The following is a 57,671-nucleotide window of genomic DNA, read 5'->3' as shown; positions in this document are numbered from 1 at the left end:
TCGATTTACTTACAATTGTTAATCGATATCATTATCCTGGAACTGGTGTGCCAAACGACAATCCTTACACGGAGTCAGATCCAAATATCGATATCAAAGATCTACGTAAACAGGCAATTAATATACTGGAGAGTCAGTATGATATTGTTGACACCTCTGGCGAGAAAAGTATATTTATTTTCAACAAAGCATTGAATAGAAAAGTTGATGTAGTTTTTTGTTTTTGGTACAATTCAAAAGACTATGAGGATACTAAAAATGAGTACTATCGTGGAGTTTACTTATATAATTTCAAAACAGGCTTAAAAAAATTAGATTTCCCTTTCGCGCATATCAGTCAAGTAAATTCTAAAGGCGACGCGACAAACGATGGATCTAGAAAAGCAATAAGGCTTTTAAAAACTTTGAGATCGGATAATGACGATATTAAACTGAATAGCTTTGTACTAACAACTGTCGTTCATGCAATTGACAATTCAAAACTATTTTACCAGGCGGGAAAAGAAATCTCGATCGCAAAAGTACTTAGTATACATTTGGAAAAGTTAATTAGAGATGGAGACTATAGGAGGTCGGTTAAGAGCCCGAATGGTACAGAACAACCGTTAACAGATGAGTTCATTAGCGGATTAAAACTTTTAAAGTACGATCTAGATCAACTTATACAAGATGTGGAAAAGGAAATCTATTATTCATATTTTGAAAAAGGACAACTAATTTATTCTTAATTTTTATGAGACGAAAAAAAATCTTCATAGGTTCTTCTTCCGAAGAATTGGCTTTAGCCGAAGCTGCGAAAATAGTTTTAGAAAGCGATTTCGACGTTGTTATTTGGAATGAAAGCGTTTGGGACAATGCTATTTTTAAAATTAATAACAACTATTTAAATGATCTTATAAGAGCGTCATTACAATTTGATTTCGGAATACTTCTAGGCACAAAGGATGATGAGGTAAATGTTAGAGGAACGCAATATCTTCAACCAAGAGATAACGTATTATTTGAGCTTGGTTTATTTATCGGGAGACTTGGCTTAAATAATTGTGCATTTGTAATAGATAAGGATATTAAAGTTCTGTCAGACATAAAAGGAATTTCTTTATGTCGTTTCGAAACAAAAAATGTTTCGTCATTTAATGAAGCTATAAAACAGACAAAAGAATTTTTTAAAAATCAGCAAGATTCTGAGATAAATTTCTTCCCTTCCTCTACTCTTTCCTCAGTCTACTTCGAAAATTTTATCAAACCAACTTGCAATCATATCATTAGTAATCAAGGGATCTTGCACAATGACGGCAAGAAATACGAAGAATGTAAGATTAAAGTTATTATTCCAGAGCGACTTAGTAGTGACGTCAACATGCAATTTCAAAAACTTAAAAATAAGTTCCAAACGAAAAAATTAACCTTTGATTATGCTGGACGTCCTAGAAATATTGAAGTTCAGGCAGAAATAAAGGACGAGAAGTTATATGTTATTGATTTTCCAACAGCACTTTCAGGTATAAACTATGCCATAGCAAATTTATTACCTAATGACTTTAATAAGCTCAGTCCAGACTATGACGCTATAATAGATAGAGAATTTGAACGATTCATTTACACTTTAAAGAAATTGGCATTAAGAGATGGTTTTGACACATTTTTGGAAATCATAAAGGAGAAAGAGATTTGATCTCTAGCTAATCGCCGTTCCAAGAAATTGCCGAGTTTTTGATAGCAGGAAGTTGCGTTTTCACGAAGAAAAATAAAATATACATTTTCTTAATTATTCTAATATCTCGTGCACGAAAAAATAGAGTATAGAGGCTGCGTAATTACAGATTATTTAAGTTATTACTCTGAAACTATAGACAAGCTTTTAAATGAAATATTTGGTGCAGGTATTTTTTAGCGGGAGAGAAAGAAGCTAAAAGAATATTTTAGGTAAAAATAAAAACTACTGATTCCGCTCTTCCAAATGTCTTATAAAAGTGGCGTTTATATCTAGAGCTCTGAAGTAGAATAGTAGTTTCCATGTACTATTAAATTTACCAACAATTTTATGCTGAGGAGGGTAGAACGTAACTAGATGTTGTTTTGATGTGTTGTATTTTTTTTTTGGTATTTTGCAAATAAAAATGGATAGATTTGATGTATGTTTGTTAAGTATAACTTACGATTTCCAACCATTATAGAATTAAGTCACTTTTTACCATTCTGTAAATATTTATGGTTTATAAATAAATTGCAATGCATTTCTCATACATATCTAGTCCAATACGCTGGCTTTGTGTTATTTGTTATGCAAATTATAAAGTAAGCTCTAATACCTAAAGAAACTATGCTCAAAAAAGAAGAATTAAAAAATATTGTTTTTATATCAATAGCCTTAGCTGCAATTATTGCAGTTTCTTATTTATTTATATTAGCTCTAAAATTAGAATTAAGTAATGTCGTTAGAGCAGTTAGTTTTGGTATTACTGTGACCACTTTTTTTTGGACATTTTACTTTACAAAAGGTTGGAAATGGAAAATCTCTAATTGGATATTTTATCGTCCAAATATTAATGGAACTTGGTCAGGATTTATAATTTCTGATTATATAGATGATAAAGGAAATAAAGTTCCGCCAATTGAATTTTACATTGTTGTGAGACAGAGTTTTATTAGGATTCATTTCACAACGTTTACTAAAGATTTTGTTGGTGTTTCATATGCAGAAACTTTTGCTTTGAACGAAGATAAGGGACTGAAAAATTTAGCTTATCTTTATAAAAAAGACTCAACTCAAAATAATGATGAACATTTGAGAGAAGGAGCTACAGAATTAAGATTGATAATTGGCAGCGATGAAAAAAAGTTAGAAGGCAAATACTGGAGCAATACCAAAACGCAAGGAACTGTTTCTGTAAAACAAATTAGTAAAGATTATGTTGATTCTTTTAGTGACGCTCAAAAAATGAAAAATGCGTAATATTTATATAAGAATAGATTGTGATAATGTTGGCGACAAAATTGAATTTGCGCTATATAATAACGATCCAAAGGCTGCTCAAGAAATAAGCGATTTAATAAAAATTAATATAAAATGGCTTATAGAAAAAATAAACCAAATTTCTATGGGCAAAATTCTACTTGTCGGTTCGGATGATATTTTATTTGAAACAAATGAAGAGTTTTTTAAGTTGGAAAAATTAGAAAATCTCAAACAGGAATTTTACATAAATACTAATATCACATTAAGTATTGGAATTGGATTTTCAATTATTGATGCTTTAACTAATTTGAAGATCGCTAAGATTTCTGGTAAAAATAAAATCATTTTAAATCGGCACTATAGCTAACACGCTTTACAAGAAATTTAAGTATTTTACTAACTAGAAAAATTAGTTTATATTTGGAAGATTTGGCAATTTCCCGCTCCGCAAAGTGTTCATTAATAAACGTAAATGTCACTGATTGCGTTTTTCTTTTTTCTAAATAAACGTAAAAATTTCAAAACTCATTGACTTTCATAAACAAATCAATGTTAAAACATTAAACTCCTTAACAAGAATCTCTTTGCTATAAAAAGACGTCCTGTTTTTAAAAAATTTCCAGACAGCTTAATATTCTGCTTTAATTCGATCGCACTCTACCCAAGTCAAGTAATGATCCAAGTTTTTCGTACGAATAAGGAATTCGCCCGCCACTTTAAGATTACTTAAATAATCGGGATGTTGATATTTTTTCTTATTTAAGAAATGCTGCCAGACTAACGCTGTGAACAGTAATATAATTAAGCTGATACTAATAGTGGAAATCATATTTGCAGCTTGTATCTTTACCTTAAACAGGTGTGTTGTACATCAAATTTTTCTTTAGTTCCTTCGGTTTTTCCATGCCGATTTTCTACCGTCAAGATGAAAAGTTCCTACAAAAAAATATAATACAGGAAAAATCTGCAGTCGCGGATACAATGGTTCCGCGTACTATTTTTTTGAGCAACTTACAAATACTTGGTAATCCCTAAATATTAATTTTATAACTTCAAAAAAAGTGTACCTTAAATTTTATTTGTTACTGGTAGGATTTTTAATAGTCGGCATTTTTAATCTGTCAGCAAGGCACTATTGTATTGTACGGAATAAATTTTTGGATGCGGACAAATTAATCCCACTGGAAAGTTAAGAGGTTCCCACTGCCAAAGTCATCAAAATAAACTATTGCGGCGCGCAGCTGCAACTTTTATTTGTCCTGCTGCTGTTATAGTACTTTTGTCAGTTTCGGAATTTAAAAACACCAGACCAAGATCATCCAATTTTATTAATTGATCTAAAATTATGGACTGCTTCTGACGTTCGTCGAAAGTTTCCTCAATATCTATATTACTATAATTTCCTAGATTGTCGAAAACAAGCTTGGTAAGTTCTTCTAAAGAAAAACTTCCAGCATGGTTTTCAGACAGAATGTTTAAGATTAAATTGAAAAAGTCAGTAGATTTCTCAGGCATATAGTATACTAATATTTATATAGCTAAATGTATGAAAAAATATTCTTGTTTGATATTTTATCAGATATATACATCTTCACTACTTTTCACGCTTGTTGTAAATCATCCTAATTTTTGTAATTACAGTGAATAAGCTAATAATTATGAACAACTTCACTTGCCTATAGGTGTCTGCTCCGCCAAAAATATAAAGCCGGCTCTAAGCCGGCTTCAAAGAATTAATTAACTGTTCTTTTCTTAATGCGTTCCTTAATCTGATAAAGATTTCTGTTCATAAGACTGAGTATCTGCTTATGGTGCTTGGAAGCATTGTTTTTCAAGCCTCGGCACTGTATGATTTCCATATTTTTAAGCGACAGCTCAATAGTTTCAACAGACTGGCTGTCCACTTTTGCCGATAGTATAAGCGAGTTTTTCTTCTTGTAATACTCATTTGTAAATACGCAGTGATGCAGGTTATCACCTTCTGCCATGAAATCCTGCACATTTTCGATTACCGAGACAGTAAGGTTTTTTTCAGAGAAACAAAGTCCGAAAAAATCCTTTTTTTCCTCGGCATAAACACTTTGAGCCTCGAGTATTTCTGTGCGCATCTCCATTAGATATTTTCTGCGCTGAATGGCTCTTTTTTTTCTTACAAGTCTGTCATGCGACTCACTCAAGTTGTTAGGACAAACATATAAAGGACAGCTGAGGTCTTTTTTAAACCATCTTAAAAGGTCTATGTAATCTTCCCAAATTCTATAATCTGAAATGACATAGCTGTATTTTAAGCAGGTTTTTACTGCCTGCCAATTCTGTTTTAGGTGCTGTTCAGAGGAAGTCACATAGTAGGTCAGCATTGAAATCTGTGAAGCTTTCAAAAGGGTTTCCGCTAAAGAATCTTTGAGAATCGCAGAAAAAAGCAGCTGCGGTGCCATATTGTGGAGCGACGTTTTAAAACCGTTTCGTTTAAGGGAGCTTATCACTTTTAATTTTGGATAGACCCTGTATGGAGCAATGCGGTATTTTGGAGAGTTCTGAAAATCTTTTGGGCGTATTTCAAGGGGAGAGTAGAATTTCCACTGGTCGTAAAACTGAGAAAAAACATTGACAGAAAGCGACATGGTACGCACTTCGCCTTTTGGATTAATCCAATGCTGCATCACTTCTTTATGAAAGTAGGTCGGCGCAAAACCTTTCTTCATCTGCTTGTGGGAGCAGATAATACGTACAACCTGAAAATCTCCTGCCGTGTCCAAAACCGCAGAGTATTCTATTTCCTTGAAATGCGTTTTGTTATAGGGCTGCATTTTAAGTTTTCCCGTGCATCCTGCGCATTTAATGTAGTTCTGGCATTTAGATTTGGTGCTGTCGGGTTTCCAAGCGTGAGAGCATTCAAGGCAATGAAATTTTCCCCTTGACAGCACGCCCCATTTTAAGAAAATGGATTTTTCCGCCCATGCAGTAATATCAGCAGAAACAGGCGCAAGTGACGCGCTGAGTTCCGTGATTCTTTTCTCGATGATGGTTTTTGGTGTCATAGGTCGAAAAGCGTTAAGGTTGTCTGTGCCTGTTTCGAGGTCTTTTGCAATGGAATGTCTGCTGCGGGATCAGCAGCGGCAGGATTTTTCTGCACAGGGTTTTCTGCAATGGGAGCGGGAGCGGAGAACAAATCAGCCACTTTAGGCTGATTTGTGGTTACTCTGCATTTGATGTCAGGGAGATTTCCGATAGTATCATCGGTGTAGTATTTTACAGCCATATCAAAAATCTCGCTGTCGTCAAAGGAGCATTCGCCTGTTTTTTGTACTTCGGAGATGATGTATTTAAAGCAGTTTTCCAAATTTTTTGAAGCTTTTTCAAGCATAGGCGCAAAGACGGAATCCGACTGTGATTTCTCTTTCAGGAAATCCTCTATCCTAGTTTTAAATTTTTCTGAACCTTTCATAACGTATGTTTTAAATGGTTATCGACTAATTTTCAAATGCACTTCTGTAGATGTCGAAGCAGTATTCTTCAAAGCAGAGCCAGCACATAAAAGTGTAATGGGGCAGACGGTGGCGGTTCTTGATACATTCCCCCAGTGAATTTTCGAGTTCATCCCTTATTTCTTCCAAGTCATCTATGTATCTTTTGTAAAATGTTTTGCAGTCAGCGTGGTAAATAAATTCGCCGATCATGCCGCTGATGCAGCCTCCGTTCTGCAAGTCCTCTATAAAGGATTTGAGCTGCTGTTTTTTATTTCCGTCGTAGGCATCCAAATCCGAAAGGATTATTTTATTAAATGCCTTACTAACTCCATAGTGGGCGTATATTGATTTTTCAAGTGCTTTCATAATTCATTTATTTAGGCTTGTACATTTATTTCAAAAGGTTTAAAAAGGCAGGTCGTCAGGGTCTTTATCATCCTGTTTTGAAACCGTGCTGTTTTCCTTAAGCGCTGAGTCATTATCGCTGACAAAGGCAATAATTTTGATGTTAGAGGTGTGAAAAGTGAGGCTTCCGTGCGCCTGCGAATCATTACCGATATAGACATTCAGACCGATTCGTCCAAAAAGTTCAACGGCAGTCCCTTTTTTAAGGTACTGTGCCACTCCTGTCGATAGCCAGTAGGAGCAGTCGATGTAGGTAACTATTTTTTTAACCTCGGTGCTGTTTTTAGGCTTGTAGCTGTCGTTTACGGCAATTGAGAAATTAACCACCTGTCTTTCTGCGCTGACTTTTGCCACTACGGCATCTTTTGTAAGTCTTCCAATGATTTCCATGATTTTAAAATTTAAGTGAGTAAAATTTTTAAGTCTCATTTCCCTCTCCCAAAAATTATTTTCAAAAGAAAAAACGGGAAAAAAGAAAGCAAGAATCAAGTGGACCGCTTGAGGATGCGGAGTGCTATAAGTCCCGAAGGGCGGCGGCGGCACACAGCCGTTATGCGCATGCAGCGTCCGGGGGACACTATCTTGGCTGCCCTTTTAACCCGTTTCGAATGAAAATCTTTAGCATATTTCTATAAGACGCAGACGGCGTTTGAGACAATTCACTCTGCCTGGAGAAAATCTTTGAGGTGTTTCAAATTGTAAGGAAGTGCTGATTTGGATGCATTGAATTAAAAAAATCGCTATTTTTATATAAAACATTAAATACCAGCTGTATGAATATTGATTATCAGGACCGTGATATCTTTGAAACAGATTATATATTCCGAATCCAGACCTTTGAACAGTACCTTGAGAGTGCAATGTCTTCACAGGAGCATTTTGCAAATTTTAAAGCGGGACTTATACCCAGTATCTTTTACGGGCATAATATGGCGGAAGTCCTGGAACTGTTTAGAAGTGAATTTGATGCAGTGAAGTCAGGACTTGAAAGATATGATATGGATAATAACAATGATTTTCCGATGCTCAAGTCCTATGTGAATACCGAAAGGGATCTGCGCAAAATATTGGATGAGGAGCAGCTTCGCGATTATACAGCACTGCTGGAACGATCATTTGACAGCCAGAAGACCGATGCGAAAGCCGCTGCGGTCAGCCGTTTTTTCCTGTCAAGCCCAATACTCGAGAGTTATATCTTTCAGGTGGAGAAGATATTTGGAAAAGGCATCCTTGATAAATAAAAATCGTTTGGAAATGCATATCCAGCTGGTACTTATGAGTTTGGGAATCTCTAATTTTCGATTATGGAACTGCATTTTGAAGATTTTGCGTTAACGGTAAGGGCCGGCAGATTGGATGTCCCTTATGGTCTGACGGATCAAAATTTGTTTATGGCAGTCCGTCCGCATTTACTTGAACTGCTCAGCAGTAAAAAGACTGAAATTTTCTGTTTTGGTACAGCGCCCGACCATACAGCAGACGGCCAGGATGAGCTTCTGGAAAATGGTGTGCTGTACCGCATCATCGCTTATGAAAAGAATCTGGGAATCGATCTGGACAGTGGCGGGGAGGAAATCTTGAATGCCTTCCGTTATCTGGTCGAAAATTACGATCCCAGGTGGACGACAATTTTCGTGGAAGAGGGAGAATCCAGAAAAGAAGTCACAATTGAGCTTTTGTACCAAGAAGTGTTTTGAGCAGCAGATTTTAGGATGCTGTGATTCTTTCTTGAATGTACTATAAAAATTTATAATTAACAAAAAATCAGCGGCAGTGAATTTAGATGACGGCATTGAGAGATTTTTAGCAGCACAGGAAAATGTCTACGATGAGGCATTGATTGAAATAAAAAATGGATTGAAGGAGAGCCACTGGATGTGGTTTATATTTCCGCAGTTGAGAGGCCTGGGCTCTACGGATTATAATGTGTACTTTGGATTAAAAAATCTTGATGAGGCTGAAGAATATCTTAATCATCCCGTACTTGGGAAAAGGCTGCTTGAAATTTCAGAGGCAGTCCTCGGTCAGAATGGAAAAACCGCACTGGAAATTTTTGGGCGTCCCGACGAGAGAAAACTGAAATCCTGCATGACGCTTTTCAGCCGCATTCCAAACTCAGATGTGGTTTTTAAGAAAGTATTGGAAAAATACCATCAGGGTCTGGAGGATGAGAAAACCATAGCACTGCTTGCATCTTGAGCAGGAAGGCAACTAAACTATGCTGCGAATCACTCGCAAGGGCCGGCCGCCTTGATGAATTTGTGATTTTTTTCAGTTAAATGCTGTTTTAACCAGTTAACCGATCCGCAGTAATCGGTTACAGTTTTCCCGGATATTTTTTACAGAGTGAAAAGCCGTGCCTTGAATCAGGACGGCTGCTGCAACTGCCTGTTTCCATATACCGTTGAGAGAAGGAATCGAAAATGGGGAAGGGCCCGCAATTATTTCGAATTTTTAAATTATTCCATTTCATTTTGGCTTCAGCCGCTCTTATAATTGTTGAATATTATACTTTTTTCGCATGTATTTTATTAATTCTATATAATTTGTAGAGTTTTAATTGCTGGTTAATTGAAAGTTTGGCAAAAATGTTCTTCCCAATAAATTTGTCTGAAAAAAATGACTTTATTTGCTTCGGTAAAATCTGACAAGAACAGCTATGAAAAAACCAAGTGCACGTGGAAAATGGAGTAGAATTGTTTTCAGAAGATTTTTTTAAAAATAATTATTAACCATAAAACATCAAAATCATGAAAAAATTGAGTTTCAAAGACATGAAAGAAAATGCTCTCAAAAGAGACCAGATGAGAATGATTTCCGGAGGCTGCGACGATTGCGGCGCTTATACAAAAGAGTGCGGCGAAGAATGCGGAGGCGATGCAGGAGGCTGTGACGGATACTGCGACTACTGCAGAAACGGAAAGTGCGACTGCTAAGATTATCCAATGCTAATCAGCTCAGTAAAGGAACTGCGTGCAGTTCCTTTACTGACATTAAAAAAATAGAAGCGGAATTATCGTTCCTGCTTCTTTAAATAGATAAGCCAATGCATTATTTAAAAAAAAACTTCCTGTTAAGCTGTACTGAAATTAACTGTTTAGGAAACACAAAAAAAATGTTCAGACTGTTTATTTTTCTTTTTTTAATTTCCATTTCCCTATCTGCCCAGAAATCAGGAAGCAGGGCCGCATTCGAACTGAGAGGTGCAGGCAGAGGTCTGAGCATTGACAAGGTCTATCTGGTTTACGAAGTCGGCAGCAAAAGAATTTATGACTCCGTTAAAATAGACAATGGCAGGTTTATATTGAAAGGGAATATCGATTATCCCACAAGAGCCACTTTATGCAATAATCGGGAATTCAGCATGAGCAGAAGCAATTCTGCAGAAGTGTACCTTGAACCGGCCGTAATGGAAATAAAGCTGGATTATTATGATTTTTCAACAGCAGAGGTGACGGGCAGTAAAACGCAGGATGAATATTCACAGCTTGAAAAAGTAAAACAGACCTTATACAGCAGAAGAGATTCCATCTCATTGCTTATGAGAACCTATTTTGGCAGAATCACTCTTGCCTCGGACCCGCAGGTTAAATTGCAGCTGGAAAATGAATTGGGAATTTTAGAAAAGCTGTCGGATGATAATAAAACCGCAGAAATGGAGATGGATTTTGATTTTATCAGACAGAACCCGTCTTCGTTTATTGCGCCCTCTCTGCTTTATTACAGACTGGCCAAGAAGGAAGGGATTCTGCATTATGAAACAATTATTTCCCTTGCTGATGGATTGTCACAAGAAGTAAAACAATCGCCGTCGGGAGCGAGGCTTTTTAAAAGGATTTCCGACTTTAAAAACAGTAAAGTGGGAAGCACTGCTCCAGATTTCACCCTAAAGGACTGCAATGGGCAGATTCTGTCTTTAACTGATTTTAGGGAAAAGAAGTATGTGCTGATAGATTTCTGGGCCAGCTGGTGCGAGCCCTGCAGGCAGGATCTGCCTTTTCTAAAAGATGTCTATGGTAAATATAAAGACAAAGGGTTTGAAATTATAAGCATATCCAGAGATAATAATCTGAATTCATGGAGAAAAGCGATAGCCGATGAAAAAATAGGTTTTTGGAAGCATATATCCGCTGCCGAAAATCAGACAAAAATGGAAGATGATTACCTCGTTACGGCAATTCCCGTCAAGATTCTGATTAACAGAAGGGGCGAAATAATCGGACGATGGAAGGGCAGCGGAGATGAAAACAAAATGCAGTTAAAAAAAATACTTGAAGAAACTTTTGACAGAGAATAGAATCTCTTAAACATTTAGATAAAGCCCTTAATATATGACAGAAAACTTTGCATACCTTTTTAAATACTTAGAAAAAGAAGAACTGCCGATTGATAAATCTGAATTTTCATTTCAGGTGCAGTCACATCCTGATTACCCTACCTTACTGTCCATATCGGATACCCTTAATTTTTTCTCCATAGAAAATTTTGCAGCGCCTGTTGGTTTTGAGCAGATCGAAATGCTGCCTGACAGCTTCATTGCTGTTTTAAAAGATGACAATGGTAAAAATGCGCCCTATTTTATTGAAAAGAAGCAGGCTTCATTTCTAAGCTACAAAGGAAAAAAGCCGGTCGAATATGACAGGACGCAGCTCCAGCAGAGATGGGGAGGGATTGTCCTGCTGGCTGAAAAGCCGGCTGAAATCGAAAGTGCATCCAAAAATAACTATTCATTGCTTCTGCCTGCTTTATCCTTAATTCTGCTAGGCATCCTTTACTATGATGCCGGCGGAAGCCTTTCGGGGAAAATTTTCATCATTTTCCCGATAATCGGCCTATTGTTTTCAATTGCGGCGCTGAAAGATCTGTTTGGAGCAAAGAGCGCACTCATTGCAAGATTCTGCAATATTTCAGCCGATGCAAGCTGTGAGACCATACTTAACTCGAATAAATGGAAATTATTCCAGTTTTTAAATTTCAGCAGCCTGAGCATTGTTTTTTTTGCGGCTCAGTTTATAAGCCTTTTTGTATTTATGCTTGCCGGAAGCCCAAATGACTATTTTATAATCCAAAAAGCGCTGCTGCTCTGTTCCCTGCCTGCCATCGCCCTTTCGCTCTATTATCAGAAGATGGTGGAAAAGAAATGGTGCCCGATATGTCTGGCAATAATTGCCGCTTTACTGGCGGAGCTGCTGTACATCGAAACAGTATTTGAAAGCCCTTCTGCCGTTTCTGCCAGATCAGTTTTACTATCTGCACTACTATTTTCGGTTACTGCATTTATCTGGCCGTTGCTCAAACAAATGCTGGCAGAGCGTAATGACCTGCAGGAAAAGAATTTTAAAGCGGCAAGATTTATACGCAACTATAAACTTTTTAAGATTGTCCTGCAATCCAAGCCGAGACTGGACGTGCTTCAAGGTTCGATCCAGCTTGGAAATCCAGACAGCAGCATCGAAATAACCATTATCACAAACCCGTTTTGCGGCTATTGTAAGGATGCTGATGCTTTATTGGGCAGAATTTTGAAGCTTCATGGGGAAAAATTAAAAATTAATGTGCTGATGGGCATTGATATTGAGAAAGAAGCAGATGAAAAAAAACTGCTGCTAAGGAGCCTGATGGCAATTTATCTGGAAAACGGGGAGAAAGCCTACAGCGAAGCATTGGCCAATTGGTTTGAAGAGAAAAATATTAACGGATGGCTGCAGCAATATAAAATGGATTTTGATATTTCGAAAATCGATGCATTATTTGCCAGACAGTCTGCCTGGTGCCGAAATAACCATTTCCAGTTAACACCTACACTTTTTATCAATGGGTATCATTATCCTAAGGTGTATGACAGGCAGAATTTGGAATATTTCATAAATGAACTGATTGAAGACGACTTTTAAAAATGGAGATATTTAATTTTTGACAAGGATGCAAAACGGGGAGCGTGGATGATGGTGTAATACTGCGGTATTGAGGCTGCCAAAACACAGCCGGGCTTTTGAAAACCGGTGCTTTGAGATTAAGGGACTGATTAGTCTTCTTCATGCTCAATATCAATGACATCGTTTTTTCTTTCGGGAAGCGCATTATCATCAGCCCCCTGTTCAAAATATTTAAAGTCTCCCTCAACCTCAATCAATCTTAGAGAATCTGGCCAAATTACATCTACAGTAACTGTGTCTTTAATATATTTTTCGATTTCAGGCAGCACAATATCAAAAACTTCTTCCTTTTTGTGTTCATACAGTTTTTGGATTTCTTCTGATGCCAGACCTTTTGTGCTGCTCTTAATTGAGTCCAGAATATATTGTTTCAGATGCTCCTGCGCCGACACTATATGGTCGGAATACGGATCATCTTCTTCAAAGATGCCCATAACCTCCGGGTCATGCTCATATCTGAAATGAGTTATGGAGTAGAGTTCATCCAGAAAAAAATTAACGTAATGTTCAGTGGAAAACATTTTATTGTCCATAGCAATTTATTTAGTTGGAAATGCAATGAGATTCCCTTCATACGGATAGGCAAAATCTTCTATTTTAACCGACTGGTCCAGCCATGCCGATTCATCCTGCCTTTTGAGCATAATGGGCATGCGCATCTTATGATTGTGGATGTAGCGCATTGTCTGGTTCGCTTGTGTTGTAACCATTGTATATGTATTTTTGATCTCCTCTGTAACGGGATCTGTCCATGAGGAATATAAACCTGCAAAGGTGAAGATTTCATCATCCTGTGAATTGATCTGATATTTGTCCTTACTGCTGCCTTTTGCATCATTCCAGTGCCATTCGTAGTAGGCAGTTGCAATTATGAGACAGCGGTTGTGGGTAATATTTTTGAAAGACGCTTTTTCATTAATGGTTTCAATCCTTGCATTGAGCGTGTTTTTTCTGAATTCGATATCTTTTGCCCATGACGGCAGAAGACCCCAAGTGTAATCGGTGGTAATTAAATGGGGCGATGAATTAAGAATAATAGGAATGGTAGGGTGCGCAAAACCGTTGATAAAATCCGACTGGAGATACGTTTCCTCGTTGTCCACTTCTGCATTAAAGCGGCGCTTCACATTCTCAATTGCTGCTGACTGCTGGGTATAATAACACATATGATATATTTTAGCTCTATACAATATTCGGTTTTAAAAAGACAGCTTGGATCTGGCCTGCCCTTAATCCATTTACTCAAAATTAAGAAAATTTAAGATATCGTGCTATACAGCTGCCTTATGCAGATGTTATATAGTTATCATGTTATCATTTTATGTCTGGGCAGATTGATTTCATGCTCCTGCGGATAAGGCTGGCGTTGTGTTGTGCTTACATCTTCGCGGATCAATTCCTGAGTCCTGAACTGGTCTTTAGCATCCATATAGCGAGGATCGGGAATAAAAGGCATTTTTGCCATTTTGTGTATAGTTATGGTGGGGAAGTGATAGTCAATTTCCACAGTACCGAGGAGCAGGTAGCAGCCGCCTCCCTTAAATGGATACTCCACAAGTGAATCCGGAAAATGTGCCGTATCAAAATATGCGCCTTCATTATCGATCCATGTGCCGAAATACATATTGCCTTTTTTGGTCGGAACCTGTTTGGTCGAAATCAGATACGCCAGCATGCGCACCTGCTTTTTATGGCAGGACGGAAGATCACGTACCTTTATATCGCCCCTGTGTTTTGTTTCAAGCAGGTCAAAGACCGTGCATGATACCGGAAAACTCAGCAGTTCGATTTCATCAAAGGCATCTTCAAATACTGATCTTTCGAGGGTCGGGAGCTTGTATTCCTTTACGGGCTGCTGAAGCAGCAGCGGCGTCCTGTTCTCGGGATTGAAATTATTTAAAAGCAGGCTGGCGATGACCAGCAGCTGGTTTTTGGTTTTTCCAGTAAAACGGAAAGCACCGATGAAGATCAGGATTTTTACGCTTTCTATTCCCATGGGTATACGGTTAATAAAGTCTTCCAAAGAGATAAAATCCCCATTTCTCCCTCGTTCTGATTCTATAAACTGCGCCATTTTGGAGTCCAGGCTCATCAGGTGCATAAAGCCGAGGTAGATGTCATTTCCATAAACGGCAGTCTCAAAATTACTTTTGTTTACGCATGGATTATGGATCACGGCCCCTGCCATCCTTGCTTCGTGCACATAGATTTCAAGTCTGTAAAAACCTCCCTGGTTGTTGATTACCGCTACCATGAATTCTATCGGGTAATGCACTTTCAGATAGAGACTCTGATAGCTTTCCACTGCATATGACGCCGAGTGCGCCTTACAGAAGGAGTAGCCGGCAAAAGACTCGATCTGGCGGTATATTTCCTCACTGAGCTGTTTTGGATGTCCCTTTTTTTCGCAGCAGGCAAAGAAATTCTCTTTCACTTTCTGCAATGCTGCTTTGGAACGCCCTTTTCCCGACATGGCTCGCCGAAGTATATCACCATCCGCTGCCGGAAGCCCGCCGTAATGAAGGGCAATTTTGATCACATCTTCCTGATAGACCATAATCCCATAGGTTTCACCAAGCTGTTCTTGGAATACAGGATGGAAGTATTCAAATTTTGACGGATGGTTATGACGGAATATATATTCCTTCATCATGCCAGACTGTGCAACTCCAGGACGTATGATCGAGGAAGCTGCAACGAGCGTTTTATAATTATCGCATTTTAACCTTCGGAGCAGTCCGCGCATAGCCGGGCTCTCGATATAGAAACAGCCGATGGTTTTTCCCTGCGCAAGATAGGAATTGGCTGTAACCTCATTTTTCGATATTGACGTGTCACGTATATTAATTCGGATACCCCTGTTTTTCTCTATCAGCTTGACACTCTCATCAATATGTCCGATGCCGCGCTGGCTGAGAATATCAAATTTTTCAAATCCGATATCCTCTGCCACGTGCATGTCAAACAGCGCAATGGGAAATCCTTTCGGAGGCATTTCCAGCGGCGTGTAATTGGTTATCGGCTCTTCTGAAATCAGGATGCCGCAGGAATGCATGCTTCTCTGGTTGGGATATTTTTCAAGCATCATTCCATACTCCTGCACGAATTTTACAATAGAGTTGGGCTCGTGGAATTTCATCGGATTTTTAGCAAGGACATCCAGTTCTTCCTTTGGAAGACCGAATACTTTTCCGACTTCCCTGAAAATCGAACGGTACTTGAATTCTACATTAGTGCCGCAGAAAGCAACATGTTCGTAGGTATAACGGTTAAATATATATTCAAGGATAACATCACGTTCTTTCCAGCTCCAGTCGATGTCGAAATCGGGAGGGCTTTTGCGGTTTTCATTTAGAAAACGCTCAAAATAGAGGTCCAGTTCTAATGGACAGATGTCGGTAATGCCCAGACAATATGCAACAATACTGTTGGCGCCGCTTCCCCTGCCGATATGCAGAAAACCCTGGCTTGTGCTGAAACGGATAATATCCCAAGTGATAAGGAAATAGCCGCTGAATTCCAGCTGGCCGATGACCTTGAGTTCCTTTTCCATGCGTTCCCTTGCGCGGATGTTTTTTGCACCGTAGCGCCAGACCAGACCTTGTTTTGCCAGTGATGTCAGCAGATCTATATCGCTTTTTCTGCTGTTGGTGTAGTACTTTTTATTTTTCGGTGTCTGGAAATCATAAGTAAAATTACAGGCATCTATAATTTTCTGCGTGTTCTGGGTGATCTGCGGATAGTGTTCGTAAAACATAAGAAGCTCTGAAAGTGGAATCATCTTATCAGACTTGCCGCACGTATCTTCAGGCTCCAGTCTGGAAAGGATCACATTTCGGTCAATAGCACGCAGTATACGGTGCAGGTTATATTCCTTTTTGGTGCGAAAAGTGACAGGCTGCAGCACTACCATATCTGCCGTTCGTTTTCTCCACTGCGATAGGACAAGCTTCTGCAGCTGATCGGGACGAATGCCGATGTATTCATTCTGGCGCAGCTCTTCGGGGGCATTTTCCAGGGGGTAAATGATGAAAACATCTGAAAAAAAAGGAGCTGTCTGGGGCAGCGGTTTTTTTTCAAAATTGTACTTCGTTAAAAAACGGTTCATCTGCGCAAGCCCCACTGCGTTTTGGGCCAGACCGATATAGCGAAGTTTATGTTCCGAGCGGAATTCAATCCCCACAATTGGTTTTATGCCCGCATGGCCGCACTGTCTGATGAAATCATAAATACCCGTTACCGTATTGATATCAGTGAGTGCCATTGCCGTGACACCGCAGGCCCCAGCCTGAGGCACGAGCTCCTCCAGCGGTATGGTGCCATAACGCAGGGAGTGAAAAGAGTGGCAGTTGAGGTACATGGTTTCTCAGGGTTTACGTTTTAAGATTTCATTTTTTGTGTTAGGCTTGAAAGATGCGCCTGCACATCGCATAACGGCATCAAAGCCGTATCGGCTTTTCATGCGGTCCATGGCCTGGTAAAGTGCCAGCATTTCTTCGGTATCATTAAACAGGTCGATCTGATAGGTGCCCCTGACCAGTCCGCTGAAGCGAACCCCGATAAGGCGCAGACGCATCCTTCGCTGGTACAGCTTATCAAAAAGCTCCTGCACGGTTTGGGTTAGGATATGATCTGCCGAGGTATACTGTACCCTGCACTGTTTGGTTTCCGTATCGAAATTGGCGTACCTTATTTTGACCGTTACCGTTGATGTGAGCCACTCTTCTGAGCGGAGCTGATAGGAGAGTTTTTCCACCATACCCAACAGCACCCTGTTTAATTTCGGGATGTCAATGGTATCCTGGGTAAAGGTATGTTCGGTTGAAATAGACTTTCTTTCGGTGTATGGTTCCACCGGATTGTTGTCAATTCCGTTGGCTTTTTTCCAAAGTTCTATGCCGTTTTTTCCGATCATCTGCCCAAGTACGTCAGCGGGCATTTCCGAAAGGGTCTGGATGGTGCGGATCCCGATGCGGGAGAGTGTCTGAAAGGTCTGCTCGCCGACCATCGGGATTTTGCGGATGGAAAGCGGGTTTAAAAACTGCTGGACCAGATGCTCGGGGATTTCAAGATTCTGTTTCTGTTTGCCTTCTCCTGTTCCGATTTTCGATACAGTTTTATTGACAGAAAGGGCAAAGGTGAGGGGCAGACCAGTTTCTTTTGTGATGCGCTGGGCGAGTTCATCGGTCCATTTGTAGCTGCCGTAAAATTTGTCCATTCCAGTGATGTCCAGATAAAATTCATCTATACTGGCTTTTTCCACCACGGGGGCTTTCTCCTGAATGATTTCGGTGATGTCATGCGACAGCCGTGAATACATTTCCATGTCGCCTTTCATGATTTTTGCCTGCGGGCATAATTTCATTGCCATATGAATGGGCATGGCGGAGCGAACACCAAATTTTCTGGCCTCGTAGGAACACGAAGCCACAACACCTCTTTCTCCTCCGCCGATGATCAGCGGGATACCGTTAAGTTCAGAATTTGTCAGTCTTTCGCAGGATACGAAAAACGTGTTCATGTCGATGTGTACAATTGCCCTGTTCATAATTTCTATCCGTTTATACAGATCAAAACTAGCTACAGATTGTAACATTTTTAGAAATAATTATGTTACAAATAATAACAAAATTCTAAAATCCTTATTTTTCAGGGGATTTGAAATGTTGATTATTTGAGCATAAAATCCTTTATTCAGAATTTACTCATCGGCGCTTGAGGCAGCTGTTTTAGAACTTTTACTGCGAAGAGATCTAAAGAAAAAATAAAAATATTCAGTGATAATTAATATTGGCATCATAATTTTCAGTTAAACATTGAATTAAATGATTTTTTTGCAAGAAAAGACCCTATATTTGTAAGCTATTAACCGCTACACGGATATAATTCGATTATTTATCGATTTACAACAGCTTATATGTCGTAATATAAACTTTTGCTGATTCTTAGATACTTGTCTTCTGAAACTGCATAAATTTTGAGGATATGTTACAACAGCAGAATACCCAAAGAATTATTTATCTGGCAGATGATGACGAAGATGACAGGCTGCTTTTTCTCGATGCAGTACAGGAGCTCAGTCTTCCTGTGACTGTAAAAGCATCTGAAGATGGAAACCAGCTGCTCGATACCCTTTACAATGCAGAATCGGGCCTGCCTGAAATTATTTTCCTGGACATTAATATGCCCGTTAAAAACGGCTTTCAGTGCCTGGAAGAAATCCGCAGTAAACAGCAGCGGTTCAATGATATAAAAGTGATTATGCTCTCCACCAGCAGAAGCCCCGATAATATAAACCTCTCCTATCAGCTGGGCGCAGATTTTTATGCTGTCAAACCCAGTACTTACAGTGAGCTGAAAGAATTACTTCAAGGTATAATGACTATGGATTGGAGCAGTGCAGTTCGAAATAAAACCCAATTTCTGCTCTTTTAAAGTATAAAATTAGTTGTAAAAAAACAGCCCTGCATATATGCAGGGCTGTTTTTTTATGCAGTTTAATTTTTTTTAAAAATGGAAATTTCAGGCTGCCGTTTCAGGTTCAGAAGAAGCTTGATTAGGGATTTCTTCAAAAGGCGTTTCTTCTATTTTTTCCACTGCAGCCTGCTGGGCAGTTTTTTTCATGAGGATATAAAAATCCCTCAGATGCCACCATGCTGGGCATCGGTCCACAGGGCCATTAAAGTTTCTGATAGTGGTATAGCAGCTTTTTAGAAAAACTTGTGTATTGGTAATCTTTGCCCATGGGGTCAATTCCACTTCCAAAGGAGGAGGATTGGTCTCAAAATAGCGTTTTATTTCTTCGTGATTCATATGGCAAAATTAATTAAAAACCAGTCGAAGGTCAAGTGAATAATAAGATTAAAATATGATTTATTTCTTTTTTTTGATTACTAAATGAGACAATGCGGGGTCATGCAAAAGACGTTCCAGTTCAGAATTTACAATCTCTGATATATCTTCTTTTATCTGCAGATAATTACGTTCAATCATAGTATTATTTATGATACGTACGGGACTGATCAGCTGATATGATTTTTCTTCTTTTTTAAGCTCATCATGATTATTTATTATTTGGGAATGAAATTTTTTGAGTTTAATTTTACAGTCAGGGTTATCAGCAATTATACCTACAAATTCCCCTGAACTTAAACAGGAAATCTTAGAGGCAGGAACAGCAGCTTCCAATTGTTTTGACCTGCTGATGGACGTATCTGAGCTGTTAATGGAAAGACTCTCCCTGTCCTGCATTATTTTTCCAAACCGCTCGGAAAGCTGTTTGGCGGTGTCGCCATTGACCTGACCGCTGATGATGTTGCCAGTGATATTGAGTATGACATCAGCCTGCTCGCGCCCGTAATCTTTACGCAGCTGGCTGAAGTCCTGAATCCCCAGACAGGTGCTTACTTTGTTGCTTCTGGCTGTTGCTATAAGACTGTCCATATTGTTGAGATAGATAGTGGGAAATTCATCAAATACCAAGCTGCTTTTAAGTCTGTCTTTCTGGTTTACCTGCTTGATGAGCCTGCTTACAAAAAGGGAAAGCACCGCACCATATGTCTGGATTTTCAACGGATTGTTCCCCATACAAACTATCTTAGGATCCGCAGGATTATTAATGTCGAGTGTAAAGTCATTTCCAGAAAGCACATAATAAAGCTGAGCGCTTGACAGTCTTGCCGTGGATATCTTAGCGGAAGCGATCTGCCCCTCAAGCTGTTCCATGACATTATTTAGGTAGGCGCTGACAAACGGATCAATCAGAATCTCTATTTCTTTTTCAGTTCTAAGCAGCGTAAAAAGACTATTGTATTCAACCTGCATCAGTTCAATAACATGAGGCAGAGTGCAGAATTCACCGTTGTTGTATTTTCTCAGATACCAGATTACCGCCGAAAGGAAATTAATAGGTGATTCCACAAAAAAGTCTCCCTGTTTTTTTATCCATTCCCGGTTTAGTCCCAGAAGGATTGTGCGTGCTGACTCAGCTGCATCGGTTATGTCTGTCATTGATTTTGGATCAAGGGGATTGCACCTGTGGGTGCGGCTCAGGTCATCAAAATTAATGACATAAAATTTAGGCTCGACCTTATAAAGATGTTTATACTTAAGCCATGTATTATAAGCAATAATGCTGAGGTCGTCAAATTTAAAATCATACACAAACATGGAGAAACCTTTTCGGATGTGCTGTGTAATGACATGACGGATTACAAAATAAGATTTTCCAGATCCTGGAGTCCCAGCAACTAAGATTCCGCGAAATGGGTTTATGATATTAATCCAGCTTTTCCGCACTTTGTTTTTTAAATTGTAATGCGCCGGAAGGTTAATCGAATATTCATTTTCAAGAAGCCGTTCTTCCTGCGGAAATGTTTCATTTTCCGTGTTGAAAATATCCTTGTCACTCAAAGTTCTGCGTATGATTCTTGACAGCAGTGTTCCCCCTGAGAGCAGTAGCAGATATCCTGCAGCAGTACACACCATATAAAGAATAAGTTTTTCTTTTGCGTTAATCAGTGTAATGAGAATAAAATAACTTAAAAAATACGCTGAAAATCCTACAGCAATGTAATAAAATGCAGTTTTGATGTTCAGCTTTTCGTTTTTTCTGCCTTTCGCCCCAAGAAGGGAAATGCATAAAAATCCCAAAGCAAAAAGCTTGGATATATGCAAATTATCAAATAGCCCTGTATGGAAAATATTCCCCATTAATTTATCTCCAAAACTGCTTGTGAGGCCCCACAGCTTAAAAACATGATAACCATAATAATAGAAATGAAGGCATAATAATATCATGCTGATCAGCCTTGTCATATCAAGAATTTTTCTAAGTGCCTGTTCATTTTCTCCCGTCTGCATCGTCTTAGTTTTTTAATTAATAATCGGTCTGTCCTTTTCGTCTATTTTTCTTTTTTCTTTTTAGCTGGGATGGAATGTAATCAGAGGTGAATTCAGGCTGAAGCACCGAATCGATAATCTTCTCAAGTTCGCTTCCAGTAATAAAAGATGAATATTGAGGAATGTTATCAAATTGGTTTTCAGTACTTTCTCCAACGGATTTTCTTGATGCAGTAAACCTTTTCAGACCGCAGCGTTCTTCTATTCCAGACGCTGCATATGACTTTCCTAAAACGCTTCCGTTAAAGACACATTTTGTCTTGTGATCTACATATGTTAAACCATAAAGAAGACCATCTTCATTTCTTCTTTCAGCAGTCTTAATACCATCCTGAATTAAGATTTTGTCCAGATCAGACAGTGATTTTATTTTATTCTGGATAAAGGCAAGATCTACTGCATTTTTAGTTCTTTTTAAATGGGGACTTCGTAATAATTTATTTGAGGTGAATTTAATTTCAAGGTTTTTAAGAGTGGGCTTGAGGTAAAAACTGCTGGCTTTAATTGGAATACCGATAGGCTGTTTTTTATTATTAAGAACCTGATAGGCCAGGCCTTTATGACGGAACATTCTTGAGTCTTTCCCGCCCTGAACGGCAGTGACATTGTAAAGATTCAAAACTGCATTTAATTCACCAACGGTGGTATATTTATAATTAGGAATCACTGTGTTTAACACATTTGCAATTGCTTTTTTAGTTTCTACTGCTCCGTATTCAACTACACCAGTTTTTACAGGTTTTATATTGATCGTTTTTTCTTTTTCACTGCTCTGTGCAGGAGTTAAGTCGAAAATCTTTTCGATTTCTTTGCGTGCTGTTTCGGACTGATTCCTGCCTATGTTCTGCATGTCAATTCTTTTTCCATCAGACTTTACTTTTACTGAAACAATGTGAATATGAGGATGACCTGCATCGTGGTGCTGATACACCAGATAAGGCTGTGAGCCGAACCCAATTTTTTCCATGTAGGTTTTGGCAATTTCCATAAGCTTTTCTTTTGGGAGATTATTTTCGGAAGAATCAAAATTGAGTGAAATATGCACGCTTCCCCGCTTGACATTAGAGTTAAGTTCTAGCTGCTTTAAAAGCATTTTAAGCCGCATCTCTTTAGGAATTTCATAAGCCTCCAAGGGATAATTTCCATCTCCAATCAGCTCAGCTTTTCCATCTTCGACTTTATTTTCATTGTAGTTAAAAATGCTTCTTACCGATGATCCTGTGTTTATGACTGCAACCATTTTTCAGCAAGATTTCGAATGAGATTTTTAATTTCTTCAATAGAATTAAAAAGCATTTTTTTTTCCTTCTCAGAACTTAGAATCCACAGTTTTAATTCAGAAATCTGCGACAGTGAATGAAGTTTTTTTACAGACTGATTGAAGTTATTTCCGATGGAATTCAGTTCATTTCTGAGTTTAATCAATTCAGTCATTAAATCATCAAGAGATGTATTTCTGTATTTTAAAACGATAGGTTTTCCAAGTAGATTCTGACGTGCAAAATCACTTAATTTCGGACAGACTGACTCTTCAAAATATTTCTGAAATGTCTTATATTCCTGCTCACTCAGCCTGAGATGAAGCCATCTTGTTCTGTTTTTTTTTTCTTCTTTCATCATTTATCCTTTTCATTCGACATTACAAAATTTTCAGTTTTCTCTGCCAGCGAGTTCCGAGCATAAAGGCAGCAAGATATCGGTTGTGATACAACCGGACATCTTGCAGATTGCAGCAAGGCGTGGCAATCCAACAGAGTCTGTATAAAAACTCAGACTTCTTTCAAATATTCAGACGAATTTATGCAGGATAATTCAATACATCCCATCATAGGTAAATTTTGCTTATGATGCTTTGAAGCGTCATTGCTACCTTTAGGCTTTGATTTATTAATTTAAAAACGCTGAAATTATGAGTACGAAGAATTATGCAGCAAAGGTGTTTGATACTGTATTGAGCATCCCAAGCATGAGTGAGCCGGTGAAGATTGATCTGAAAATTTCACGCAAAAATGTACTGCTGTTATGCCATTTTATTGACAGGGGAGTACTGCTCGAAAAAGATGAAGGAAGCCTTATGGGAAGCATTGCAGAGGAGGAGCTAATTGAACTTAAAAATGTCTCGCAGGAGTGTCTCCAAAAGGCCGGACTTGTAGAACTTAACCAGAAGCTTGTGAGTTTTATTGAAGATGGCAATTCTTAAGTAAGGAGAAAATTTAGAAATTGAAAATGCTTTATGGAATATAATTCCGTAAAGCATTTTTTTTGCGGGGTTTCAAAATTTAAATTGGCGTGTTTTTGATGTTTTTTGGCGTGTTTTTGATGTGTTTTCTTTCAATTTACCACTTTACATTTGCTTATGCTTTGAGAGTAAGTTTAATTGAATGACACTTAATAAATATTTTAAAGAATGAACATAAAACCTCAAATAAAGAATATTATAATCGAATCAATCTGTTTTCTGTACATTTTACTTTTTGTATACGCAGCAATTAGTAAGTTAATTGATTTTGAAAACTTTCAGGTCCAAATTGGACAGTCCCCTCTTTTGAGTCCTTTTGCAGTATTAATTTCATGGCTTGTTCCAAGTATTGAACTCATTATCTGCCTATTTCTTTTAACTACTAGATGGAAAGCAATTGGCTTGCATATGTCATTTTTCTTAATGATAATGTTTACCGCTTACATAGCCATCATACTCAATTTTAGTTCATTTGTTCCCTGCTCCTGCGGCGGAGTGCTTGAAAAATTGGATTGGGACTCGCATCTGGCATTTAATCTGCTGTTTGTGCTGCTTGCACTGCTTGGGCTGATTCTGCTAAAAAAAAGAAGCCAGGACAGATATAAAATCAGCTGGACGGCTTACTTTTTCAAAATTTTAGTTCTGGCTTTGTCGAGCGCTTCATTAGTGGTCATACTGTTTTTATACTCGGAGAAGATCATGCATCATGAGAACCCTTTTATAAGGAGCTATCCACAGCATCCCGTAACCTTGGAAAAAAGCATGGACCTGAAATTCAACTCCTATTATTTTGCCGGATTCAGCAATGGAAGGCTTTATCTTGGAAATTATACAAATGCGCTACATGTTATAAAAATCGACCAGAATTTTAAGGTAGAAGACAATACCAAAATAGATTTTAAAGGAAAAAACATCCCCTTCAGAATAGTGAGAATTGCGGTGAGGGATTCTTCATTTTATTTGATGGACGGCACGGTTCCATGTATTTATAAAGGCCATATATCAGATTGGAAAATTACGCAGAAACTCGAGAATTGCCCTTCTTTTACAATTGCCGAGCCGCTTGACAAAACAAGGTTCGCAATAAGATCGCTCCAAGGTCGAGAAGCAAGGCACGTACTGGGGATTTTTGACCCTGCAGGCAAGCCCAATGTTACCTATAAGACCGATCTTCTCCAGCAGCAGATTGATGGCGTATTTGATACTGACGGCATGCTGATAAGCAATTATAAAAACAATAATATTGTCTACGTGTACTATTACCGCAATGAATTCATAACAGCAGACCAAAACTTAAACCTTGCTGCAAAAGGAAAGACAATCGATACCATATCCAAAGCCCAGATAAAGGTAGCCTATTTGAAAAACAGGACTGAACGCAAAATGGCGGCACCGCCTATAATGGTCAACCAGAAAGCCTCCTTCTGCGGAAATGTTCTATTTATACAATCCAAAATTCCAGGGAAATTTGAGCCTGAAAATATCTGGGAACAGGGGGCGGTAGTTGATGTGTACAACCTTAAGAAGAAAAGCTATCTGATGAGTTTTACCATTTACGGCACCCAGATGAAAAAGCTCAGTTCGCTATATGTTACGGAGACTCATCTATATGCGATAATGGAGGATGAACTTGTAGTTTACTCACTGAATAAAAACCTGCAAAATGAAATAAAAGAACCATAATCCAGTAGGTTTTGGTTCATGAAAGTTTACCGGCCGGTAACAGGAAACAGATCGAAAACCTGTAGAAAAAAGTAGATCAAAGTTTAATTTAATATTTTATATTATGAAAACTGAATTTTTAAAAAAAATGTTCCCAATGGCAGCGATTGCTGTGGGAATAGCCGGTGCATTTACGACAGCAAGCCTGCATGCGCAAAACCGTGCTGCCGCTCCTGAATCAGGTTATGTGCTGGATTCTCAAGGACGCTGTAATATCGAAGTAGAATGCGATGACAATCCTAATCCGGTTTGCCGCCTGAACGGAGACAGCGGACCTCAAGCATTTGCCAAAGATGCTGACGGTAATTGTAATCAGATTACCTACAAACCGCAAAATTAAAATTGCGTCTCGGTAAAGGCAATGCAGTTCCTAAAAGGAACTGCATTGTTTTGTTACATCATCCCATTAGAGATCCAATCGGCATGATGTTCATCCTTAAGAAAATATGAAAACCATTCAAGTACGCGGCCGTTTACATCAAGCTGCTTTGATTCACTGGCGATGACATGTCCTTCATCTGGATACAGAAGCATAATGCTCTTTTTCTTCAAGGCTCGCAGGGCCATATGCAGTTCCACGCTCTGGCGAGGATCTACCTGTTCATCTTCCTTGCCTGTCCAGAGCAGAAGCGGCGTTTTGATCTTTGACGCATTATATAAAGGAGAGCTTGCATTATACAGATCAGGCGCTTCAAAAGGACTTCTTTCCATGCGCCACTGCCGGCTTTGAAAACGCCACATGTCAGGTTTGCCGCTGTTGCGATTCACTGTCAAATAAAAACTGTTCAAATCCGTGATGCCACCACTGGCTATAGCCGCAGCAAACAACCTGGTCTGCGATATTATGAAAGAGGTTTCATACCCTCCAAAGGAATGTCCCATAAGTCGCGGTTAAGCGCATCTACGATGATCTAAAAGAAAACGGTTACTATTCGGGAATTATATCAGGAAATATAAGCCAGACAGTTTTGATAGACAGCGTTACGATTGATATCAATGAATATCCCTACCGTTTTAAATGCTTTGCCCGACAGAATATAATAAGGACCACAAGCATACTGAACAGAAATCTGATTACTGAGGGAACGCTGCGTAACGTTTCAAGAAGCGATAATAATCCGCACGGTTTTCTCATTGAGCGTTTCAATACAATAGAGAATAAGGATCTTGGCACTGTAAACCGAAAACCATGAGAAGCTTATTTAGAAAACACAAAAGCATCCAAATGGATTCACGGATTTATCATATGATCAGATTCTGGTGTGTGGTTAAAATGAATAGGATTACTAAAAACCTTTCCAAATCACAGCTTTGGTTATCTCTTGTAGTTTTCATGTTGTGCGGAACAGTTCTTTGTTTTTACAAAGTAATAGGCGGTGTTTTGCTTTACAGTTCTGAATCGATTAAAATTGAAGGAATATCAGTCGTTAAATCTATTTACTCTGATCAAAATAAAGGATGTGATTTTTTAGATGTATCAGTTAAAGAGAACAAGAAACAATCTTATCTCAACAGATATATTGACAGCGCTATAAATGTTTCTGTTACAGTCGATTTAGATAAAAAATATAATTCCAAAGACGAAGACCATTAAATGGCCCATAAGTCTGTTGAAATCCATACAGTTAACTATAATAAATGAAATTATGGAAAATAAAAAACTTTCAGTCAAAGAAAGAAAGAACCGTAAAATGATGCTTGTTCTTCCTTTAATTATACTTCCATTTGTAACAATGCTTTTCTGGGTTCTTGGAGGCGGTAAAGGAAAAGAAACAGCTTTTTCAGGAGGAAAGAAGCAGGGTTTTAATATGCTTCTTCCAAACCCAAAGTTAAAGGAAGATTCTTCATTAGATAAAATGAGCTACTATGATCAGGCATCAGTTGACTCTATAAAATTGGAGGAGCAGAAGAAAAAAGATCCTAATTATTCGATAACTAAAACAGTTGAAAGTAATCTTGAATTTGACGGCTCTTTTGATTTGGATGCAGCTTCAATAAGAAATCAAAAAGGCGGACTTAACACAGGCTTTTTAAAGCCTGAAAATGAAAAGATGATGTATCAGAAACTTGAGGCGCTACAAAAGGCAATTGCAGAGCCTCCAAAAGTTAATGGTTATGATCAGGACATGAGAGAGTTCCAATACCAGAAACCACCTTACGGCGAATCAGTGGAAATGAAAAACTTAGAACAGCTGATGGCTGCAATGAGCGCTCCGTCTGAACCTGATCCAGAACTTGCACAGCTGGGAGGAATGCTCGAAAATATCTTGGATATTCAGCATCCAGAGCGCGTTCAAGAAAAGCTGAGGGAAAATTCAAAGTTTCAGAAAGGCAAAGTGTTTTCGGTGAGTAGGAAATCAGAGGAACAGACCTCAAGTTATCTTCAAAACACGCCACAATCAGCACTAAGGCCGGATAATAATTCTTTTTATTCTCTTGAAGATGAAACTATCAGCGATGAAATTCAGAATGCGGTTGAGGCGGCAGTTCATGAAACGCAGACCATTGTAAACGGTTCAATTGTGAAGATAAGACTTGTGCAAGATGTTTTTATCAACGGAGTACTCATTCCAAGAAACAGTTTTGTTTTTGGAACTGCATCTCTGAAAGGAGAAAGATTAGAAATAAAGGTAAGTACTATAAAATACCAGAACTCCATTTTCCCGGTCGAGCTTTCGGTTTTTGATATCGATGGTATAAAAGGAATTTATATTCCCGGCACAATTAACAGGGATGTTGCAAAAGCCTCCGCCGACAGATCAATGCAGAGCATTGGACTTGCAGGTGTAAGTGATTCATGGGGAGCCCAGGCGGCAGGTATGGGAGTTGAGGCAGCTAAAACGCTATTGAGCAAAAAAGTTAAGCTGATTAAAGTAGTAGTAAAAGCAGGTTACAAAGTGCTCCTTTATGATGAAAAAGAGAAAAATGAAAAATAACTTTAAACAAATTCAACATGAAAAAAATAAAACTATTAATAATATACGTCTGGATTTTTCTGATATCAGTTTCAGGATATACCCAGTATAATTCAAAATCTGAATATAATAATATACAGCTCAGCTATTCAAAAACGACCAGTATCTTATTTCCTTATGCTGTCAAAAGTCTGGATATCGGCAGCCGTGATGTTCTAGTGCAGAAAGCTAAAGGAGTTGAAAATATACTTCTTCTGAAAGCTGGAAAACAGAATTTTCTCCAGACCAACCTTACAGTAGTCACGTCCGATGGTAAGCTTTACAGTTTCATATTGAACTTTGACGATTTATGCCCGACTTTAAACATCGACGCCGGACTGCGAAATACGGATGATAAACAGCTGCTGTTTTCGATGGAGAATGAAAACCAGAAGGAAATAAAGGATTACGCAATGCTCGCATTATCTAAAAAAAATAAGGTAAGCGGGCTTAGTTCAACAAGATCAGAAATTGAAATTAAAGTTGACGGTATTTTTATTCATCAGGACATAATGTATTTCAGAGTATTTTTAGGCAATGATTCTAAAATTAATTATGATGTAGATCAGCTTCGTTTTTTTATCCGTGACCAAAGAAAATCAAAACGTACTGCATCACAGGAAATAGAGATTATGCCGCTTTTCAATACTGGTGATTTCGGCCGGATTTCTGATAATTCTGAAATTACAGTTGTATTTGCGCTTCCAAAATTTACAATACCCGAGAAGAAGAAGTTTACCATGCAGTTCTTTGAGAAAAACGGAGGCAGGCATCTGGAGCTGGATATAAAAAACAGGAACCTGATAAATCTTGAAATTCTAGGTAACCTTTAAGTAATACTAATTTTAAATGTAAAGATCATGAACGAGAAAAATTTGCAATATCTAAAAGACCAGTTAAAGTATACTGGATTTGGAGAAACTTTTGATGCTGAATTAAGAGAAAATATTTTAAAAGGGGATAAGGATTTTAAAGTGATTCATACCGGGATAATGAACAATGGTGTTCCAAACAAGGATACTGTGACTGTTGAATTGAATTTTAAAATGTCCGATCAGAGTGATATGTGTTTTTTTAATTCCTATAAGGTTAATCTCCAGAAAGAGGAAAATAAGCCGAGATTAGAGCAGACTTTTTATATTAACAATGATAACACCAGCATTACACTCAAAGAAGCCTACAATTTGATGGAAGGAAGATCAGTTAATAAGGATTTAAAAACTAAGGAAGGTGAAACCTATAATGCCTGGATTTCTTTGAATTTCAAGGAAACCGACAGTAGCGGCAACTTTAAGCTGAATCAGTTTCACCAGAATTACGGCTATGATCTGGAAGCTTCGTTGGAGAAGCATTCGATAAAAGAACTGCTTACTCCACAGTATAAAGAAGATTTAATAAATTCTCTCAAAAAAGGAAATCTGCAGTCCGTAACTTTTGTAGTTGGTGGAGAAGAACGAAAACAGTTTGTGGAAGCAAATCCGCAGTTTAAAACGGTAAAGGTTTATGACTCTTCATTGCACAGAATCAATGACAGGGAAAGTAAAAATGAGAAGCAATCGCAATCAAAAGAAAAGAGTGCAGCACAGAATAATGATGATGAGCCAGCACAGAAAGAATTGAATTCTGCATCTCGTTCCAGGAAGGCAGGCAGATCAGTTTAGTTTCAGTAAACCACTTAAACATTAAATATGTCGTCCGATAGCAATAGAATACAGAATGAAGTAAAAGAGTGGATGTCCAAGGAAGAGAAACTTAAATCCATATTTGGTAAAAGTCCAGGCATCGAGCGCTCGTTTGGCATAGAAAAGCTGAAATTCTTCAGAATGCTGCTCTTTAAGTACGGTAAAACAAAATCCTTGGACGAACTTATAACTGTACAGTTCCTGAAGCATGAATATAAAAGTTTAAGACATAAATTATATCCTAACGTGTTCAAACGTCTTTTTAATGATGCAGTAAATTCTATTGTATTTGAAAGAATTCATAAACCCGCATACTTAAAGGATTTGGATTCTAATAAAAAAGCATTGGAAGTGCAGCTTAAAAATACTGGTTTCGATCAAGTATTGGATAAAGTTCTGCAGCAGATGAAAGAAGAGCAGCTTAATTTTTATATTCCGGTGTCTTATCACATATCTGAAAAGGAAAAGCTTGAACATTCACTTCATTTTGCAAAGGATGTACAAGGAGCTTATCGGTTTGAAGGTTTTACATCAACTCTGCATACAGACTCTATTCCGTCTGGAAGAAGTTCTCATCATTTTAAAAATGAGGCTTCCGAATATTTTAATGTAGATGAAGCGTATAATATGCTCGCTGGAAGAGCAGTACTTAAAAACGGAACATGGAAGCAGTTTAATTTTTATGACAAGGATTTAAGTGAAAATTACCGAACACATGAGTTCCCTCAGGATTATGGTTATAAAGTTGAAAATGTTTTAGCAGGTCTGCCTCTTAAGAATTCTGATGGAGACGCAACTTATGAACTAGCCCGATCTTTACAGCAGGGTAAAAGAGCAGAAACTGTGCTTTCAATTGAAGGCAGGGAAATAAAAACATTTATTGAGGCAAATCCGCGTTTTAAAACTTTAAATTTTTACAATGACAGAATGCAGAAAATAAGTCTTCGCGAATTGGAAAGAGGATGTAAAATTCAGCAGGTTATTAAGCCGCAAATGCAGATTGAGCCGGCATCAAAAAAAATGTCTCCAAAATTCTGAGGATATGAATGTTATTGAAAGTTATGGATAATCTTAGACTCTTAGCAGGATTTTTTCAATCAATCGAAAACGATTTTAGAATTGGGACAACCCATATTGCAATTTTTGCGGCATTACTTCAGTTTCGTGCTACTAAAGACTACATAAATCCAATATTAGCATACAGCATCGAAATTCAAAAAATTGCAAAAGTGGTATCTCCTAAAACTTATCATAGCTGTATGCGTGATCTGGATAATTACGGATATCTGGTGTATGTTCCAACGAAGAATAAAAATAAAAGAAGCAGTATCTACTTTCATTTGGGCTAAGCTTTAAATTTCTAAATCATGAAAAAAACAAAAATTTTAGATTGCATAGATAAACTTTTAAAGCATGAATCGAGATTATTTTTATTAGAAAGAATTTTGAAGGAAAATACAAATAATGATACATTTAGTAAAATATCCGCTTCAATTTCTAATTCGGGTAAATGCAAAAGTTCATTTACTAAAATAGAATTTGCAAATCTTTTCTATATCCTTATGGATGAAGGTTTTTTATTTTTTGAAATATTGGATAAAAAGAATAACAGGATTGGATTTCAAAAGTTTTTAGAAAACAATTTTACTTATTCAGGAAAGAATGACAAGCAATGTGAAATCAAAAATATCAGCAAAGAATTTGCTGAAAGCAAAGGGTATACTTATAGGGAAAAGCAGATTGAGTTTTTGAATTTACTGATTTTTAGATTACAAGAAAGAAAATCAAGAATTGAAAATTGGTAGTCTGAACAAAATTTTTTGTTTAATAATTTAAAATTTTAATTAATGAAAAAGGATGTCAAAAAAAAGAAGCTCTCATTTCTTATGAAAGTTAAAAAGATGATTGATCCTGTCGTTTTAAAACTTGAGACCATTGATTCTAAAATAAATTCAAGAGGGAATGACGGCAGGCCTACTTATTACAGGAATGAAGATTTAAAAAAAATATTTGGGCTCTCACCAAATACGATAATAAAATACAGACAGACAGGAATCCTTCCTTATTCAAAACTTGGTGAAATATTCTTGTATGACTCAAGTCAAATTGAAAAAATTCTTGAGGAAAATAAAAGTTGAACATAAAAAGTGTAAGTAAATATTCATGTGAAAAAATGTATATTTGAGGGTAACTAATTAAAAATTAATATCATGGGACTTAAAACCGGACCAAAAAGAATAGCCAAATCAACAGGAGAGCCTGACAAGAGACAGCGTGATAACAAAGATACACCAGGAAACACGCCTTCCTTAAAACCGCCAGTAAAGAAACCTGGAAAATAAATTAAAAAAAACAGAGGATTTCAAATTTTGAAATCCTCTGTTTTTTTTACGAAACTTTTTCTTCATATTTAGATTTAACCATATTCATGTCATCCATTATGTTTACATCAAGAACTTTCGCATAGTGCTGTGTTTGTTTAATGTTAGTGTGCCCCATCATAGCTGAAACATTTTCAAGTCTGACTCCGTTGCCAAGTGTTACTGTAGTCGCGAAAGTATGTCTTGAAACATACCATGTGAGGTACTTGTTAATTCCGCAGACATCAGCAATTTCCTTTAAATAAGCATTCATTTTCTGATTTGAAATGCTAGGCAGTAAACCTAGCTGTTTCCCTTTGTATTTCTCAATGATTTTTTCGACTGGCGGCAGAACTGGAACATTTTCCTTTATGGATGTCTTTGTTCTGTTGGATATAATCCATTGGTTGTCATTATTGTCTTTTGATATGTTTTTTTGGGAAAGTTTTAAAGCGTCAGTTGGAGCATAACCCGTATAACAACTGAATAAAAAGATATCTTTTACCCTGTCGAGTCTTTCAATAAAGAACACTTTTTTCTCTATGATATCAAGCTCAGACTGTGTGAGAAAAACAGCATCTTTAACACTGAGCTTTCCGTCATATACATTAAATGGATTTCTCTGGATTAATTCCATCCTTATAGCATAATTAAAAGCAGTTTTATACATTTTTATATACTTTACTACCGAGTTGTTTTTTATCCCAATGTGGCCTTTAAAATTGCTTTCGTATTTGAGAAATTCTTCAAGATTGTAGATAAAGGAACTTGATATTTCATCGGCGGGAATGTCGATTAAATTATATTGTTTTACCATGAAGTTAGCGATAAGTTCAGAGCTTCGTCTGTATTTTTGCAGTGATGCGGCTGCTCTTTCACCTGCCTCTACTTTCTTTGCGAAAAATTTATTATGTCGCTGCATAATTTGAAGAAGTGTGGTTCTGTTTGCCTGTACTTTGGATTTTCCTGAAAGTTCTGCTTTAAGTACTTCTAGAGGAACATCTGGATCGACATTAAAAAGCTTATTGAATTTTTTCTCAACATTTAGGCGGTAAATATCCAGATAATTTTTCAGGACCTTTTCCTTTTCAATTCTTAATACAATTCTTAGTTTGTTTGTGTAATCCCATCTTTCTTTCGAGATTGTCTTTCCTGTGCTTAAGGAAATTCTTTTTTGTTTGTAGGTAATACGTGCAAATATTGAAAACTCTCCATTCTTATCTGCCTTTTCCGATTTCAGGTAAAAAATTACTTTTAACATGTTTTCTAGTTTTTAAATTAATAATCAAATTGATTTAAAAATTTCGAAAGACACCTTTGTTTTCAGGGAATCCAGAGAGAATTCTCTTTGAATTAGTACACTTTTTTATGGTCAAAACCCACCAAAATAAAAGTGTACTTAAAAGTGTACCACGCTTTGCAATAACATGTGATATTTGACGATTGCCAAAAAATGAAAAACCCTTTAAATACTTGTATTTAAAGGGTTTTAACTTTTAAAGTTTCTTTTTGAAACTTCTACTGGCGGAGAAAGAGGATCCGCCACCTGTATCGTAAGCACCAGCAAACACTGGGTGTCATGTTATGTCAAAAAAACAAGGGCACGAATAGGGCACTCTTAAAATTCTTGGGTTTAATAACCTCTGTAAATGTAGGAAAAAAAATCGAGAAATAGCCGGGAAACTTGTGAAAAAATCTCAAAAGCACTAACGATAATAAAATGTTTAGATGCTGAAGAAAATTATACTCAGACTGTTGATATATATTGATCAAGAGTTTAAAATTTTTTCTTTGTTTTTTAATTTATGGATTATATTCTCATAATGCTCTAATATTTCTGTTACGCCCCAATTTCCTTTTTTGTTGGTGATATCATACATACATTTTTGTTTTGGAGGCAAATCAGCTCTATAATACTTGCCGGTTTCAGTCGCTTTACCGACGGCACTTTCGCTATTCATTCTTGAATTTAGACTTTTACCAACCAGACATAAATTGCCTAAATTATCTAAAAACAATTCATTTGATTTATTTACTGAAGATTGGGCCAAGTGATGCTCTACTGAATTTCGATATTTAAATTCAAAATTATACCCTGATTGATTTTCAACCCACATCAAATAGTCAATAAAGTTCAATAAAAAGTGAGGCGTATTTGTGCCTTGAGCGTAATTTTTATCATCAATAATCAAAGCTAATTTTTCATTTTGGTCGTAAATGGTGAGTATTAGATTATCTAATTTTGATAAAAAATCGGAATTGCTGATATTAAAACTGTTATATCCCGAAAACCAGCTAAGCAGTTCTTGGAGCCAATTTTTATATTTTTTAGTCCTAAAAGTAACCTGCAACATTGAAAGGGCTTTTATTATCCTTTTTTGATCATCAAATGTCTTTTTAAAAATTAAACGGTTTTGCTTTTTACTTTTTGAATAGTACAACTCAGGTTTTTGCAAAGACCACTTATAATCCTCATCAGACTTTTCACCCTGAACTGTTTTAATGACAAATCGATCAAATACAGTTCTGTAAAAAAGCAGGTCCCTGAGGAAATCTTTTGCATTTATATGTTTCTCCAAAACATTATACATGTACAGGAGGTCGTCACCATTAAGAGGGATGTCTCTATGAATTGCGCTGTAATTTAGTTTAAAGACATGCATTAGAAAGTTTGGAAAATCTATGATTGAATTAAAATTTTCTAACTCATTATCATTTTCGTTTTCTATTGAATTATCTTCAGTTTCATGATAAATAATTGGATCAGATAAAATCTGATCAATGCTCAGAGCTAGCCTGGTGTCCTCTTTTCCGCCACTAATCTTCGAGAAATCATAACTAAAAGAATTATAGTCAGATCCAAATAAGGCAGATCGTTCAGCTGGCGAAAAATACTTCTGCACATGCTGATTCATTTGAGAGCAGGCGTCCCAAATTTTTGAATATATTTTAAAATATGGAGAATCTTTTTCCTTTTCAAGAATTCTTGCCTTCAAGATTTCATGCTCTTGCAATTGTTCTCCGCGGTTATTCATTATCTCAAAATAATGGGCAACATCTGTATCAGATGGTATTTCGACCCTGATTATAATAACGTTATTAAAAAAATACTCCTTGAATTCCTCCCGGTTATTTTTGTCTAAACTCATTAAAGGTGTCTGCTGTAAGGCTTTAGGGGTTACATTGACATTTTTGATATGGCTTACCGCATCTATAAAATGAGAGACTTTATCGTGACTCGATGAATATATTCTTTCGGGATCCTGGTAATAGCTTTTTAAAAAATCTTCTGCTTCAGGTCTCGAATCATATTTAAGTTTCGGAGATGCAAGACCGCCATCCAAGAATTTTGCAATTAAAGAGATTGTGGTTAATCGCTGCTGGCCATCAATAATTTCATAATCACCATCTACCCTTTTTAAAACAATTAGGCTCCCTATAAAATAATTTCCCTTGGGGGCTTTTTTAAAATTTTCATAGATATCCTGCAATAGCTGGTATATTTCATTTTCACCCCAGGCAAAGTTTCTTTGATAAAGGGGAACGACGTATTTGTCATTTAAAATCCGAGAAATGTTTTTGTTTAGGTTTTTATGCTCCATTTGCTATTTCTTGTATCTTGATAGATTTATATTTTTGTCTTTAGTGCTGATAGTGATATTAAACGAAAACATGGCTTTTAGGACATAACTTATTTCCTTTCGGCAATCAATTGGTCTTAGCATCATTATCTGCAAGTCTTTTAAATCGGAATAGTTTTTGCTTTTATCTATAGTGAAAAACAGCTGCTGCATAAGGGCATATTTCATTACATCATTGTACTTGACTTGTTTTTTCTCTAATCTGACACGGTATACAATGACATACAATAATTTATAATATCGAAGCAAACCATCTTCTCCATATTTATCAAAAAGAAAGAAAATTAATGATTTGTACAATTCTTTTAAATATAAATCCCCTTTACGATTATGGGTATGATCGACGAAAGTTTTATAAAATTCCTTAAACTCGGCAGCTGATGTGGTGTCATCCAAATAAATGAATAATTGTTTGTATATTTCCGTGTAGGTCTCTATGTATCCAAAAAAAGCCTTACCGTTAACTATATTTTCATTGATCGAAACAAACTGATTCACATTTTCAAGCCTAAGGGATTCAAATCTCTCTTTTACAGCTTGAAGTTTTAAATTATTTTTCTCTAAATGGCCTAAAGCATAATCCAGCAAGAAATCTTTATTCTGAAAAGGGTGCTTTACACTTTGATCAGAACTGAATGCTGTTCCTTTAAATTCATGTAAATTGTTTTTGTTTAACTGAAACGCTTCTTCTTTTCTGGACCATAAACGGGGACGATACAGTTGTTCATTAAACAATTGCTTTAAGATATCCATTGTATTGTTTTGCTTTAAAGCATGGCGGGTTGCATTTTCCCACCTTTGGTCACACTTAATTTTCACTTCTTGCTTTTCTTCTTCCATTGCCCTGATATGGTAGGCTTTTAGAAGATTGTAAGCTTCCAGTTCTTTACCCCTGCTGTTTTGGGAGTCGAACATTTGAAATGCCTCACTATGGCTAGATACTTTGACTTCCACAAATTCACAGGACTGGATGATATAGTTGAAAAATTCCGGCTTCTGATCAGCAACATGCTCATCAATCCAATAAGCGATATAGTCAGAGTTGGCAATTATCGCATTTTTGGAATCAACATTATTATATTTTAAGGTTGAGCTAAGCGGAACCGGGGAATTATCTGACAACTGCAAGAGAGTTAGAATAATGGTTGTGATTCTTTGCTGTCCGTCTACAATATCTAGAAGGGCATCATTTTCAAACAGGATGATACTGCCAATCCTATAAGTTTTTTTCTGCTGTTTCCAGCTTGCGTATACATCTTCTAAAAGTTGGGTTACCTGTTTGTTTCCCCATCGGTACGGCCTTTGGTATTCAGGGATATTGAGATTTTGAATGATAATATCATCAACTTTTTTTATTTCTGCCTTAATTCCATCCATTAGAACGACAATGTTTTTGAGTTGTAAAGATCTGTTGCAAGACATGCCTGCTCTTTATTGGCTTTTTATGCCCTAGGTTTAGACGGTTCAGCACTGATAGAAGCTCTCATCAATTTCTCCATTGAGAATTGCATCTTCAATGTCCTGTAGTGTCTTAGACATGGCTGCTCTTAGCGCGTTTTGGGGATTATTTTGGTTTTGTCTGCGTATCAGATTAGAAAGGATTGCCCCGAACTGATTATTATGAGTTAAATCCTCCTGCATTGAAGCTGCCCGCTTTTCTATTTTTAAGCCGATAGCCTTATCACAGTCATTTAATTCGATTTCCAGCTGTCCGCCTAAATTCTGCTGTTCAATTAGATGTGACAATTCATGAAGAACGATCATTTCAGTAAATAAAGGGATATCTTCCAAAGTCTTCGGCAGCATATCCTTTCTTATTCCTAAGGTGAAAAACAAATTTTCAGTAGGAATTTTAAAAGTTGAATTGTCCACGTAAAAAGCAAATACCTCGCTGTTTGTATTTTTAACGACAATTTCATGAAGAGCCTGATTTAAGATTTGTTGTTGTTCCAGAATCGACTCTCCGGAAGCTATTGCATAAAAGCTTACATTGGGCGTATCGAGTATTGTTTCTATTCCATATCTTGAAGCAACGGCTCTGTAAAGTTTTTCGACCATTATAATTTTTGTTTTTATAAATATCGTGTATAATTAAGATATTTTAGAAGTAAAATTAATAAAACTTTTAGGAGTATTCTTAAATAATGGATCACGATAATATAATGACGCCGACAACAATGGCCAAAAATATTACTTTTCAGTTTCATCAAACTTCCATCTAACACCAAATGTTTTGGTTGGAAAAAAAGTATTTTTTGAAATATTGCCACCGACCGAAACAAAAAAAGAACAAGTAAGAATTAAGAAAATAACAGCTTAAAGTTCAATTTTAGATAAGTCTGCCAGTTTTGATTTAAGGTTTCCATAATTTCTATAATGTTAAGTATACCACATTTATCGAAAATCGCTTAGCAAGCGCAAAAAAAAGCAACCCGATACATGATATTAGAAGAATACTTAACTAATTAAAGCTTTTGAAAAATTGTTGGTCAATTTCAAAAACTGTAACTGGCTTTAAGCCAAGTTGATATTTTTCGAAAAGTTCAACAAGTTTGTCTCCATCTATTAGTTCAATAGGTGTAACTCCATCACGATTTGCTTCACCTTTTGCCTCTTTTGTAAAACGTCCTGTAGTTATTATAAGTCCTTTCTCTCCACGCCCCTGCATTGCGCCACGGAAATCACGAACATGATGTGGAGAAACAGTTTCTTTATAACGTTTACATTGAAAAACAATATTTAATCCCACAACGTCATTAAGTTTTACTATTCCTTTTCCATCAATTCCTTGATCACCAGAGCCTCCTGTTATAACTATTTCATTAATTCCGATTTCAGTTAATAAACGTTTGCAAAGTTTTTCAAAGCCGCTAGGTGTGAGGTTTTGTATAATATTAATTAAGTCGATAGAATGTTCTTCATCTTCCGTTGTTATGTTTTCAAATTTCGGTTCAACTTTTTGTGGTTTAGAAGAAGTAGTCTTTTTTACGCTATTTTGAACTTTCTTAAATAATTCATAAACATCATCATGGTTGCTCAGTTTTTTATCTAAACCTTCTTTAGTTAACCGCCAAATCCCTCTTTGAGTATTATCAATCAATCCAGCCTTAAATAAATAAAATCTTGCCCATTGAATTTGATTTCTAATTCGAGATTGACCATTTGAAGTTGTTTCTTCTAATTCTGATTCTGTAATTCCTAATTTATCTATTACTTGTTCTATTACGTCTGATGAATTTCCAGCACCTCCGTTGGATTGAAGTATAGTTAAAACTGGATTTATATATTTCAAAAATTCTGGTCCTTTCATATTCTCTTTTTGAGTGTTGCTAGTAATATTGGTTATGATAATAAAATTGGAGATAAAGTTAATTGGGTTTATCATTCCTAACTTTTGATTTTTACTGTATCTAAAATATAACTTTTATTTTTAGAGTAAAAAAAAAAATAAAATGAATATCAAAATTTGCTATCATACATATTTCTAATAGAGTTGTTCAAAAATCCTAGATTTCAAGAATTAAGTCATTAGAAGAACTTTAGCAAAATTGTAGTATTCTTTATATTATAAGAAAATAATCAGAGCTTTAATCCTGAAATATAAAAAGCTTTCCGTCCTTTATTCTCGAAAATTCAAATTGTTTGATCTTTAATAAAGCACACAATAAAGATTGCAAAATATTGAAGAATTAAATACACTAACTTAATCCCAACTTGTAGTTTAACTTTTTCTTTGGTTTTTCTTCGGATATTCAATTATTACGGTAGATTTGCAAATAATAGAAGAATATTAAACGATCGGACTGTGTAGATGGTTGTTATAAATATTGAGATAAAAAAAAGGAACAGCATGTATAACAAAATAGCAATATAAAATTAAAATGACAAGCACAATTCAAAAACAAGCATTACTAAATCAAATATGGAAGATAGCCAACGAGGTTCGTGGTGCTGTAGATGGTTGGGATTTTAAACAATTTGTACTCGGAACACTTTTCTATCGCTATATTAGTGAAAACTTTACAAACTATATAGAAGGTGGTGATGATAGTGTCAACTATGCAAATTACTCTGATAATGACATCGCCCCCGAGATAAAAGACGATGCCATCAAAACCAAAGGCTATTTTATTTATCCGAGCCAACTTTTTGTAAATATTGCTAAAACTGCCAATACAAATCCTAATTTAAACACAGACTTAAAAGAAATTTTCAATGCGATTGAAAGTTCAGCTAATGGCTATCCTTCAGAACAAGATATCAAAGGATTGTTTGCCGATTTTGACACCACGAGTACACGATTAGGGAATACGGTGGAAAACAAAAATAGCCGTTTAGCAGCTGTAATAAAAGGTATTGAAGAACTAAATTTTAGAGAAATTGATAAATTTGAAGACAATCAAATAGATCTTTTTGGAGATGCCTATGAAATTCTTATTGGCAATTATGCAGCCAATGCAGGAAAGTCCGGTGGAGAGTTTTTCACGCCACAACACGTATCTAAGCTTATTGCACAATTGGCTATGCATGGGCAAACAACCGTAAATAAAATTTATGATCCTGCGGCGGGCTCAGGTTCATTATTGTTACAAGCCAAAAAACACTTTGAAAGTCATATTATTGAAGAAGGTTTCTTTGGTCAGGAAATAAACCATACCACATACAACTTGGCACGTATGAACATGTTTTTGCACAACATCAACTACGACAAATTCAACATTGCATTAGGAAATACTTTGTTAGATCCACATTTTGGCGATGACAAACCTTTTGATGCCATCGTCTCCAATCCGCCTTACTCGGTAAATTGGATTGGCAGTGATGACCCTACACTGATTAACGACGACCGTTTTGCACCGGCAGGGGTTTTGGCGCCAAAATCGAAAGCAGATTTTGCCTTTGTACTCCATGCGCTAAGTTACCTTTCTAGCAAAGGTCGAGCAGCCATTGTTTGTTTCCCGGGTATCTTTTATCGTGGTGGTGCCGAACAAAAAATTAGAAAATATTTAGTAGACAATAACTTCGTAGAGTCTGTAATTGCTCTAGCGCCTAACTTGTTCTATGGTACTTCCATAGCAGTAAATATTTTGGTATTAGCTAAAAATAAAACGGAGAACAAAACCCAATTCATCGATGCGACCGGCGAAAACTTCTTCAAAAAAGTAACCAACAATAACGAATTGACTAACAAGCATATTGATAAAATTATGAATATGTTCGATAGCAAAGAAGAAGTTCCTCATATAGCAACTACTATCGACAATACCAAAATTGCCGAAAACGATTATAACCTTTCGGTGAGTTCGTATGTGGAAGCCAAGGATAATAGGGAACAAATTGTTATCGATGAATTGAATCGACAAGTTGCCAAAACAGTAGTAAAAATAGACCGATTGCGTGCTGATATTGCTAACATCATTAAAGAAATTGAAGCATGAGTTTTTTAGATAAATTATTAGAAGGCGTGGAAGTGGAATGGAAACCTTTGGGGGAGTTTTCCGATTATGAACAACCGACTAAATACCTAGTAAAGACAAATAATTATAATGATAATTTTCTAACTCCAGTTTTGACTGCTGGTAAAACATTTGTTTTAGGATATACTGATGAAACTAATGGTATTTATAAAGCATCGGAAAGCCCAGTTATAATTTTTGATGATTTCACAACAGCAAATAAATGGGTTGATTTCGATTTTAAAGCTAAATCATCGGCAATGAAGATGATTACTTCCAAAGATGAAACTAAGGCTTCTTTAAAATATATTTATTATTGGATGAACACTTTGCGAAGTGATTTAGTTGATGGTGACCACAAGCGACAATGGATTAGTAATTATTCTAATAAACTAATCCCTATTCCCTGCCCAGAAAACCCAAAAAAATCCCTCGAAATCCAACAAAAAATTGTTGCCATTCTCGATAAATTTACAGAGCTTACAGCAGAGCTTACAGCAGAGCTTACAGCACGAAAAATACAATATAGTTATTATAGGGAGAAGTTGTATTCCTTGGATAAAAATAAAGTACAACATTTACCTTTGGGAGATGAAAGAATCGGCAAATTTATTCGTGGTGCTGGTTTGCAGAAAAAAGACTTTACAGAAACAGGAGTTGGCTGTATTCACTATGGACAAATCTATACTTATTACGGTACATACACTAATAAAACCAAAACATTTGTGTCGGAAGAATTTGCAAAGAAAGCTCGTAAAGCAAAATATGGCAATCTAATTATTGCAACAACCAGTGAAAATGATGAGGATGTATGTAAAGCAGTAGCTTGGTTAGGAAATGAAGAAATAGCTGTAAGTAGTGATGCCTGTTTTTATTCGCATAGTTTACATCCCAAATATATGGCTTACTTTTTTCAAACTGAACAATTTCAAAAACAAAAAAGACCATTTATCACGGGTACAAAAGTCCGTCGTGTAAATGCTGATGATTTGGCTAAAATAAAAATCCCTGTTCCTTCACTTGAAGAACAAGAACGCATCGTTTCCATTCTCGATAAATTTGACGTGCTTACCACTTCTATAAGTGAAGGTTTGCCAAAAGAAATTGAGTTGAGACAAAAGCAATATGAATATTACCGTAACCTATTACTAACTTTTTCAGAATAAAAATAACCACCTAGCATGAGCCAAACACTACCTGAAATAGCACAAAAACTTATTGATGCCAATAAAAAAGTACAGTTAATTTATGCCTTTAACGGCACCGGTAAAACCCGCTTATCAAGAGAATTCAAAGAATTGATAGCGCCTAAAAATTCAGGTGACGAAGATGAAGAAGCAGAGGCATCTAAAATCAAAATAATGTACTACAATGCATTCACCGAAGATTTGTTTTATTGGGATAATGATTTGGATAATGACGAAGATAGAAAATTAAAAATTCAACCCAATAATTATACGAATTGGGTGCTTCGGGATCAAGGACAAGAGCCAAACATAACGGCACATTTCCAGCGTTATACAAATGATAAATTAACGCCAAAATTCAATGAAGATTATTCTGAGGTACGTTTCTCATTTGAACGTGGTGATGATTCAGGTTCAGATTTTGTAAAAATTTCTAAAGGCGAAGAAAGTTGTTTTATCTGGAGTGTTTTTTACAGTTTATTAGCGCAAACAATCAATGCGTTAAATGCTCTGGAGGAGGATGAAGATGAAGCAAAACAATTTAGCGATTTGCAATACGTATTTATCGATGACCCGGTAAGTTCATTAGATGATACCCATTTAATCGAATTGGCTGTAAATATCGCTGAATTGATAAAATCAAGTACTTCAGAATTGAAGTTCATCATAACCACACACAATCCACTATTCTATAATGTACTTTTTAACGAATTTAATAGAGTACCAAAAACAAAAAAATGGCGTTTTGAAAAATTAAATGATGGAACTTTCTCTCTTGTTGAGCAATCTAAAGATTCTCCTTTTTCATACCATTTATTTCTGTTGTCAGAACTAGAAAAAGTAGTCCTGTCAGGAGACATACAAAAGTATCATTATAACTTTCTTCGAAATATATTTGAAAAAACTTCAACTTTTTTAGGTTACGATAATTGGAGAGATCTCTTGCCTCAAGAAGCACAAGAGGCGTATTATAATCGAATTATTAATCTTTCCAGTCATTCAAAGCATCATGGTGAAGAAATTTCAATTTTAGATGATAATGATAAAAGAGTGTTAGGTTTCTTGGTAGAAGAAATAAAAAGAATGTACAGTTTTAAATCAACAATTACGCCAACTTTAATTGAAGAAAATGTCCCAGTATAACACCATAGCCGAATCAAACAATTTCATTGTTCTGGATAAATACACAAAGTATTCAGTGCTAAACGAAGCGCCTGTAAGTTATCAAACTGAATCCGATTTAGAGCGTGAGTTTATCCAAGATTTAATCAGTCAAGGTTTCGAAAATCCTACCGAGGTTAAATCGATAGAATCTATGTTAGTTAATGCCAGAGTACAACTGCAGGCGTTAAATAACATGGAGTTTACAAATAGTGAATGGTTTCGTTTTGTAGAAGAATATTTGGATAAACCTAGCGATAACCTGATAGATAAAACACGAAAAATACACGATAACTATATTTACGATTTTGTTTTTGACGATGGACATATTCAAAACATTTATCTGGTTGACAAAAAGAATGTTACTCGTAATAAAGTTCAGGTAATTAAACAATTTGAACAAAAAGGAACACATGCCAACCGCTACGATGTTACTATATTAGTAAATGGTTTGCCTTTGGTACAAATAGAGCTAAAAAAGCGCGGAGTGGCTATTCGTGAAGCCTTCAATCAAGTACATCGCTATTCCAAAGAGAGTTTTAATTCTAATAATTCGCTCTTTAAATACCTACAACTTTTTGTAATCTCAAACGGTACAGATACTCGATATTTTGCCAATACAGTAGAACGCAATAAAAACAGTTTCGACTTTACCATGAACTGGGCAAAGGCAGACAATACATTAATTAAAGATTTAAAAGATTTTACAGCTACTTTTTTTCAACAAAAAACACTTTTAAAAGTATTGTTTACCTATTCGGTTTTCGATACAAGTGATATCTTACTAATCATGCGTCCTTATCAAATTGCAGCTACAGAACGTATTTTATGGAAAATAGAAAGTTCCTTTAATGTAAAAAAATGGTCGGATGTAGAAGGTGGCGGTTACATTTGGCATACCACAGGTTCGGGGAAAACATTGACCAGTTTCAAAGCGGCAAGACTCGCAACCCAACTCGATTTTATTGATAAAGTTTTCTTTGTAGTCGACCGTAAAGATCTCGACTTTCAGACCATGAAAGAGTATCAACGATTCTCGCCTGATAGTGTGAACGGTTCAGATAGTACGGCTGGTTTGAAACGCAATATCGAAAAAGAGGATAATAAGATTATTGTTACCACTATCCAGAAGCTGAATAATCTGATGAAAACGGAGAGCGATTTGGCTATTTATCAAAAGCAAGTGGTATTCATCTTTGATGAGGCACATCGTTCGCAGTTTGGTGAAGCACAGAAGAACCTGAATAAAAAGTTCAAAAAGTTCTATCAATTTGGCTTTACAGGAACGCCAATTTTTCCTCAAAATGCTTTAGGTGCTGAAACTACAGCAAGTGTTTTTGGCCGTGAATTGCATTCCTATGTGATTACCGATGCCATCAGAGACGAAAAAGTATTGAAGTTCAAAGTTGATTACAACAATGTACGTCCACAATTTAAGAGGATAGAAACAGAACAGGATGAAAAAAAATTAAGTTCTGCAGAAAACAATACCGCATTACTTCATCCTAAGCGTATCAAAGAGATTTCTCAATACATTTTACAAAATTTTAGAATTAAAACCCACAGAAGCCAAGGTGGTAACAAAGGTTTTAACGCCATGTTTGCCGTAAGTAGTGTAGATGCTGCCAAATGTTACTATGAGGAATTAAACAAGTTGCAAAAGGAAAGTGAAAAGCCTTTAAAAATAGCAACCATATTCTCTTTTGCTGCGAATGAAGAACAAAGTGCTGTTGGTGAGATTCCTGATGAAACTTTTGAACCATCAGCAATGGATCAAAGTGCAAAAGAGTTTTTAACCAAATCCATCAATGACTATAATACAATGTTCAAAACCAGTTTTGGGGTAGAGAGTAAAGAGTTTCAAAACTACTATCGCGATCTGGCAAAACGTGTTAAGAGCAAAGAAGTTGACCTTATTATCGTAGTCGGGATGTTTCTTACGGGCTTTGATGCCCCCACATTGAATACGCTGTTTGTAGACAAGAATTTGCGTTATCATGGGTTAATACAGGCCTTTTCGCGTACCAATCGTATTTATGATGCTACAAAAACCTTTGGTAATATCGTTACTTTTAGAGATTTAGAACAAGCCACTATTGATGCCATCACCTTATTTGGTGACAAAAACACCAAAAATGTAGTCCTTGAAAAAAGCTACAAAGAGTATTTGGAAGGCTTTACGGATATTGCAACTGGTAAAGCGCGTAGAGGGTTTAAGGACGTGGTCAATGAATTGAATGCAAAATTTCCAAATCCAGATGAAATCGTTAAAGAAAAAGACAAGAAAGAATTTGCAAAGCTTTTTGGGGAATACTTGCGAGTAGAAAATATTTTGCAGAATTACGATGAATTCACACATTTAAAAGCATTACAATATATAGACTTAAATGACACAGAAGCAATCGAGGCATTCAAAGAAACCTACTTTGTAGCGGACGAGGATATCGCTGTGATGAAAGATATTTCGTTGTTACCGGAAAGAACAGTTCAAGATTATCGCTCAACGTACAATGATATCCGTGACTGGTTGCGACGTGAAAAAAATGGTAAGGAATCTGAAGAATCTAAAATTGATTGGGATGATGTAGTATTTGAAATTGACTTATTGAAATCACAGGAAATCAATCTGGATTACATACTGGAATTAATCTTCGAGCACAATAAAAAGACCAAAGATAAAGTTGCCTTAGTCGATGAGGTACGTCGCGTTATCCGTGCCAGTATAGGTAATAGGGCAAAAGAGTCTTTAGTTGTCGATTTTATTAACGAAACAGACCTTGACAAGATTAAAGATAAAGCGAATGTAATAGATTCATTCTTTGCCTATGCACAAGGAAAACAGAAAACAGAAGCTTCTGAATTAATTACAGATGAAAACTTAAATGAAGAAGCGGCAAAACGATATATCGCAGCATCTTTGAAACGTGAGTTTGCAAGTGAAAATGGTACAGAACTCAATGCTCTTTTACCTAAAATGAGCCCTTTAAACCCTCAATATTTGACTAAAAAACAAAGTGTATTCCAAAAAATCAGTGCCTTTGTTGATAAATTTAAAGGAGTTGGAGGAGAACTTTAATTATTTAGTTATTCTCTAGTAAAATGGAAGATAAGTAACCAAAAAATATAAAAAAAGTCAAGGAGGTAAGAATACCTCCTTGACTTTTTTAAATACACCAGGAAATTCTCTGTTTCTTTTTTCGTCTAAACTGTTTCGAGACATAGTCATTTATTTTTTCCCCCCGAAGTAGGATCTCTGTAAGATTTTGTTTTATATACTCTCTTAATTCAAAATCTTTGAAGTTGTCTGAATTTGTTGAAATAGAGTTTTGATGCTTTCTTTCAAAGGCAAGAATGTTCATGGCACAACTTTCCTGAATGCTTTTCGCACTGAATTCTTTCCCAAGACTGCTAGCCTTGAAAACAGATTTGGTTTTATGGTCAACGTAAGTTATTCCCTAAAGTTGTCCTTCTTTGCTTTTTCTTAGAATAGTATCATTGCCATAGCTTTCAAGAACTCCAGCTAATTTTTCAGCGCTGCCCTGTTTTAAATTTCTTTAAGTATAAAAAAAAGATGCCAAAGCATCTTTTTTACCTTAATTAAAAGTTTCATCGTCAAAAAAATCTTGCAATGTTATATTTATCATTTTACAAAATTTTTGAATAGTATATATAGTTACACCTCTCTTATTCTTTAAACTTTCCCATCTATTGATAAGCTGTCTATCTATATTGTTTTTTTCAGCAAAATCTGTTTGCGAAAGCCCCGTTTTTAGTCTTAAAGATTGGATTCTTTCTGCAATTTTTATTTTTAATATATTATCCTCTTGGGTTAATTCTGCCATACTGCAATTTTGAAATTTTTTTATAATATCTTGTAATCCACTTGGATTACAAATAATATTTTATATCTTTGATTAAGATTTGATATTTATTCAGAAAATTAAATGTCATTTATTAAATTTGCGTTTCTTCATATAAAATATTTGAAGCATTCGCTTTGAATCTCGTATCAAAAAACTGGCGTTTTACATACCACGAGAGGATAAGTAAGATGCTCACGCTTTATGGCGTGGGCTCACTTATTTGTGGTAGGGTACCGCCAGTGCCTTTGATACGATAAGCTGAGTTCCATGCCTCTTTTTTAGTCTAATCTCAACTTCTCGAAGCAATCTCCTCAGATATTAAAGGAACACAACCATTTTGTTTAATCTGTAAATAGATTGATTATGGTGTAACTGTTAATTTATTGTTTGTAATACCCGGCTCGTTACTGTTATTACCGTTGAATTAGTCAAAGGAAGAGCTTATCGATTCTATACTTTGCAACATTTGCATGTTTAAAAATCATGCCATCGTTATTTTTAAACTATTAAAACCATAAAACTGCTTATGCCAATGAAATAACAAAGTTTTAATCTAAATTGAAAGCTCAATTAGAGCTGCAATAAAATAAAAATGGCCCTCTATGACAGCGACCAAACTAGTATAGAGGACCATAGTCAATCAAACCAACGTTTAACTAACCAATCCAATATTATGAATAATTTTTCATTTTACAAGGATAGGAAAGCTCTTTATTGCCTAATTTTTACCTGGCTTTGTATGTCTTTCTCATCCTCCTTCGCCGCAAATTCAAAACGGCATTTCTATAATATATTGCAACAACATCAGATAGAGGGCACTGTAACTGATGGAAGTTCTCCCTTGCCTGGTGTTACAATAGCAGTAAAAAACAAATCCAATAATACTGTAATATCTGATTACAGCGGACAGTTTTCCATTTCAGCTTCTCCTTATGATACTTTAGTTGTTTCATTCATCGGATTTAAAACAGCTTTAGTTCCTCTTTTGGGAAGAAAAAAAGTAGCCATTTCGCTCCAGTATGATTCTACCACTCTTCAGGAAGTTCGTGTCAATGCAGGCTATTATTCAGTTAAAGAAAAGGAGCGCACTGGGAGCATTGTTAGAATTAAAGCAGAAGATATTGAAAAACAGCCTATCAACAATCCATTAGCGGCAATGCAGGGACGAATGACGGGAGTAAACATCACTCAAAACACAGGAGTGCCTGGCGGCGGTTTTAATATTCAGATCCGAGGACTTAACAGTATCCGTGGAGATGGCAATGATCCTTTGTACATTGTAAACGGAGTTCCATATTCATCACAGTCGTTAGGAGATGCGACTGTTTCTGCATCCGCTATCTCGGGTGTTACAAATCCGCTGAACAATTTAAATGTATCGGACATAGAAAATATAGAGGTATTGAAAGATGCCGATGCGACAGCAATTTACGGTTCCCGCGGGGCAAACGGCGTGGTACTGATAACAACAAAAAAAGGCAGGTCAGGAGAAACACGTTTTAATTTAAATGCATTTACGACTGTCGGCAAAGTGGCAAGAAAAATGGATTTAATGCAGACCAGCCAGTATCTGTCAATGCGAGCAGAAGCTTTTGCTAATGATGACATCACTGAATATCCTGAAGGAGCTTACGATATTAACGGAACTTGGGATCAAAACCGGAATATGGACTGGCAGAAGGAATTAATCGGAGGCACATCCTACATTCAAAGTATTCAAACATCCATTTCAGGCGGTAATAAAAATACGCAATTCCTGTTAAGCGGCACTTATCACAAAGAAACAACGGTATTTCCAGGAGATTTTCATTATGGAAAGGGCTCTATAAACAGCAGTATTTCACACCAGTCCGATGATAAGCGCTTCAGCCTTAATTTTTCAGCCGCTTATTCCGGGGATAAAAATACACTGCCGGGCAGGGATTTGACCTCGCGGGCTTATACTCTTGCTCCAAACGCACCGGAGCTTTATAACAGTGACGGCAGTCTTAACTGGGAAAACGGCACATTCATCAATCCTTTGTCATTTCTTAACGGCACATACCTTACCACAAGCCAAAACCTTATTGCAAATGCAGTAGTGTCTTATAATCTTTTTCCGGGTCTTCAGGCTAAAGCCAGCATCGGATATAACGATAATAGGTTATCGCAAAACGTAACCAGCCCGCTGAGTATTTACAGCCCATATGATACAAGTGAACATGAATCAACGCTATTTGTGTCTACAGGTACTGGCAGATCCTATATTTTTGAACCGCAGTTAAGCTACCAAAAAGAATTGGGAGACATAGATATCAATTTCTTAGTGGGTACAACATTCCAGAGCCAAAAAACGGCGAAACTGGCACAATCTGCCTTTGGATTTGCAAGCGATGCCCTTATTAATAGTTTAGCTGCAGCCAATACGGTAACTGTTCTGAATCATGAGGTAACGCAGTACAATTACAATGCATTATTTGGAAGACTTAACATCAACTGGCACAAAAAATATATCGTGAACCTTACGGGCCGCCGTGATGGTTCAAGCCGTTTTGGCCCCGATAATCGTTTCGCTAATTTTGGTGCTGTTGGCGCAGCCTGGTTGTTCTCTAATAAAGACATTATCAAAGAGCATAATTCTATAATCAGCTTTGGGAAGCTTCGCGGGAGTTATGGAATTACTGGTAATGACCAGATTGGAGATTACCAGTATCTGGATACCTATAAAGTTTCTCCTTATCTGTATGACGGAGTGGTAGGACTTTTACCGTCGCGTCTTTACAATCCTGATTTCGGCTGGGAGACAAATAAAAAACTTGAACTCGCATTGGAACTCGGATTCTTAAAGGATAATATTTTTCTTTCTGCAGCTTGGTTCCGCAACCGCTCATCCAATCAATTGGTCGGGGTTCCGCTTCCCGGGACGACAGGGTTTTCTTCGATCCAGTCAAATTTTGACGCAACTGTGGAAAATACCGGTTTGGAACTGGAACTTCGCACGAACAATTTGAAAGGCAGGGATTTCTCATGGACAAGTACAGTAAACCTTACTGTACCAAAAAATAAACTCGTTTCTTTTCCAAGGCTTGAAAGTTCTACGTATGCTAACCAGCTTGTAGTAGGTGAATCACTTTTTATCAAGAAAGTTTTTAATTATACAGGAATTGATACTCAAACTGGAGCTTACACTTTTCAGGATTTTAACGGTGACGGACAAATAACCTATCAAGATGACCGCCAGACAATTGTAGATACTTCTCCAAAATACTATGGAGGGCTGAATAATCAGCTGGCATATAAAAATTGGTCTCTCGATTTTTTATTCCAGTTTGTAAAGCAGACCGGCAGGAATTATTTATACACGTCAGCCTTACCCGGTTCATTTGTAAATCAGCCTGCAGCTATGGCAAACCATTTCCCGCAGGACGGAACTACTGCAGTATCACAGCAGTACACTACCGGCCAGAATAGCACATTACTCGAAGGACATTATAATCTGATTGACAGCAATGCAGCATACAGTGATGCATCTTTTGTGAGACTAAAGAGTCTGACTCTTGTTTATGCAATACCATCAGCTTGGTCAAAAACTTTTACAGGAAAAGTATATCTGCAGGGACAAAATTTATTAACCATAACTGACTTTCGCGGAGCTGATCCTGAAAACCAGTCTGCTTCGGCGCTTCCACCATTGCGACAGTTTACAATGGGCATTCAGCTTGGCTTTTAATTTAATCACTATCACATGAAAACAAGATTTTATACCATAAGAATAATCATTGGAGCTGTATTTATCAGTCTTACTGCCTGCGAAGGTTTTACCGAAGTAGATACGCCGCAGTCACAGCTGACGACCCCTGCCGTATTTGAAAATGTTAAAACCGCTGATGCGGCTATGGCTGACATTTATGCCCGCCTTCGTGAGGAAGGAATGGTCGCGGGCACGCTGAACGGCTTGTCGAGCCTGTTGTCAAACTACTCTGATGAAATGCAGTATACAGGCTCAAGTGTTGAAATTATGCAGTTCAATAACCATACAATTACGCCTTCGAACAGTTTAATAACAGGATTATGGAACAGTACCTACAGTGAAATCTATGCTGTGAATCTGATGCTTGAAGGACTGGAGAATTCAAAGTCATTAACAGAGAATGAGAAGGCGAGATTATCAGGTGAAGCATTGTTTATCCGCGGGTATCTTCATTTTTATCTGGTCAATCTCTTTGGTGATGTTCCGTACATTAAAACTACGGATTACAGCGTGAATAAAACAGTATCAAAAACACCCCAGGAACAAGTGTGGCTTAATATTATAGCCGACGTAACAGAAGCCGAAAAATTATTAACTGTTGAATATCCTTCCCAAGAAAGAGTCAGAGCGAACAAAGCAGCTGCTTCCGCTTTTCTAGCAAGAATATACCTTTATCGGGAAGACTGGATAAATGCTGTGGCCAAGGCGACAGCTGTAATTAATAATCCAAAGTACATATGGATTGATGATCTTTCAAAGGAATTTCTGCGACAGTCCACTGCAGCAATCTGGGCACTTCATCCGGGAACAGCGGGGCTTAATACTAAAGATGCGCGTACCTTTATCTTTTCAAGCGGTCCGCCTTCAAAGCCGTCACTGTCTATTTTGTTTACAGCGGGTTTTGAATCTGGTGATCTGCGCCGCACCCAATGGGTATGTACCATATCAAATGCAAATGGGGCCTGGTATTCATCATATAAATACAAACAGCCTTTAGGTACCGCTTCCTCACAGGAATATACTATTTTGTTTCGATTAGCCGAACAATACCTGATTCGCGCAGAAGCGAATGCTCATCTATCCAATATATCTGAGGCGAAGACAGATCTAAACAAAATTCGCCGCCGCGCGGGTCTTGCAGATACAGCCGCTAATACAGAAACAGAACTATTAGAAGCAATCGCAGAGGAACGGCGCTTTGAACTTTTTACAGAACAGGGACACCGCTGGTTCGATTTGAAACGTACGGCAAAAGCGGCAGCTGTGCTGGGTAAAATAAAACCGGGATGGGAAGATACACAGACAATACTGCCTTTTCCGCAGTCAGAACTGCTGTTAAATCAGAATCTTCTCCCGCAAAATCCAGGCTATTAAAATGAGGATGTTTTTCTTCAAAATCGTATATTGGTTACCTCTGCTGTTTATGGCGGTACCATTCTATGGACAAAAGAGAGAAATAGAGACTGCTGACTATGCAAAATGGAGCTCATTGCAGTCAGAGACAATATCCCCGGACGGCAGATGGATTTCTTGTAATCTGCATTATGATTACGGCGTGGATACCTTGTTTGTACAGGATATAAAATCTGCCAAGCGGCTGTCATTTCCTAAATGTTCTGATGCACATTTCAGCAGTGATGGCAGGTGGCTCACATTTTCAGATCCGGAAAAAGGATTAGTTTTGAATGACCTTATCACTGGTAATAAACAGTATTTCAAGGATGCAATTCGTTACGATTTCAATAGTGAAGAAAATTTCCTGACTGTATTATGTAAAAATGGTTCGTCAGATTATTTGACGATAATTGTGCTGTCCAACAGTGAAAAATATATTTTTAATGATATTACAGAGTTCAGTATCAGCAATAATGGTACTTTAGCTGTAAGCACCGGTTATGAAGTGCGTCTTTTAAATCCAAAACATAGATTTACCCAAAAGACAATTGCACAGGATGGAGATGCAGGATTTAAAAAACTATTCTGGAGCAAGAGCGGTGAATTTCTTTCCTTTCTTCAAGAAATTAAGGAGCCAGAGGGAACAGCCAAAAATTGCAGGATATTCTATCATGATGCAGTATCAGGTAGAAATGCTGTTCTTGACAGCAGGGAAACAGAAATATTATCGATGGAAAATATAATTCCGTACGGGGGAAGTTCTGCTCTGAGGTTTTCAGAAGACGGGAAAAGTGTATTTTTCAATTATATCAGCCCTGAGCAGGAACCAAAAATTGCAGCTTATGAAATTTGGGATTCTGCAACAGTGCTGGAATATGCCCAGAATAAAATGTTTGGAGATCCAAATCGGCTGCCCAAAACGGCTGTCTGGGCTCCTGCAAGCGGTAAAATTTTAAAAATCGGAACAATCGAGAATCCGAAAACAATCCTTACCGCTGATCGAAAACATGCATTGTGTTACAATCTGCTGAAATATGAACCGCAGTACGAGTACTACGCTCCGGCTGACATGTATTTGAAAGATATTGAAACGGGTACACAGCATCTGATTTTAGTGAAGCAGTCAACAGCAGTGGGAATGCTCGGCGGTTCTCCCAAAGGAAATTTTATACATTATTTCCGCGATGGAAACTGGCATGCTTACAATATTGCTAAAAGACAGCACTTCAATCTAACAGCAAATATTCCAGTCTCTATGACTGACAGCATTCAAAATGATGCGGGTCCGCCTGCGCCATACGGCAGTCCAGGATGGTCTTCTGATGAGAAATATTTCATAGCGTATGATCAGTATGATATCTGGCTGATTGACAGCAGTGCAAAACAAGCCAGAAGAATTACCGATGGCAGAAAGCATAAGATTACCTACAGAATTTGTTTTGATCTTTATCCTGTTGTCAAAAAGCCGAGCCAGGATGAATTTCTGATCAGAAAATTTAATTTCAGCTCGGGTTTGGTTTTGCAGGCTGTGGGCAGAGATGGATCCAGCGGTTATTATAAATGGAATAACAACGGCAGTTTAGAAAAATTGGTGTTTGGAAGTTCGGGAAACAGCAGGATGCAAAAAGCAAAAAATGCAGAACAGTACATCTACATCCAGCAGTCAGCTTCCAATGCCCCCAAATTAATGTCCGTTTCAGGAAAACTGAAAAGCAAACTGCTCTTCCAATCCAATCCTCATGCCTCTAAATTCAAATGGGGAAGAGCTGAGATGATCTCTTACAAAGATAAAAACGGCAATAATCTTCAGGGGATCCTATACAAACCTGCAGGGCATATAAAGGGAAAGAAATATCCGATGGTTGTTCATGTGTATGAAAGACAGTCACAGGAAATTAATAATTACCATATACCGACAGAATATGGACCGATGGGATTTACACCGTCCAGCTATTTTCTGGATGAATACCTGGTGCTGTTGCCGGACATACATTATAAATTGGGAGAGCCTGGAAGGTCTGCCCTTAACTGCGTGCTCAGCGCAGTGGACATTGTAAAACAGATGGGAATTGTCGAGGAAAATCATATCGGAATTATCGGCCATTCCTTTGGAGGTTATGAGACTTCGTTTATCATTACCCAGACCGATGCTTTTGCCGCAGCTGTCTGCGGTTCGGGACTTATGAACACAATAAGCAGTTATTTTGTGCATTCAGCAGGCATACCGCGTTCCAATGCATGGCGGTTTGAATCGCAGCAGGGACGCATGCCGTTTTCACCTTTTGAGAATTGGAAAGCTTATGAACGAGACGCACCGTTTCCAAATGCAGCGAATTGCAGAACACCGCTTCTGAGCTGGGCCGGAAAAAAAGACCAGACTATTTTTTGGACACAGTCTGCCGAATTTCATATGGCACTTCGAAGACTTGGAAAAAGGAATATTTTTATTCTTTATGAGAATGAGGCGCATATTATTGCTACACCTGAACTTCAAAAAGACCTGACAATAAAAACCAAGAACTGGTTTGACTATTATCTGAAAGAACAAAAGAAGGCGCTTACAAACGGCATCCCTTAAATCATTAATTAACAAAGCAGGAGACTAAGAATCTCCTGCTTTTTTTAAATTAGATTAATTGATTTTTCTGTATAATTCGACGTTACATTCAGTCGGACTGCTCATATTGAACAACTGCTGTCCTCCAGAACTAACTCTACAAACATTAGGATTTTGTATGGTGCTACATTCTACTGTAGTAACATCACAATCCTCTAAAGGGTTATGCCCATAGACATCTATCAGCTTTCCCTTTTCAGGGACAGATGAAAATGCAAAGGCCGCAAATACAGCAAATGCGATTGCTGATATTGAAAGCGCCGGTCTTAAAACTTTAGTATTCATAATATTAAAATTTAATGTTAACGGTCTACTCTTTTTCAGGTTTTCGACCTTCCCCTGGACTGTACAGTGTATTTTAAAAGCATAAATGCTGATCTTATCTTGATGGGTAAAAGGGCTTGTAATAGTTGGTTTTTAATTTTTCAACTGTGAGATGTCTTCCGTTCAGTGAAACAATTCTGTCGTTTAAAACCACAAATTCATCCATTGTCCGTCCCTCTATATTGTATACATAAAAACTAAAAGCGTAGGTGTTTTCTTTTAGATTATAAACGTCTATTATCGAAGCCTGTTTCCACATAATTTCAGGTTCGTATTTTCCAATAAGAGCCGCATTGACAAAAAGATAACTGCCGAAAGATGCAGTGAGTTTATTGACAAGTTTAGGCTGTCCGGCCAGAGTCTTAATGTTTTTTGATTTAATGCTGGCAATCGAAACCTGTGCATAGGATGTTGTGTCAATGGTATGCCCCGAAGTATGGCTGCCAAGCTTAGAATCAATTATCAGGAATTCATTTCGATAGGCATACGTGTAAATTATCTTATCCAGCTGGGAATTGTAAAGCAGTGATCCATCAGTGTCAAATATACCGTCAACCTGTTTCTGCAGCAGGCTTCCATTCAGCTTTAATGATGTACTGCTGTTAAAAGTGAAGAGGCCAAGCGTGTTGTTTTTTGTTTTGGAATCTATGGCTCGTATAACTGCTGTATTATTGTCAATCGGTTTTAGAATAGAAAAATATGCTTTCCACTTCATTTTAAGTTCTGCTTTCCAAGAGACAGTATCTCCAATAAAAATGCAGGGCACGTTCCCGTCGCTAAAATAAAAATAGGGAGGCTTTACAGCAAGACGCGGTACGGTATAAGAAAAATTATGCTTTGGCAGATCGACACGAATTCTCTTTTTTTCAGCAAGACTCGTATCAAGAATAGTAACAGACAGCGGTTCAGTCCGATTGCCTAAATAAATCTGTCCTTTATCATAACCGGCAATATAATATGCAGCATGCGGAAGCTGGATTGTTTTTTTGCCGGCAGTAGGGTGTTTGGGAAATCTGCGTACAAAATTATTGCGGTGGTGGATTATGTCCTCTGAAGCTATAAACAGCAAAGTGACAATGCCGATGCTGAGTAACATCGTCACAGTAAAGGCACTGGCCAGTGCAGCAGGTTTTGAAATAGGATGCACTTTTGGCATCATACCGGCCAGTATCAGAATACCTGCTGCGGCCAGGATCATGAAAAGCAAATTAAAAATGAAATGCTCCTGCCATCCCATTTTTTCTAAAATTCCCCCGCAGGAACATGGAACAAATGGACTGTAATTTAAAATAATGAAAATGTATGCCGTAAAAACGGTCATTAAGCTGAATGCAGCCCACAGCGCCAAGAAACGTGTGGAAGAAAACAGCAGTAATCCAGCAATCAGCAGTTCTATAATTGGCACAGCCCATGATACAATTCCTGCAAAAGCGCTTAATAAAGGCGACTGTCCTAACTGCACCTGAAAATTTTCAAAGTCCAGCAGTTTACTTATTGCCGCATACACAAATAAAAGGATATATAGAAAGGAAACTGCTTCTATAAAAATATACTTATGATGCGGGCTAAATTTCATGGCGATGTCATTAAAAATTTACAATGTAAAGTTCTGTAAATTAATTAATTAAACTGTTGTCGATTTTGGAATATAACTTGTCAATAATGGAGTAAA

At 37.0% G+C, this 57,671-nt stretch carries 52 protein-coding genes (1 of these 52 cut by a window edge); 30 read left to right on the top strand and 22 right to left on the bottom strand.

Going from position 1 to position 57,671, the window contains the following annotated elements; genetic code table 11:
- From P0R33_RS06415 to P0R33_RS06400, 4 genes are all read left to right on the top strand, one after another.
- Positions 1-728, top strand: the 3' portion of a protein-coding gene (locus P0R33_RS06415; protein WP_276174741.1) for a hypothetical protein. 166 nt of this gene lie to the left of the window's left edge; the window shows 728 of its 894 coding nt (coding positions 167-894); its start codon lies beyond the left edge, outside the window; it ends in the stop codon at positions 726-728.
- 5 nt (positions 729-733) lie between these two features.
- Positions 734-1,675, top strand: a complete 942-nt coding sequence (locus P0R33_RS06410) for an STING domain-containing protein (RefSeq protein WP_276174740.1) — start codon at positions 734-736, stop codon at positions 1,673-1,675.
- Between the two features lie 648 nt (positions 1,676-2,323).
- Positions 2,324-2,956, top strand: coding sequence for a hypothetical protein (locus P0R33_RS06405; RefSeq protein ID WP_276174739.1), 633 nt, complete (start codon positions 2,324-2,326; stop codon positions 2,954-2,956).
- Positions 2,949-3,326 carry a mCpol domain-containing protein gene (locus tag P0R33_RS06400; protein ID WP_276174738.1) on the top strand — a complete coding sequence of 126 codons (378 nt, stop codon included), beginning with the start codon at positions 2,949-2,951 and terminating at the stop codon, positions 3,324-3,326. Before P0R33_RS06405 ends, P0R33_RS06400 begins: the two co-directional genes overlap by 8 nt.
- 848 nt (positions 3,327-4,174) lie before the next feature.
- On the opposite strand, the gene P0R33_RS06395 is transcribed toward P0R33_RS06400, so the two are convergent.
- The 5 genes from P0R33_RS06395 to P0R33_RS06375 all read right to left on the bottom strand — a co-directional run bounded on the left by P0R33_RS06395 (position 4,175) and on the right by P0R33_RS06375 (position 7,221).
- Positions 4,175-4,474 (bottom strand): hypothetical protein, encoded by a 300-nt coding sequence (locus tag P0R33_RS06395; protein WP_276174737.1) that lies wholly within the window; start codon positions 4,472-4,474, stop codon positions 4,175-4,177.
- Between the two features lie 218 nt (positions 4,475-4,692).
- A complete protein-coding gene (locus tag P0R33_RS06390) occupies positions 4,693-5,997 on the bottom strand; it encodes a PcfJ domain-containing protein (protein ID WP_276174736.1) in 1,305 nt (434 codons plus the stop codon).
- Entirely contained in the window at positions 5,994-6,404 is a 411-nt protein-coding gene (locus P0R33_RS06385) for a Cas9 inhibitor AcrIIA9 family protein (RefSeq protein ID WP_276174735.1), read from the bottom strand. Before P0R33_RS06385 ends, P0R33_RS06390 begins: the two co-directional genes overlap by 4 nt.
- Positions 6,405-6,429: 25 nt before the next feature.
- A complete protein-coding gene (locus P0R33_RS06380) occupies positions 6,430-6,792 on the bottom strand; it encodes a hypothetical protein (protein WP_276174734.1) in 363 nt (120 codons plus the stop codon).
- 39 nt (positions 6,793-6,831) lie between these two features.
- Positions 6,832-7,221 carry a single-stranded DNA-binding protein gene (locus tag P0R33_RS06375; RefSeq protein ID WP_276174733.1) on the bottom strand — a complete coding sequence of 130 codons (390 nt, stop codon included), beginning with the start codon at positions 7,219-7,221 and terminating at the stop codon, positions 6,832-6,834.
- Between the two features lie 383 nt (positions 7,222-7,604).
- Between P0R33_RS06375 and P0R33_RS06370 the strand changes: the two genes are divergently transcribed.
- From P0R33_RS06370 to P0R33_RS06345, 6 genes are all read left to right on the top strand, one after another.
- Positions 7,605-8,072, top strand: coding sequence for a hypothetical protein (locus tag P0R33_RS06370; protein WP_276174732.1), 468 nt, complete (start codon positions 7,605-7,607; stop codon positions 8,070-8,072).
- A 63-nt stretch (positions 8,073-8,135) separates the two neighbouring features.
- Entirely contained in the window at positions 8,136-8,528 is a 393-nt protein-coding gene (locus P0R33_RS06365; RefSeq protein ID WP_276174731.1) for a hypothetical protein, read from the top strand.
- Positions 8,529-8,604: 76 nt separating this feature from the next.
- The gene (locus tag P0R33_RS06360; protein ID WP_276174730.1) at positions 8,605-9,030 is read left to right on the top strand and encodes a DUF1810 domain-containing protein; all 426 of its coding nucleotides are present in this window, start codon (positions 8,605-8,607) and stop codon (positions 9,028-9,030) included.
- 605 nt (positions 9,031-9,635) lie between these two features.
- The gene (locus P0R33_RS06355) at positions 9,636-9,767 is read left to right on the top strand and encodes a hypothetical protein (protein WP_276174729.1); all 132 of its coding nucleotides are present in this window, start codon (positions 9,636-9,638) and stop codon (positions 9,765-9,767) included.
- Between the two features lie 110 nt (positions 9,768-9,877).
- Complete coding sequence (locus tag P0R33_RS06350) at positions 9,878-11,128, top strand: TlpA disulfide reductase family protein (RefSeq protein WP_276174728.1); 1,251 nt, start codon at positions 9,878-9,880, stop codon at positions 11,126-11,128.
- Between the two features lie 34 nt (positions 11,129-11,162).
- Positions 11,163-12,725 (top strand): vitamin K epoxide reductase family protein, encoded by a 1,563-nt coding sequence (locus P0R33_RS06345; RefSeq protein WP_276174727.1) that lies wholly within the window; start codon positions 11,163-11,165, stop codon positions 12,723-12,725.
- 131 nt (positions 12,726-12,856) lie between these two features.
- Here P0R33_RS06345 and P0R33_RS06340 read toward each other — a convergent pair whose 3' ends face one another.
- The 4 genes from P0R33_RS06340 to dinB form a co-directional block, all read right to left on the bottom strand.
- Positions 12,857-13,300 carry a hypothetical protein gene (locus tag P0R33_RS06340; protein WP_276174726.1) on the bottom strand — a complete coding sequence of 148 codons (444 nt, stop codon included), beginning with the start codon at positions 13,298-13,300 and terminating at the stop codon, positions 12,857-12,859.
- Positions 13,301-13,306: 6 nt separating this feature from the next.
- Positions 13,307-13,933: an SOS response-associated peptidase gene (locus tag P0R33_RS06335; protein ID WP_276174725.1), complete on the bottom strand. Its 627-nt coding sequence runs from the start codon at positions 13,931-13,933 to the stop codon at positions 13,307-13,309.
- A gap of 140 nt (positions 13,934-14,073) precedes the next feature.
- Positions 14,074-17,127 carry a DNA polymerase III subunit alpha gene (dnaE, locus tag P0R33_RS06330; protein ID WP_276174724.1) on the bottom strand — a complete coding sequence of 1,018 codons (3,054 nt, stop codon included), beginning with the start codon at positions 17,125-17,127 and terminating at the stop codon, positions 14,074-14,076.
- A gap of 6 nt (positions 17,128-17,133) precedes the next feature.
- Entirely contained in the window at positions 17,134-18,315 is a 1,182-nt protein-coding gene (gene dinB, locus P0R33_RS06325) for a DNA polymerase IV (protein WP_276175694.1), read from the bottom strand.
- Between the two features lie 437 nt (positions 18,316-18,752).
- On the opposite strand from dinB, the gene P0R33_RS06320 reads away from it, so the two are divergent.
- The gene (locus P0R33_RS06320) at positions 18,753-19,202 is read left to right on the top strand and encodes a response regulator (protein WP_276174723.1); all 450 of its coding nucleotides are present in this window, start codon (positions 18,753-18,755) and stop codon (positions 19,200-19,202) included.
- Between the two features lie 87 nt (positions 19,203-19,289).
- Here P0R33_RS06320 and P0R33_RS06315 read toward each other — a convergent pair whose 3' ends face one another.
- Genes P0R33_RS06315 through P0R33_RS06300 form a run of 4 tightly spaced genes read right to left on the bottom strand, consistent with a single transcriptional unit; the run spans position 19,290 to position 23,285 of the window.
- Entirely contained in the window at positions 19,290-19,580 is a 291-nt protein-coding gene (locus P0R33_RS06315) for a hypothetical protein (protein ID WP_276174722.1), read from the bottom strand.
- A gap of 60 nt (positions 19,581-19,640) precedes the next feature.
- Positions 19,641-21,629, bottom strand: coding sequence for a conjugal transfer protein MobC (gene mobC / locus P0R33_RS06310; RefSeq protein ID WP_276174721.1), 1,989 nt, complete (start codon positions 21,627-21,629; stop codon positions 19,641-19,643).
- A gap of 16 nt (positions 21,630-21,645) precedes the next feature.
- On the bottom strand, positions 21,646-22,908 hold the full coding sequence (locus P0R33_RS06305) for a relaxase/mobilization nuclease domain-containing protein (RefSeq protein WP_276174720.1): 1,263 nt from the start codon (positions 22,906-22,908) through the stop codon (positions 21,646-21,648).
- Complete coding sequence (locus tag P0R33_RS06300; RefSeq protein WP_276174719.1) at positions 22,893-23,285, bottom strand: plasmid mobilization relaxosome protein MobC; 393 nt, start codon at positions 23,283-23,285, stop codon at positions 22,893-22,895. The genes P0R33_RS06305 and P0R33_RS06300 overlap by 16 nt, the downstream gene beginning before the upstream one ends.
- A 292-nt stretch (positions 23,286-23,577) precedes the next feature.
- Between P0R33_RS06300 and P0R33_RS06295 the strand changes: the two genes are divergently transcribed.
- From P0R33_RS06295 to P0R33_RS06285, 3 genes are all read left to right on the top strand, one after another.
- A complete protein-coding gene (locus tag P0R33_RS06295) occupies positions 23,578-23,868 on the top strand; it encodes a hypothetical protein (RefSeq protein ID WP_276174718.1) in 291 nt (96 codons plus the stop codon).
- 207 nt (positions 23,869-24,075) lie between these two features.
- Positions 24,076-25,590, top strand: coding sequence for a MauE/DoxX family redox-associated membrane protein (locus tag P0R33_RS06290; RefSeq protein ID WP_276174717.1), 1,515 nt, complete (start codon positions 24,076-24,078; stop codon positions 25,588-25,590).
- Between the two features lie 103 nt (positions 25,591-25,693).
- On the top strand, positions 25,694-25,969 hold the full coding sequence (locus P0R33_RS06285) for a DUF6520 family protein (protein ID WP_276174716.1): 276 nt from the start codon (positions 25,694-25,696) through the stop codon (positions 25,967-25,969).
- A 53-nt stretch (positions 25,970-26,022) separates the two neighbouring features.
- Here the strand turns inward: P0R33_RS06285 and P0R33_RS06280 are convergent, their stop codons facing one another.
- Positions 26,023-26,511: a prolyl oligopeptidase family serine peptidase gene (locus P0R33_RS06280; protein WP_276174714.1), complete on the bottom strand. Its 489-nt coding sequence runs from the start codon at positions 26,509-26,511 to the stop codon at positions 26,023-26,025.
- A 391-nt stretch (positions 26,512-26,902) separates the two neighbouring features.
- On the opposite strand from P0R33_RS06280, the gene P0R33_RS06275 reads away from it, so the two are divergent.
- The 9 genes from P0R33_RS06275 (at position 26,903) to P0R33_RS06235 (ending at position 32,607) form a co-directional block, all read left to right on the top strand.
- The gene (locus tag P0R33_RS06275; protein WP_276174713.1) at positions 26,903-27,223 is read left to right on the top strand and encodes a hypothetical protein; all 321 of its coding nucleotides are present in this window, start codon (positions 26,903-26,905) and stop codon (positions 27,221-27,223) included.
- Between the two features lie 52 nt (positions 27,224-27,275).
- A complete protein-coding gene (gene traM, locus P0R33_RS06270) occupies positions 27,276-28,565 on the top strand; it encodes a conjugative transposon protein TraM (protein WP_276174711.1) in 1,290 nt (429 codons plus the stop codon).
- Between the two features lie 17 nt (positions 28,566-28,582).
- Positions 28,583-29,416, top strand: a complete 834-nt coding sequence (gene traN / locus P0R33_RS06265; RefSeq protein ID WP_276174710.1) for a conjugative transposon protein TraN — start codon at positions 28,583-28,585, stop codon at positions 29,414-29,416.
- 27 nt (positions 29,417-29,443) lie between these two features.
- Complete coding sequence (locus P0R33_RS06260) at positions 29,444-30,244, top strand: hypothetical protein (protein WP_276174709.1); 801 nt, start codon at positions 29,444-29,446, stop codon at positions 30,242-30,244.
- Positions 30,245-30,271: 27 nt separating this feature from the next.
- Positions 30,272-31,303: a hypothetical protein gene (locus P0R33_RS06255; protein WP_276174708.1), complete on the top strand. Its 1,032-nt coding sequence runs from the start codon at positions 30,272-30,274 to the stop codon at positions 31,301-31,303.
- Between the two features lie 8 nt (positions 31,304-31,311).
- Positions 31,312-31,614: a hypothetical protein gene (locus P0R33_RS06250; RefSeq protein WP_276174707.1), complete on the top strand. Its 303-nt coding sequence runs from the start codon at positions 31,312-31,314 to the stop codon at positions 31,612-31,614.
- A gap of 18 nt (positions 31,615-31,632) precedes the next feature.
- A complete protein-coding gene (locus P0R33_RS06245; RefSeq protein WP_276174706.1) occupies positions 31,633-32,070 on the top strand; it encodes a hypothetical protein in 438 nt (145 codons plus the stop codon).
- A 42-nt stretch (positions 32,071-32,112) separates the two neighbouring features.
- The gene (locus P0R33_RS06240) at positions 32,113-32,403 is read left to right on the top strand and encodes a helix-turn-helix domain-containing protein (RefSeq protein WP_276174705.1); all 291 of its coding nucleotides are present in this window, start codon (positions 32,113-32,115) and stop codon (positions 32,401-32,403) included.
- 72 nt (positions 32,404-32,475) lie between these two features.
- On the top strand, positions 32,476-32,607 hold the full coding sequence (locus P0R33_RS06235; RefSeq protein WP_276174703.1) for a hypothetical protein: 132 nt from the start codon (positions 32,476-32,478) through the stop codon (positions 32,605-32,607).
- A gap of 46 nt (positions 32,608-32,653) precedes the next feature.
- On the opposite strand, the gene P0R33_RS06230 is transcribed toward P0R33_RS06235, so the two are convergent.
- From P0R33_RS06230 to P0R33_RS06210, 5 genes are all read right to left on the bottom strand, one after another.
- Positions 32,654-33,886: a site-specific integrase gene (locus P0R33_RS06230; protein ID WP_276174702.1), complete on the bottom strand. Its 1,233-nt coding sequence runs from the start codon at positions 33,884-33,886 to the stop codon at positions 32,654-32,656.
- A 508-nt stretch (positions 33,887-34,394) separates the two neighbouring features.
- A complete protein-coding gene (locus P0R33_RS06225) occupies positions 34,395-36,227 on the bottom strand; it encodes a DUF262 domain-containing protein (protein WP_276174701.1) in 1,833 nt (610 codons plus the stop codon).
- 3 nt (positions 36,228-36,230) lie between these two features.
- A complete protein-coding gene (locus P0R33_RS06220) occupies positions 36,231-37,643 on the bottom strand; it encodes a DUF262 domain-containing protein (RefSeq protein WP_276174700.1) in 1,413 nt (470 codons plus the stop codon).
- Between the two features lie 87 nt (positions 37,644-37,730).
- Positions 37,731-38,324, bottom strand: coding sequence for a hypothetical protein (locus P0R33_RS06215; RefSeq protein WP_276174699.1), 594 nt, complete (start codon positions 38,322-38,324; stop codon positions 37,731-37,733).
- Between the two features lie 403 nt (positions 38,325-38,727).
- The gene (locus tag P0R33_RS06210; protein ID WP_276174698.1) at positions 38,728-39,576 is read right to left on the bottom strand and encodes a restriction endonuclease; all 849 of its coding nucleotides are present in this window, start codon (positions 39,574-39,576) and stop codon (positions 38,728-38,730) included.
- Between the two features lie 571 nt (positions 39,577-40,147).
- Here P0R33_RS06210 and P0R33_RS06205 point away from each other — a divergent pair.
- From P0R33_RS06205 to P0R33_RS06190, 4 genes are read left to right on the top strand one after another with little or no spacing between them, the layout of a single operon-like run.
- Positions 40,148-41,704: a type I restriction-modification system subunit M gene (locus P0R33_RS06205; RefSeq protein ID WP_276174697.1), complete on the top strand. Its 1,557-nt coding sequence runs from the start codon at positions 40,148-40,150 to the stop codon at positions 41,702-41,704.
- Complete coding sequence (locus P0R33_RS06200; protein ID WP_276174695.1) at positions 41,701-42,888, top strand: restriction endonuclease subunit S; 1,188 nt, start codon at positions 41,701-41,703, stop codon at positions 42,886-42,888. The genes P0R33_RS06205 and P0R33_RS06200 overlap by 4 nt, the downstream gene beginning before the upstream one ends.
- Positions 42,889-42,903: 15 nt before the next feature.
- Positions 42,904-44,052 carry an AAA family ATPase gene (locus tag P0R33_RS06195; RefSeq protein WP_276174693.1) on the top strand — a complete coding sequence of 383 codons (1,149 nt, stop codon included), beginning with the start codon at positions 42,904-42,906 and terminating at the stop codon, positions 44,050-44,052.
- Positions 44,039-47,146 (top strand): type I restriction endonuclease subunit R, encoded by a 3,108-nt coding sequence (locus tag P0R33_RS06190; RefSeq protein WP_276174691.1) that lies wholly within the window; start codon positions 44,039-44,041, stop codon positions 47,144-47,146. Before P0R33_RS06195 ends, P0R33_RS06190 begins: the two co-directional genes overlap by 14 nt.
- Before the next feature lie 517 nt (positions 47,147-47,663).
- Here P0R33_RS06190 and P0R33_RS06185 read toward each other — a convergent pair.
- Complete coding sequence (locus P0R33_RS06185) at positions 47,664-47,912, bottom strand: helix-turn-helix transcriptional regulator (protein WP_276174690.1); 249 nt, start codon at positions 47,910-47,912, stop codon at positions 47,664-47,666.
- 694 nt (positions 47,913-48,606) lie between these two features.
- Between P0R33_RS06185 and P0R33_RS06180 the strand changes: the two genes are divergently transcribed.
- From P0R33_RS06180 to P0R33_RS06170, 3 genes are all read left to right on the top strand, one after another.
- Positions 48,607-51,642 carry a SusC/RagA family TonB-linked outer membrane protein gene (locus P0R33_RS06180; protein WP_276174689.1) on the top strand — a complete coding sequence of 1,012 codons (3,036 nt, stop codon included), beginning with the start codon at positions 48,607-48,609 and terminating at the stop codon, positions 51,640-51,642.
- Between the two features lie 15 nt (positions 51,643-51,657).
- Positions 51,658-53,037 carry a RagB/SusD family nutrient uptake outer membrane protein gene (locus tag P0R33_RS06175; RefSeq protein ID WP_276174688.1) on the top strand — a complete coding sequence of 460 codons (1,380 nt, stop codon included), beginning with the start codon at positions 51,658-51,660 and terminating at the stop codon, positions 53,035-53,037.
- Positions 53,038-53,470: 433 nt separating this feature from the next.
- Positions 53,471-55,636 (top strand): prolyl oligopeptidase family serine peptidase, encoded by a 2,166-nt coding sequence (locus tag P0R33_RS06170; protein WP_276174686.1) that lies wholly within the window; start codon positions 53,471-53,473, stop codon positions 55,634-55,636.
- 54 nt (positions 55,637-55,690) lie between these two features.
- Here the strand turns inward: P0R33_RS06170 and P0R33_RS06165 are convergent, their stop codons facing one another.
- Together P0R33_RS06165 and P0R33_RS06160 are read right to left on the bottom strand one after the other, a co-directional pair.
- Positions 55,691-55,960 carry a hypothetical protein gene (locus P0R33_RS06165; RefSeq protein ID WP_276174685.1) on the bottom strand — a complete coding sequence of 90 codons (270 nt, stop codon included), beginning with the start codon at positions 55,958-55,960 and terminating at the stop codon, positions 55,691-55,693.
- Between the two features lie 94 nt (positions 55,961-56,054).
- Positions 56,055-57,575: a MauE/DoxX family redox-associated membrane protein gene (locus P0R33_RS06160; RefSeq protein WP_276174684.1), complete on the bottom strand. Its 1,521-nt coding sequence runs from the start codon at positions 57,573-57,575 to the stop codon at positions 56,055-56,057.
- Between the last annotated feature and the right edge of the window lie 96 nt (positions 57,576-57,671).

Source organism: Flavobacterium sp. YJ01, assembly GCF_029320955.1.
In the GTDB taxonomy this organism is placed as follows: domain Bacteria; phylum Bacteroidota; class Bacteroidia; order Flavobacteriales; family Flavobacteriaceae; genus Flavobacterium.
Note: the sequence above shows the minus strand (reverse complement) of the source record. Positions and strands in the feature narration are given on the sequence as shown.

What these genes read in the sequence shown, in the direction of transcription:
- mobC (WP_276174721.1), bottom strand. Translation starts at nt 21,629, where the DNA reads ATGCAGACGGGAGAAAATGAACAGGCACTTAGAAAAATTCTTGATATG.
- P0R33_RS06380 (WP_276174734.1), bottom strand. Translation starts at nt 6,792, where the DNA reads ATGAAAGCACTTGAAAAATCAATATACGCCCACTATGGAGTTAGTAAG.
- traM (WP_276174711.1), top strand. Translation starts at nt 27,276, where the DNA reads ATGGAAAATAAAAAACTTTCAGTCAAAGAAAGAAAGAACCGTAAAATG.
- P0R33_RS06210 (WP_276174698.1), bottom strand. Translation starts at nt 39,576, where the DNA reads ATGAAAGGACCAGAATTTTTGAAATATATAAATCCAGTTTTAACTATA.
- P0R33_RS06405 (WP_276174739.1), top strand. Translation starts at nt 2,324, where the DNA reads ATGCTCAAAAAAGAAGAATTAAAAAATATTGTTTTTATATCAATAGCC.
- P0R33_RS06205 (WP_276174697.1), top strand. Translation starts at nt 40,148, where the DNA reads ATGACAAGCACAATTCAAAAACAAGCATTACTAAATCAAATATGGAAG.
- P0R33_RS06300 (WP_276174719.1), bottom strand. Translation starts at nt 23,285, where the DNA reads ATGAAAGAAGAAAAAAAAAACAGAACAAGATGGCTTCATCTCAGGCTG.
- P0R33_RS06305 (WP_276174720.1), bottom strand. Translation starts at nt 22,908, where the DNA reads ATGGTTGCAGTCATAAACACAGGATCATCGGTAAGAAGCATTTTTAAC.
- P0R33_RS06295 (WP_276174718.1), top strand. Translation starts at nt 23,578, where the DNA reads ATGAGTACGAAGAATTATGCAGCAAAGGTGTTTGATACTGTATTGAGC.
- dnaE (WP_276174724.1), bottom strand. Translation starts at nt 17,127, where the DNA reads ATGTACCTCAACTGCCACTCTTTTCACTCCCTGCGTTATGGCACCATA.
- P0R33_RS06180 (WP_276174689.1), top strand. Translation starts at nt 48,607, where the DNA reads ATGAATAATTTTTCATTTTACAAGGATAGGAAAGCTCTTTATTGCCTA.
- P0R33_RS06160 (WP_276174684.1), bottom strand. Translation starts at nt 57,575, where the DNA reads ATGAAATTTAGCCCGCATCATAAGTATATTTTTATAGAAGCAGTTTCC.
- P0R33_RS06275 (WP_276174713.1), top strand. Translation starts at nt 26,903, where the DNA reads ATGAATAGGATTACTAAAAACCTTTCCAAATCACAGCTTTGGTTATCT.
- P0R33_RS06315 (WP_276174722.1), bottom strand. Translation starts at nt 19,580, where the DNA reads ATGAATCACGAAGAAATAAAACGCTATTTTGAGACCAATCCTCCTCCT.
- P0R33_RS06340 (WP_276174726.1), bottom strand. Translation starts at nt 13,300, where the DNA reads ATGGACAATAAAATGTTTTCCACTGAACATTACGTTAATTTTTTTCTG.
- P0R33_RS06165 (WP_276174685.1), bottom strand. Translation starts at nt 55,960, where the DNA reads ATGAATACTAAAGTTTTAAGACCGGCGCTTTCAATATCAGCAATCGCA.
- P0R33_RS06395 (WP_276174737.1), bottom strand. Translation starts at nt 4,474, where the DNA reads ATGCCTGAGAAATCTACTGACTTTTTCAATTTAATCTTAAACATTCTG.
- P0R33_RS06320 (WP_276174723.1), top strand. Translation starts at nt 18,753, where the DNA reads ATGTTACAACAGCAGAATACCCAAAGAATTATTTATCTGGCAGATGAT.
- P0R33_RS06375 (WP_276174733.1), bottom strand. Translation starts at nt 7,221, where the DNA reads ATGGAAATCATTGGAAGACTTACAAAAGATGCCGTAGTGGCAAAAGTC.
- P0R33_RS06185 (WP_276174690.1), bottom strand. Translation starts at nt 47,912, where the DNA reads ATGGCAGAATTAACCCAAGAGGATAATATATTAAAAATAAAAATTGCA.
- P0R33_RS06215 (WP_276174699.1), bottom strand. Translation starts at nt 38,324, where the DNA reads ATGGTCGAAAAACTTTACAGAGCCGTTGCTTCAAGATATGGAATAGAA.
- dinB (WP_276175694.1), bottom strand. Translation starts at nt 18,315, where the DNA reads ATGAACAGGGCAATTGTACACATCGACATGAACACGTTTTTCGTATCC.
- P0R33_RS06410 (WP_276174740.1), top strand. Translation starts at nt 734, where the DNA reads ATGAGACGAAAAAAAATCTTCATAGGTTCTTCTTCCGAAGAATTGGCT.
- P0R33_RS06285 (WP_276174716.1), top strand. Translation starts at nt 25,694, where the DNA reads ATGAAAACTGAATTTTTAAAAAAAATGTTCCCAATGGCAGCGATTGCT.
- P0R33_RS06195 (WP_276174693.1), top strand. Translation starts at nt 42,904, where the DNA reads ATGAGCCAAACACTACCTGAAATAGCACAAAAACTTATTGATGCCAAT.
- P0R33_RS06200 (WP_276174695.1), top strand. Translation starts at nt 41,701, where the DNA reads ATGAGTTTTTTAGATAAATTATTAGAAGGCGTGGAAGTGGAATGGAAA.
- P0R33_RS06245 (WP_276174706.1), top strand. Translation starts at nt 31,633, where the DNA reads ATGAAAAAAACAAAAATTTTAGATTGCATAGATAAACTTTTAAAGCAT.
- P0R33_RS06345 (WP_276174727.1), top strand. Translation starts at nt 11,163, where the DNA reads ATGACAGAAAACTTTGCATACCTTTTTAAATACTTAGAAAAAGAAGAA.
- P0R33_RS06250 (WP_276174707.1), top strand. Translation starts at nt 31,312, where the DNA reads ATGTTATTGAAAGTTATGGATAATCTTAGACTCTTAGCAGGATTTTTT.
- P0R33_RS06255 (WP_276174708.1), top strand. Translation starts at nt 30,272, where the DNA reads ATGTCGTCCGATAGCAATAGAATACAGAATGAAGTAAAAGAGTGGATG.
- P0R33_RS06355 (WP_276174729.1), top strand. Translation starts at nt 9,636, where the DNA reads ATGAGAATGATTTCCGGAGGCTGCGACGATTGCGGCGCTTATACAAAA.
- P0R33_RS06280 (WP_276174714.1), bottom strand. Translation starts at nt 26,511, where the DNA reads ATGGGACATTCCTTTGGAGGGTATGAAACCTCTTTCATAATATCGCAG.
- P0R33_RS06260 (WP_276174709.1), top strand. Translation starts at nt 29,444, where the DNA reads ATGAACGAGAAAAATTTGCAATATCTAAAAGACCAGTTAAAGTATACT.
- P0R33_RS06390 (WP_276174736.1), bottom strand. Translation starts at nt 5,997, where the DNA reads ATGACACCAAAAACCATCATCGAGAAAAGAATCACGGAACTCAGCGCG.
- P0R33_RS06335 (WP_276174725.1), bottom strand. Translation starts at nt 13,933, where the DNA reads ATGTGTTATTATACCCAGCAGTCAGCAGCAATTGAGAATGTGAAGCGC.
- P0R33_RS06175 (WP_276174688.1), top strand. Translation starts at nt 51,658, where the DNA reads ATGAAAACAAGATTTTATACCATAAGAATAATCATTGGAGCTGTATTT.
- P0R33_RS06220 (WP_276174700.1), bottom strand. Translation starts at nt 37,643, where the DNA reads ATGGATGGAATTAAGGCAGAAATAAAAAAAGTTGATGATATTATCATT.
- P0R33_RS06370 (WP_276174732.1), top strand. Translation starts at nt 7,605, where the DNA reads ATGAATATTGATTATCAGGACCGTGATATCTTTGAAACAGATTATATA.
- P0R33_RS06365 (WP_276174731.1), top strand. Translation starts at nt 8,136, where the DNA reads ATGGAACTGCATTTTGAAGATTTTGCGTTAACGGTAAGGGCCGGCAGA.
- P0R33_RS06400 (WP_276174738.1), top strand. Translation starts at nt 2,949, where the DNA reads ATGCGTAATATTTATATAAGAATAGATTGTGATAATGTTGGCGACAAA.
- P0R33_RS06190 (WP_276174691.1), top strand. Translation starts at nt 44,039, where the DNA reads ATGTCCCAGTATAACACCATAGCCGAATCAAACAATTTCATTGTTCTG.
- traN (WP_276174710.1), top strand. Translation starts at nt 28,583, where the DNA reads ATGAAAAAAATAAAACTATTAATAATATACGTCTGGATTTTTCTGATA.
- P0R33_RS06230 (WP_276174702.1), bottom strand. Translation starts at nt 33,886, where the DNA reads ATGTTAAAAGTAATTTTTTACCTGAAATCGGAAAAGGCAGATAAGAAT.
- P0R33_RS06350 (WP_276174728.1), top strand. Translation starts at nt 9,878, where the DNA reads ATGCATTATTTAAAAAAAAACTTCCTGTTAAGCTGTACTGAAATTAAC.
- P0R33_RS06240 (WP_276174705.1), top strand. Translation starts at nt 32,113, where the DNA reads ATGAAAAAGGATGTCAAAAAAAAGAAGCTCTCATTTCTTATGAAAGTT.
- P0R33_RS06225 (WP_276174701.1), bottom strand. Translation starts at nt 36,227, where the DNA reads ATGGAGCATAAAAACCTAAACAAAAACATTTCTCGGATTTTAAATGAC.
- P0R33_RS06385 (WP_276174735.1), bottom strand. Translation starts at nt 6,404, where the DNA reads ATGAAAGGTTCAGAAAAATTTAAAACTAGGATAGAGGATTTCCTGAAA.
- P0R33_RS06290 (WP_276174717.1), top strand. Translation starts at nt 24,076, where the DNA reads ATGAACATAAAACCTCAAATAAAGAATATTATAATCGAATCAATCTGT.
- P0R33_RS06235 (WP_276174703.1), top strand. Translation starts at nt 32,476, where the DNA reads ATGGGACTTAAAACCGGACCAAAAAGAATAGCCAAATCAACAGGAGAG.